The sequence below is a fragment of the Corynebacterium sp. ES2730-CONJ genome, from assembly GCF_024834055.1.
Taxonomy (GTDB): domain Bacteria; phylum Actinomycetota; class Actinomycetes; order Mycobacteriales; family Mycobacteriaceae; genus Corynebacterium.
In genome coordinates, this window is sequence record NZ_JANUXZ010000003.1 from 229457 (window position 1) to 287127 (window position 57671).

Genomic DNA, 57671 nt, shown 5'->3' on the forward strand with positions numbered 1-57671 from the left:
CACCTCTTCATAGCTGAAGCACCTACGAGTCCACTCGAGCTTGAAACAGTTACCTCACCCCTTCCGGGGACATATTGGCCGATCAAGGTAGCTCAACGTGTTGCGACCCGCACTCGTCGCCGCTTATTTCGGCCCGCAGAGGTTACCTTTAGCACCCACATACCCTTCGCTGAGCTCATCCCAGGTGAGGTGGTGTACCTAAGTGGAGCAAATGGGAGCGGAAAGACGACGTGCTTGCTCGAACTTGCGACGCAACAGCGAGATCACTCGGTTGCTATGGCAGTACAGCATCCAGTCGACCAAGTCCTCGAAATCACTCTTTCGGATTTTCTCGCAGGTGCCCCGAATCCCACAACAGCCACACGTGATACGCACCCCCTCGATCTCAGTGCGGAAGACCTGCGTCTCGCCCAGATTGCCCGAACCCTCCATTCGGGCGCTCACGTCATTCTGCTCGACGAACCAGATCAGGACTTAATATCAAAAGAACCAGTAGCCCACCAGCTTCTCCACCGCGCCTTGTCGCAGCCGGATCCGCCGGCGGTGATCATAACCAGCCATGATAAGCGCTTCATTCATCGAGTGGAAAGCTATGCATCTGTGCGTACGGTACGAATGGGAGAAACAGGACTAGGATGATGGGGTTGATCAACATCACCCCGATCGTGAGAAGAAGGAGCGGATAGTCGTGGCTGAGGAGCCGACCACGAAAATACCTGGATCGATTAAAACTCTCGTTGCGGCTGCGTTTATTATCGCACTAGGTTTTGGTTTTATATCCCCGATCCTGCCGCAGTACATCACCAGCTTCAATGTCGGTACCGCCGCGGCTGGATTCGTCATCTCTGTATTTGCTATCAGCCGCCTCATTTTCGCTCCCTTTGCCGGCAGACTCGTTGATGCTCTTGGATCGCGCACCATCTATATTTCAGGGCTTCTCAGTGTTGCCGTGACTACTACCTTGGTAGGGGTTGCTCAAGAGTATTGGCATATTGTTGCGCTGCGTGGTCTCGCGGGTTTTGGCTCTACTATGTTCACAGTCTCCGCAATGGGTCTGGTGGTTAAACTGTCGCCTCCTGAAATTCGCGGGCGCTGTTCGGGCGCTTATGCCTCAGGCTTCCTCTTTGGTTCGATCCTGGGCCCACTAGCTGGCTCCGCCCTCTCTTTCCTCGGAATGCGCTGGCCTTTTGTCATTTATGGAGTATTTCTATCGCTAGCCTCATTGATTGTTTACCTGCGGCTACCTAAAAATATTGGTGAGGCCACCCCTACGAGCGAATCAAAACCAGCTTTCAGCCCCAAAGAAGCTGTGCGACTGAATACTTACCGGGCGGCCCTTATCGCCTCCTTCGCTAACGGGTGGGCCAATTTTGGAGTGCGCATCGCCATCGTTCCGCTTTTTGCTGCCACCGTATTCCACCAAGGCCCAGCTTTTGCTGGGGTCATCTTGGCGGCCTATGCGGTCGGGAATGCCCTCGCTCTGCAGTTCTCGGGGCGTCTAGCTGACCGCCACGGTCGTAAGCCGCTAATCATTGTAGGTTTATTCGTTTCCGCCACATTCACTGCGACATTCGGACTAACCGAAGATATCTACCACCTCATCGCGCTCTCGGTCCTAGCTGGTGTGGGTTCCGGTCTCTACAACCCGCCGATGCAGGCGAGCTTGGCCGATCTGATCGGCAACGACCGTGCAGGGGGCAAAGTTCTCGCTTCCTACCAAATGAGCTCTGATTTTGGTGCCATTCTAGGCCCAATTTTGATCGGTGCAGTGGTGGAGATATATGGCTACGAGATCGGTTTCTTGGCAACTAGCGCGGTGCTTTTCTTTGCCGCTATCAGATGGGTTTTCGCGCGGGAAACCCTAGCAATTAAGGCTACAGTGGAAAATCTCGAGCCTCGAGAGTAGCTAAAAGAGACGAGTCTGAGAAGGACCTCTAGACGTTCTCTGATTCTATAGTAGGCTTTAGTACTCTTTGGCTTCTCCGAGTTGGGATGGAAAGGTCGTTAGTTCACCAGCTCAGATCACGCCCGTTAGACTGGTCCAGACCTCTAGGAGCTCTTGAGGTAAACCTGCTTGAAGCGATGGTGTGTAAGGAACGTAGAATTTTATGAAGAAATTAATCCGGGTCGTCGGTGCCGCCATCGTGGCCGGTGAGAGGGTTCTAGCAGCACAGCGTGGAGTAGGGATCTCGCTTGAAGGGAAATGGGAATTTCCTGGTGGAAAAATCGAAGCAGGGGAAACTCCTGCTGCAGCTCTCGTCCGCGAGCTCAAGGAAGAATTGGACTGTTGTGTAGAGGTCGGGGATTTGGTTAATACCGCGACCTATGACTACGACTTCGGCTCGGTGGAACTGAGTATTTTTTTCTGCACACTGGTTGGTCGAGAACCTACCCCGAAGGAGCACGCCCAAATCCGCTGGGTTGAAATTAGCCAACTATATGAGCTTGATTGGGCGCCAGCAGATCTAGCCGCTGTCGATGCTCTTGTGGGGCGCACTGATGAATCTTGAGGCTAAATATAATGTCGACCAGTTGATGTCTAGATGCGCGGGGAAAGTGTGCCCTTCGGTTTTGTTGATTCCGATACTCAATCCGGTAGTCGCTTAAGCCCAACACAGATTTCGGATCAGCCGGCTAACACCATGCTCAGAGCGTTGAGCGAAGAACCAGTGGTGCAGTGTGCTCAAGGTTTTCCGTGGCGTCTATTAGCTCTCACGCTTTAGAGTTGTTGAAGGACGACCTCTTAGGCTTCCAAGGGCCTTTTAGTCTTATTAGGTCAAGGTATGACGGTTTTGACGGGCTGGATATATTCCGCGAGTTGCTACGAATTCCCAATATTGATGTATGTGTCTACCATGGCAGCGGTCTTCTTTCGAAGGGCTATCTCTTTGAGCACCGGAAGTATCGCAGCGTAATCATCGGTAGCTCGAATCTTAGCCGGAGTGCTCTCCTGGAAAACGAGGAGTGGAAGCCTAAAGTATCTGCTTCTCCCGGAGGAGGAATCACCGCATTAAACAGTGCGACGATCAATCGACCACTTGATACTCGCAACGGCGGACTCTTGACTGAAGAATGGATCGCCGATTACGAACGCACGGGTCTTTAGAGCCCCCTAGATCAAGTGCCCAGAAAATGCCCAACCCGGGATTATCGCGAATGCCATGCATTGAGGGCTGATATCTATGACTACGTTGGCCTGTATATTTTCGTTAGACAAGATGATTCCGAAGGATGAGGTTTTCCGTCTGGGAGAATCAAGTGTTCGCCACGCCACGAATGGATCGTACTGAGACGATTCCGAGCAAGGATCATACTTACGTAAAGAGATGGTTCTCGATTTCAAGAGCTTCGTTAAAGCGACAACCTCCGATCACCTGGAAGCATAGCGATGTTAAGGCGCTCGAAGCCGCTTTAGATGGGGGATCAATTTTAGGGTAGTGAGGTAACACTCTTGATGGTGCATGTATAAATAGCAGCATTAATTAATCAGGCGCTTGCCCTATCTTTTCGGTGGGTGGCATCCCTTGATTCGGCGATTAACCCCAAAGCCTCGTCATGCCGTATCGTAGATTGGGCAATGAGTATTACCGATGACGCTACCAGCGGCGCGATTGAGCTGGATGAGAATAATAATGTGTCGGAATCTCAGGAAAATACGCAGGCAACCACTGAGCCAGTTACCCTTGATGAGGTACTAGGTTCAGATGACGCCCGGGACGCGGACACTTCTGAGGACACCGGCTCTACTGTAGAAGTAGACAACGAAGTAGATGACCAGAGTGACTCAGAAGGTGAATCCAGTAATGAAAATACTGGACCTAATTTCGCCGAATTGGGTCTGCCCGAGTTCGTACTGAAGGCAGTATCAAAGGTCGGCTACGAATCTCCATCGCCTATCCAATCAGCGACAATTCCAGTCCTGCTCGAAGGCCATGATGTTCTAGGCCTAGCTCAGACTGGTACAGGTAAGACTGCAGCGTTCGCGTTGCCCATCTTATCCAAAATTGATCCTGATGTACGCCACCCCCAAGCGCTCGTTTTGGCACCGACGCGTGAATTGGCCTTGCAGGTAGCTGATGCGTTTCAGTCCTTCGCGGATCACTTAGGTAAAAGGATTTCCGTACTTCCGATCTACGGCGGCCAGTCCTATGGCATTCAGCTCTCGGGATTGCGCCGTGGCGCCCAAATTGTGGTTGGCACACCAGGTCGTGTGATCGACCACTTGCAGCGCGGATCTCTCGATATCTCAGCACTACGCTTCCTCGTCCTTGATGAGGCTGATGAGATGCTGAATATGGGCTTCCAGGAAGATGTTGAGCGCATCCTGGCCGATACCCCAGAGGTTAAGCAGGTTGCTCTCTTCTCCGCGACGATGCCTAATAGTATTCGCCGTATCTCTAGGGACTATATGAATGAGCCCCGCGAGATCCAGGTGAAGTCTGAAACCCGCACCGCCACTAATATTACTCAGCGATTCCTTAATGTGGCTCATCGCAATAAACTCGATGCGTTAACCCGTATCTTGGAAGTCACTGAGTTTGAAGCCATGATCATGTTCGTGCGTACCAAGCACGAAACTGAGGAGCTCGCTGAAAAGCTGCGTGCCCGTGGTTTCTCTGCAGCTGCTATTAACGGCGATATTGCCCAAGCCCAGCGTGAGCGCACCGTGGACCAGCTCAAGGACGGCCGTCTTGATATCCTCGTGGCCACCGATGTTGCGGCCCGCGGTTTGGACGTGGAGCGCATTTCTCACGTGCTGAACTTCGATATCCCCTCCGATACTGAGTCGTATGTGCACCGGATTGGTCGTACGGGCCGTGCCGGGCGTACGGGCGAAGCAATTCTCTTTGTCACCCCTCGTGAGCGCCGATTCCTCCGCAATATTGAGCGTGCTACTAATGCGCCTTTGCATGAGATGGATCTGCCGACCGCTGAAGAAGTTAATGATTCTCGCCGTGCCAAATTTGCCGATTCGATCACGGAGTCCTTGGAAGATCCTCAGGTTGCCGAGTTCCGCAGTTTGGTGAAAGCGTACTCGGAACAGCATGATGTTCCGTTGGAGGATGTGGCAGCCGCCCTAGCAACTCAAACTCGTGCGGGTACTGAGTTCTTGATGAAGGACGAGCCGTTCGAGCGTCGTCGTGATCGTGATGATCGCGGTGGTCGTGACCGTGGTGGGCGCTTCGGCGATGAGCGACGCGGAGGTCGTGACCGGGGCGATCGTGGTGGTTCCCGCTTCGAGCGCTCGGGCCAAGATATGGCTGTCTACCGCCTAGCAGTGGGTAAACGTCAGCATGTGCGCCCTGGTGCTATCGTCGGCGCGCTGGCCAATGAAGGTGGTCTCTCCAATAAAGATTTCGGCCGCATTACTATCGCCGCAGACCACACGTTAGTGGAGTTGCCGCGTGACTTGCCAAACTCTGTATTGGATAACTTGCGCGACACCCGTATCTCGGGGCAGTTGATTCAGATTGAGCGCGATCATTCCGGTGCCTCCATGGATCGTCGTGGCTCGGGTCGCGGAGATCGCGGAGGATTCCGTGGTGATCGTGGTGGTTTCCGTGGTGAGCGCGGAGGACAGCGCGGTGGCCGAGACCGTGGTGATCGCGGTGGCCGTGGTTTCCGCGGTGGACGTGATCGCGATGACCGTCGTGGCGGTTGGCGCGACTAATTCCATGATTGACCCCCTCCATTTGATGGTTCGCCGTTAATGGAGGGGGATTTTTTTATGTGAATATAGCTCCACTGAGAAAAAATGCCCTCTAGATTATTTAATCCAGAGGGCATTTCTCAACTAGGTTTTAAGCGAAGATGCTCGTGATAGAAGACCACATCATAAGAATGAAGACAATCACCCACAGCGCCGCGAAAATACCGCCAAACATTGACAGTTGGCTTTTCGCGCGATTCCAATCGGCAACAGAAAAAGTTTTCGTCGATTGTTCATCAGCTGGCAGGAGATTAAGGGCGCCTAGCATATTTTTCTGGCGCGGAATGATGAGGAAGAGAAGGAGAGCCCAAGCAATAACAGAGAGGGCAATGGATGCATGGTAACGGCCTTCACTCCAATAGTCGCCGGTAAACATCAGCGCAAAGCCGAGAAGCGGAACGAGAAGCGAGAGTATCGCATAGGTTTGAGTGGTCTTGTGAAGAACCTTAGCGGCTCCGGCGGCCTGCAGATCGCCGTCTTTGGCTTTGAATGCTTGGGTATGGAAGCTTGATACCGCCACGGTAATGGGACCAAGGAAGAGAACCGCTGTGAGGATATGGAGGAGTTCCAGAAGAGAATTCATGGTAGAGTCCTTTCACTTTCTTAGAATACTTAAAAAGATACGGAAGACTACCCTACTCGAACAGGCACTGTCGACGCATAATTGACACGTCCCTTTTTGTCAGGGCAAGGTCGTATTTCACCGCAATGCGTGCGAGACGCGTGACATACCAACAGCGTCGGTGGATATTGCTTGGAAGATATCGGGAGGGCAGAAGATCTGATTTTCTTTGATTCTCTTCTTGCGATACCGCCACTAGATTGTCTGGATCATTGGCGAAGGCGCGCCGTTGGGACGTCTCCCATCGAAAGGCCCCCATATCCCATGCCGCACGTAGCGGAAAGATATGATCCACCTCGATGGCACGACCTGAACCATCTGCTGCGGTAGAAAGCGTCGCTGTTGAATAGGGATCGGGGCCAGTAAGGGGCACGGTTGCAGGAGCCGTGGGACAAAAGCTACCGCTTTCACGGGGTATGTCTGAGGGAGACTTCAATAGTTGGCTATAGATGATCTCCTCGCGGATAGAACACGGGTGTCCGGGGATCGTAGCCCAACCTGATCCAAACTCCTCCCGAGAATAACCAAGTATATGGGTGCGGCGGGAGACCACCCGAATTGAATCGAAGTCAAAATGACTACGCTGCGGATTTGGGAAGTATTCCCCAAGCAACATCAGGGTCACAAGCGTGAGAATCAAGGGAATAACAGGGATGCGATACTCATCCAGAGTAGTACTGCGAAATGGACGCATACGACCTACGACTAAGCAGGGGGTCCATTTGGTTCCTCAAGATGCGCAAAACCCCTTCTCCTTGCCAAGAAAAAGCAACGAGGAGGGGTTTGGTGAAGTTTTAAACCGAAGTCTTAAACCCGGGAATTTAATCTCTAGCCCGAGCGGTTGCGGTCATAAACTGTTGAGTGACTGTGTCCTGTGGGGGAGCGGTGATCAGCGATACCACCACGGTGACGACAAAGGAGCTGATAACACCGGGCACCATCTCGTATAAGAATTCGCCAAGGCTCGTCGATCCCCAGATGAAAACCACGATGGCACCAGTTATCATCCCAGCTAGTGCGCCCTGGGTATTTAGCCGCTTCCAGTAGAGGCTCAAAAGCACCAGTGGTCCGAAGGCCGAGCCAAAGCCCGCCCACGCGAAGCCAACTAATCCCAAGATGGAATCAGATGGATTTACCGATAGAATGCCAGCAACTACAGCTACCGCAACCACCGCTGTGCGGGAAAGATTGATGAGTACCTGCTGACGTGGTTTCTTCTTTACCACAATAAGGTAAAGATCCTCTATGAGTGAGGTGGAGGAGACTAAAAGCTGGGAAGAAATAGTGGACATGATAGCTGCTAGTACCGCAGTCAAGATGAGACCAGCGATCAGGGGATGGAAAAGAATTCGTCCCATATCTAGGAAGATGGTTTCAAAGGCCTGGCGGTCCACAATCGAGATATTTGGGTTTTGACCGAAGAAGGCGGTACCGATAATCGCCACAAAGGTGGCGCCAGCAATGGTCAAAATCATCCAGCCAATACCAATAGCGCGGCCACGCTTGGCGTCGGATGGACTGCGTAGAGCCATAAATCGCACGATGATATGCGGCTGACCGAAGTAACCTAAGCCCCAAGCCATATTTCCGATAATCGCTGCGAAGGAAACTCCGGACACCATTGAGAAGTAGGTGGGATTACCCACCCCAGAGGTATACGGTCCGTAATCGTTATGGGCGGCCCATGTCCATATAGAGCTGGGGTCGTCGAGATAAAACAGCGCCATGACAGGAACGATGATAAGGGCACAGAACATGATCGTGCCCTGAACGGCATCCGTATAAGAGACCGCCAAAAAGCCCCCGACGAATGTGTATACCACTGTAATAAAGGCAACGATCAACATGCCGTCCAGATAGTTGCCGCCGAAGGTTGACTCGAAATAGCGTCCGCCTGCCACCATGCCGGAGGAAACATAAAAGGTAAAGAAGACCACAATAATGAGGGCGGAAACTACCCGGAGCAGGCGGGAGGAATCTGAGAGTCGATTTTCAAAGAAGGAGGGGATAGTGACCGAGTCGGAGGCGACCTCTGAGTAGGCGCGCAGTCTCGGGGCTACCCACTTCCAATTGGCCCATGCGCCAGCAATCAAGCCAACGGCAATCCACAATTCGCTGATACCGCTGACAAAGAGTGCACCAGGAAGGCCCATGAGAAGCCAGCCAGACATGTCGGAGGCACCGGCGGACATCGCCGCAACAAAAGGATTGAGGCCTCGTCCGGCGAGAACGTAATCGTCGTAGGCGTCAGTTTGGCGGTAGCTCCAGTAGCCAATGCCAAGCATTGAGCTCATATAGATAATGATGGCGAGGATATACCAGGTTTGATCTGACATAGGGCCGCCACCTCCTTTGATAGTTCAGTGACAAAAAGAAAAGAGATGAAAATATTTCTTCCCCTAACACTGTTCGAGCCTCTTGCTTGCGATTAGGGGTGGGAATTTTTCATCACGGGAAGGGATCTTACACGCCTAGTAGTTAATAGCAGGACTTTATCGAACAGAGCTGCACAATCAGGAGAGAGTGAAATATACCGAGCTGTGGGCATTCCTCGTGGTAGCGGGAGAGTGCAATCTATAGGGATTCGCAAGATGAAAGCGAGGGTATATTCTTATACAGATCGGCTTCTTTTTCTTCTGGCACTCGATTTTCCTTTGGGTGGAACGGTTTATATGACTTCTCACTTAATTCACGGACTCTGGCAGCGTAGTTCGGGCCTGCATCTGTGGATCGAACAAGTAGAGGGGCACCGTATTGTTACCCCTGATGATATTGCGCCGGGAGTTTTCCCCGACGAGATAGACGCCATGATCCGGGGAAAAAAATTCTGGCACCGGTTGAATATGACCCTGCTCACCCCCAAAGGGCGCCAAGTTCGTCTGGGAGTCCCCACAATGGCCTTGGCTCCAGAATATGCTGTTAAGCTCCTCGCCCGAGTTGCTGCCCTCAACGAGGTCACCACCACCGAATCCCAGCTCGCCACGATTGCTAGTGATCTGAAGTGGATGAGCCACCTGTATAAGGGGTTATATCACTGTGTGCGGGCGGGTCGGATCACCATCAAACTCAATTATTTTGAGCAGCAATGGTATCCCACGTGGCAGCTATCGACGGGCTTGGGAGAGCGCGGTTGGATCGCTCATATGACACACGCGTGCCCTGGTGTACTCGTGCGCAATAGTGGTTCGAGTGTGGCAGAAGATATGGCCGAGGAATTGCCACATTGGATTGCGCAGGCGATCCTCAAACCGCTGTATTTTAAACCCCGAGCCACACCATGGCACGATTTTCCGCGTGCCCTTTTAGCCTCCGAACCGCTTAGACGCGGAAGCGCTCAAGTTGTGAGCGCGTTGAATAAATGGAAAGAATCCATACAGGCTGTAGGTCTGGAGCTGATAATTCGAGTTGAGGAACCCCCGCGTTCAGACGAAGAGGAACAGAATTTATACGACAATGCTGATCATGCCGAGTGGCCTGTGAGAGTCAGCGTGAGATCCGGTATCGACCAACCTGTGCCTGTTATTCTCAGTCAATTTGACTCAACTACCCGTCAACAGTTGGAGGCTATGCGGCGAGAATTGTCCTTTGTCTCCCGCTATTTTTCAACCGAACAAACACCTCACGCGCATCCGACGACAACACGGTTAAATGACGGACAGGGCGGGGATTTTGATATCTACCTCAGCACTGTCGATCTTGTGGACTTTATAGCCACAGATATAAAAAGGTTGCGCGAAGCTGGATATACGATCTTTCTCCCCAAAGCGTGGAGCAATCAGGATACAAAGGCTACCGTCAAAGTGAGCGCCGCCAGTGAATCGACAGGAGATCGCAAGGTCGGTATGGATGCCATTGTGGACTTTTCCTGGCAGATCGCTATCGGCGACACCACCTTAGATGACAAGGAAATGAAGGAACTCATCGCCTCGCAGTCGGGACTGATAAAGCTGCGCGGCGAATGGGTCATGGCTGATTCCCAAGCCTTGAACAAAGTGCGCTCATATTTATCAAAGATGCACAGCTCGAAGCTGAGCTCCCTCGAAAAAGAGCGTGCCAGGCTCCACCAAGAGCTTCTATCAGATGTCGACCCCGATCTGATCTGTACCAAGAAAAAGGAAATCGCGGACTTAACAGCCCGCATCGCCAGGGAAGCCTCTAGCTCGGGACGTCTGAGCTTGCAGGACCTGCGCGAATTGTCTCTAGCTGATGAGTCTCAGTATGCACACGACCCGGTAGAATTCACCGGAAGCGATTGGTATCTGGCTCTGATGGGTAAGGGAAATCTCCCCGAGCTACCCGCACCACAACCCGTAAAAATCCCGACCACGGTGAGAGCCCAACTGCGCGATTACCAGCACCGCGGCGTTTCATGGCTGAAGTGGATGTCTAGCCAGCATCTCGGCGCTATCTTGGCTGATGATATGGGACTCGGAAAAACCCTCCAACTTCTCACTCTCCAAGCAATAGAAAAAGCCGAGTTTGAGACACAGATGCACGCCATGCGTGGGATCACCTCCAGGTCCCCGTACGGGCCGTCTTTGGTGGTCGCTCCCACATCGGTGGTAGGAAACTGGGCCAAGGAGGCGCAGAAATTTACCCCAGAGTTAAAGGTGCTAGTCCACCATGGGCCCAAGCGGATGAGTTCGAAAGATGAGCTTGATAAATTAGCTGGCTATGATCTCGTGATCACCTCCTACGGCACTGTGAGCCGAGATATCTCTTTGTTCTCCCAGGTGTACTGGCACCGGGTCACCCTCGATGAAGCACAGCATATAAAAAATTCTCAGACCCGAACCTCCAAAGCTGTGCGCGCACTCAGGAGTACGCACCGGCTGGCTTTGACGGGCACTCCAGTGGAGAATAGGTTGCTGGAACTGCGTGCCATCCTAGATTTTTGCAATCCAGGGATCCTAGGCAGCGTGTCATTTTTCAGAAATCATTTTGCCAAGCCCATTGAGGTAACCCAAGATGAAGTCGTGGCTGAGAAGCTTAAAACTCTCACGCAGCCTTTTATCTTACGAAGGTTGAAATCCGATCCGACAGTGGCCCACGATCTGCCCGCAAAGACCGAAAATATTGTGACAGTCGATATGACCGCTGAGCAGGCAGCTCTCTACCAGGCCTACGTCAATGAACTCAAAGAAGCTTTGAGCCATAGAGAGGGCATGAAGCGCCGTGGCCTCATCCTTAGTTCTTTGACGAAAATTAAGCAGATCTGTAATCACCCAGCTCATTTCTTGGCCGATAACTCGCCCGTTACCTTTAAAGGCAAGCACCGTTCTGGCAAAATCGAAGAGCTTATGAATATCGTCGATAATGCCCGTGCCAATGACGAGAAAATTCTTGTATTCACCCAGTACAAGGCCTTCGGAGATATCCTTGTACCATATCTGGAAAACTACTATGGCACTGACATACCCTTCTTGCACGGAAGTGTGAGTAAATCGGGCCGCGATCGGATGGTGGATGAATTTCAATCAACGAGCGGGGCGCCGGCAATGGTGCTCTCGCTGAAGGCGGGTGGCACGGGACTCAATCTCACCCAAGCTAATGTGGTGGTTCATATAGATCGCTGGTGGAATCCAGCAGTGGAAAATCAGGCCACCGACCGTGCCTATCGCATCGGTCAAGATAAAAATGTCATGGTATACAAACTCATTACTGCCGGCACCCTCGAGGAGAAAATACAAGAAATTATCGAAGGTAAATCAGCTCTCGCCCACACGATGATAAGTCGCGGTGAAGGGTGGCTGACCGAGTTAGACGACAGTGAGCTGGCAGAATTACTAGAGTATCGGACCATGTCCGATGGTTTGAGTAGGGAGGACTAGAATGGCAGATAATCAAGCACTACCTCCGAACAGGCATATTTCTCGCGACAATATTATCTACGCAAATTTTCATGCTGCAAAGCGCAGCTCAGCGGGCGAGGATGAACGACAATCGCCGGCGAAAATCCGACGTATCGAAGGGATGCGCTCGCACCGAAAGCACGAGCGCATCCCTTTAATAGCCAGGCGCATAGTGGAACTCGTAGAGAAAAAAACCGAACCTAAGAGGGGAGAGCGAGGCCGGTCCTACCAGCGCGCAGGTAAGGTTGCGAGCCTCGATTTTAAGGACGGGGTTATATACGGTTCAGTAGCGGGTACCCAAAATCTCCCATTCGATTGCGCCATAACTTTGCCCTACTTCGGTGAAGAGGCAAAAAGAAAACTTATTCAACTCCTACTGGAGAATCCCGTCGCACTCGAGCGGATGCGCGCCGGGGACTTTCCTCACGAGGTGGTAGATCTTTTAATTGGAGCCACTCCTTTTGACATCCGGTTTTCGTGTGATTGCCCGGACCTGAAGCCGCTATGTAAGCATCTCGTTGCGGTTGCATATGAAGCCCAGGAGAAAATAGAGCGCGAGTTTGAGGTCGCCTTAAAGATGCGGGGACTCTCGTTTGCCGCAATCGACGAGCTGCTAGTCTCTGCCGCACATATAGCTGCCCAAGAGAAGGCGAAAGATGCCACTATCGACCAAGAGGAATTTTGGCATGGAGGCCCTGTGCCACCTATCCCAGAGTTGGAAGTACATTCTGTTCTCGATGACTCGGATCTCACACTTTTGCATCAAGCGATGCGATTGGTCAGCTTCAGTACTTTGGACGAATTAAGAGCAGTAAGCGATATCGAAGACATTTTCGATTATCTAATCCGCGCAGACGATGATGTGTCTCAGTAATCTTCTAAAATTAAAATAACGACAAAATCAGCGAGCGAGGGGCCGAAAGAACAATGGCAGTTAAATTCTTGCATACCTCAGATTTTCAAATCGGTATGACCCGAGCTTTCCTCGAGGGTGATGCAGGCCCCCGCTTTGAAGCGGCACGCAAAGATGCCATAGTGCGCCTCGGTGAGATAGCTGCAGACAACGGGTGCGCGTTTATGGTGGTGGCAGGGGACGTTTTTGAGCATAATACTATTAATGCCAGGGTGCGAGAACGCGCTCTGCAGGCGCTAGCGAATATCCCTGTGCCAGTCTATCTACTACCTGGAAATCACGATCCTTTGAGTGCGGATAGCATATTCCACCGTGTGCAAGAATACGAGGGTTTAAATATCCTCGACGATGACTCGCTACGAGAGGTCCTCCCCGGCGTCGAGTTAGTGGGAGCCCCGCTGCGCTCGAAGCGAGCAGGCCAGGATCTAGTAGCTAAAGCGTTGAAGGATCTTTTACCCACTTCGGCTATTCGAATTGTGGTGGGACATGGACAGGCGCTTGCGCGCTCTAATGAAGTCAACCCAGATCTTATTGATCTGGCTGCCGTGGACAAGGCTCTCGAACAGGGGATCATTGATTATGTTGCGCTTGGTGATACCCATTCCACCCAGTCGGTGGGGTCCAGCGGAAAAGTTTGGTATTCAGGCGCACCCGAAGTGACGGATTTCAGAGAGGAACCCAGTGGGATGGGGGAATATAACTCTGGAAATGCTCTGATCGTCGAAATTGAAAAGAGTGGCCACACAAGTACCGTTAAACCTGTAGAAGTTTCGGTAGGCACGTGGCGCTTTATCGCACCCCATTTCGAACTGTATAGCAGAGTGGACGTCGAAGATTTTTTTGCCTACCTCGATGCCTTCCCAGATAAAGATCGAGTGGTTATCAAATATGCCCTCACCGGCTCTCTTGATATTAGTACTATGAGATTCTTCGAGAACGGACTTGCTCAGCGAACAGTACTTTTCGCAGCTCTATTTCCGCGGACGCGCCTGATGGACTTAGCTATTCAGCCCACAGCCGATGATGTGGACGATCTTAGTTTTGACGGTTTTGCCCGTGAAGCTTTCGAGGAACTCATAGAATCAACAGATCCTCATGCTCAGGAGGCACTGAAATTGCTCCTGCGCCTTGAAGCCGGACTGGACAGGACCTAAGAGGAGAATTCACGATGGACATCCAACGAATTGAGCTCAAGAATATTCGCGGTATCAATCACCTCATTCTCGATGATCTCCCTGCCACCGGCGTTATTATGATCTCTGGAGATAATGAGGCAGGAAAATCCACAATACTTGAAGCTATTCGCATCGCATTGGATATGAAAGCAACCTCAAAAAGCAAAAATGTGAAGGCTCTCAAACCTCTCGATCGGGATGAAGCTCCAGAAATTTGGCTGCATTTTCGCCTCGGTGAGCACAAGATCGAACTATATAAGCAGTATCTGAAAGCGCCCAAAACTGAGCTGAAGGTCGATAACCGAAGCTATACAGCGGACGACGCCGAGGACCAACTAGAACAACTCAAGCAGCGATATATCGATCCTGGACTTTTTCGGGCACTTTATAATCAACAAGACCAAATGGACGACGATCTGGTCTTTGCTGATATTAAGCCATTAGAAGACACCTTACGCGCTGACCTGGACGAGGATGCCTCTCCCGATCATGGAAACGAATTGATTAAGAGAGCTTTCGAGGAGTATTCACGGTTTTACCAAAGAACCGGGCGAGAAACCACCGAGGTGAAAAATGCGCGTCAGGCGGTTCAAGAAGCTCAGCAAAACTTCGAAGCCAAGAAGAAAAAACTCTCAGATCTCAGCACCTATATCGCTGAGTATGACAAACAGCAGCGCCACGTCACCGAATCGGAGAAAGCGCTGCCCACGTACCATGATCACGTAAGCGAATTAGCAGAGCAGGTTGCAGAGATCGAATCCGCTGAGAATAAGCTACTGGGATTAAAAGAAGACTTCGAGCGCGCACAAGAAGCCTTAAAACACAGTATAAGAGAGTGCAAGAGGCGCCAAGAGTTGCAAGCCGCTTGCGCAGAGCTTGCTCAGGAACTGGCCCAACTGCGCAAAGATATTATTCCCATAGCGCAGGCCGCCGACAAAGAGCATGAGGAACTTGAGGCGCTGAGGACACGCAGAGGCGATCTTACTGACCAACTGAAGCAATTACGGGAAGAGATAAAAACTCTCAAGGAGCGTATTGAACGCACGGCCGCTGGGGAACTGGCTCGGGAGGCAACAGAAACCCTAGAAAAGATTCGTGAAGTCGAAGAAACTATTGCCCGTCTCGCACAAGTTCCCCACATCGAGAACAGTGTACTTAAGCAACTGGAGCAGGCGTGGGAGAATTTCAATGCCGCTTCTATCAAGGCCGAAGCCCAATCGACGGTTCTATCCCTATCAGCCCGTTCCGACACCGAGCTTCTAGTCGATGGACAGGATGTAGCAGTTGGTCGGGAGCGTAGAGACTACTTAATCACCAAACCCTTAACACTCGAGATTGGTGATATTACCGCAGAGATCACTCCAGGCGCCGGTTCGGTGCAACGCGAGCGAGACGATTCGGAGGCCAAATGGCAGGAGTTAAAAGACGCTGCCGGTGTCGAAACTATCGAACAGGCACGTGAGATATTCCATGCAGGGCAAGAAGCAACCCGTAGTATAGTCAGCTACCGCAGCACACTGAAGGAATTAACCAAGGAGCGCACCCACGCAGAGTTATCGCAGCTCATCGCTGCAGCACCTCAGGACGAGGATGAGGATAGCTCGGCCGATCTAAGCGCTGAGCTCCATCTTCTAGAGAAATCAAAAGAAGAAAAAGAAGAAGAGCGAGAGTGCCTTGACGCTCAGATCACCGATAGTGAGAACTCCCCGCAAGCTCAACTCCTGCAATCGCTCAGTAGTACTATTAGCGCCAAAGAAGCTGTTTTGCAGCGAGAGGAACTGTATCTAGAAAGCGCCGAAGCCGAAGTGAGTTCTTTGGTCTTAGATCAGCAACGAGAATCTGCGGAGACGATGGTGGAGAAAACCCGTCAGAAATGGGAAGCAGCCAAAAAGCAACTCGATCTCTTGGATGTCGAGAATAAAAAAAGAGCACTGGAAGTTGCGCAAGCGAAAGTGACCAACACCAAAGAATCATTAAGACGAGCCGAGCAGGAAATCGCCCGCATGGCCGGCTATATCGAACAAGCCGATGGGGCCGGCACAGACTACGACCTAGCCTGCGATCATCTAAGTCAGGCGGAGCGTAAACTTGAGGCGATAGAGAGCCGGGCAGCAGCGGCAAAGCTCCTTTATCAGATACTACTTTCACACCAGAAATTGGCCCGAGAGCGCTATGCCCTTCCCTTTGCCCAAAAACTCAATTCCTTAGCACGGATTGTATGGGGGCCTGATGTGAATTTTGAGTTAAGCGAAAAGCTCCAAGTGCTCGCGCGTACCGGAATGGGTGGAGTTCGCGTAGAACAGGGCGAACTCTCAGGTGGGGCAAAAGAGCAGCTGAATATCCTATCGAGGCTTGCCGTTGCCTCCCTGGTGAGCGAGCAGTCAATCCCAGTATTTTTTGACGATGTACTCGGATCAACAGATGCCACGCGTCTGGACGCTATGGCGGCAGTGTTCAACCAGCTCGCTAAAACTCAGCAAATTTTCGTCCTAACCTGTGTTCCCTCGCGCTACCAGGGTGTTACCCAGTGCGATGAAAGACCTCTCGCTTTGCTCAAAAAATAGTAACAGGCTTTAAAAATTCCGCAAGGACAATTTTACAAGTAGAGACCGTGACGTTTCCCAAAAGAAAATTATGCGGTTATCATGGGCTTTATGAGTACTCCCCGCTGGTTGACCGACGAAGAGCAGGTATTTTGGCGCCTCCTACTAAGCACCGTGCGGAAGGTACAGAATACTAATGAGCAAGTACTGCACAATGAACACAAGCTCACCAGTAGCGAATTCGCCGTCCTCGTATGCCTATCGGAAGCTCCGGATGAGATGCTGCGTCTGCGCGATTTGTGCGCCAATCTGGAGTGGGATCGCTCCCGGACGTCGCACCAGGTCACTCGCATGGAGAAGCGCGGTCTCGTAGCTAAAAGTAAGTGTTCCGGTGATGCACGAGGCATCCATATCAGCCTCAGTGCCGAAGGAAAGAAGCGTCTGGTGGAAGCGGCCCCGACCCATGTAAATACGGTGCGATCATTGATTTTCGACACCATCACACCCGAATTGATGGCAGCGGTAGAAATATATCTCAAGAATATTCAAGATCAAGATCTCTCTGCTCCTGAAATCGATTCACCAGCAGTGTGAATTCAGGGTTTATTCAGGGGGATCCCTGATACCTACAGTTGTTGTGAAAAGGCATAATAGAAGGATCACATCACAATTAAGGAGACTTCGATGGAATTTTATTCGACGCCCTATGGCGACCCTTCTGTCCCGTGGTACCAACGGCAGGTCCACCGCTCGCGGACTCAGGGAATCGCTGGGGGAGTGTTGGCGGGTATCGGGGAAACCTACGGTGTCAATATCACGTTGCTGCGGTTGATATTCTTGCTCTCCATGATGCTGCCTGGCCCGCAACTGCTCCTTTATTTCCTGGCGTGGTTTCTTATGACGCCACAGGGCTAAGATAGCGAATAGGTCCCTCTCCACTTCATCTGGAGAGGGACCTATTTATATAGTGCCCCCGACAGGAGTCGAACCTGCGACCTTTGGTACCGGAAACCAGCGCTCTATCCACTGAGCTACGGGGGCCAAGAAGTTCTCATTCTATAAAGAACAACGCGACTTACTTTAGCACCTTAGAGGTCAAACTAAAAAAGAGCGGCGAGGCCGGGTATCTTCGCCGCTCCCACTAGGAATTTTTAGCCATCCACTAAAACACAGATGAGAGTACGCGGGCCGTGCACACCTTCAACACGGCTGAGCTCGATATCCGAGGTGGCTGAAGGCCCAGAGATCATGGTGATCGGTCGAGTGCGACCCAACCGGGCGATCATTTCCGGAATTCCGTAAACTACCGAATCCATATGCACAATCACAACGTGGCAGTCGGGCACTAAAGTGAGGGCACGACGACCACAGCGGTCATTGGACTCCAGACAAATGGTTCCAGTTTGAGCCGACGAAACATGAGAATCAGTCACGATAGCGTCAACCTCATTGAGGGTGCGCGGATCCACAGAGTTGTCGTCGGGAGATGCGTGACCATTAAATGAGTCGAAGAGACCACTATCGAGACCAGGAGCATAGCGAACAGTATGCGCTTCGCGAGCATTAAGGATTTCGGAAATCTTATTCCCTAGTCCCTCAGCGGTGCTTTCTTCCACGATAGCCTTGTAGTCCAGGAGGCGATCGATAAGAATGTCCTTGAGTTCTTCCCGTGAATACTTCTCGGTCTCGTTCTCGTTGTATTCGCGGACAATCTCAACCTCGTCGGGCATATTGGAGAGCTTGTGCGCATTCCGAATACGGGTGAGCATCTCAGTCTTGGCATCCATTATTAATTCTCCTCGCCCTCGTTGAGCTTATTGGTGGGAAGACCGTCGTGGCGGGCGTCAGTGAGCAGCTGCTGAGCCTCATCAGATTCGAACCACTGTCGGAAGGATTTCTTTGGTGGCACCGCGGTATCGCGAATATCGGTCCAACCAGAAAGAAAGGATGGTAGATGCGTAATCTTGCCGTTGAAACCTCCGAGAATACGCCCCATGAAGACCACACGCGTTGCAAGGTTCCACAGAGTCGGAGAGCCCCACGTCATTTGCATAGCACCCATAAGTGCACCTTCGACGAGTGGCTTGTGCTTTTCCACCTTCTGGTGGCGCAGTTCAAGGAGGGTCTCCACAATAGGGATTTTAACCGGGCACACTTCATTACAGCGACCACACAGTGAGGAGGCATAGGGGAGATAGTTATTTGGATCGTCGGAGGTGTCCATGCCAGTTAGCTGCGGTGACAAAATAGCACCGATGGGGCCAGGATATGTGGAGCCATAAGCATGTCCACCGGCGCGCTCGTAGACGGGGCAGACATTCAAACAAGCTGAGCAACGGATGCACTTGAGAGCTTCGCGGCCGAGTTCGTCAGACATTGCGGCAGTGCGGCCGTTATCGAGCAGAATTAGATGGAAGTTCTGAGGGCCATCGCCTTCAGTAACCCCTGACCACAGTGAAGTATAGGGATTCATGCGTTCGCCGGTGGAAGAGCGCGGCAGTAATTGCAAGAAGGTCTCGTAGTCGCGGAAAGTTGGCAAAATCTTCTCAATGCCCATCACGGAAATGAGGGTTTCCGGAAGTGTAAGGCACATACGGCCATTGCCCTCTGATTCCACAATCGTGACGTGCCCTGTTTCCGCGATACCAAAATTGGCGCCCGAAATAGCTACCTTGGCTTCCATAAACTGTTCACGTAGGTATACGCGAGCAGCCTCTGCCAGCTCCGGGGGATCGGAGCTAATCGATTCGTCGATATGACTCATCTTCTTCAGGAATATAGAGCGAATCTCGGCTCGGTTGCGGTGAATAGCAGGAACCAGAATGTGGGAGGGGCGATCCTCTCCTAACTGCACAATCAGCTCAGCGAGGTCAGTTTCTTGAGCAAAAATACCAGCTTCCTCGAGCTGTTCATTAAGAGCAATCTCTTGGGTAGCCATAGATTTAATTTTCACGACGCGATCGACATTTTGCTCCTTCACCAAATCGAGCACGATCTTGCCAGCCTCGGCGGCATCGCGCGCCCAATGGACGTGACCGCCGCGGGCAGTGACTGCTTCCTCGAACTGCTCGAGCAGCTCGGGAAGATGCGCCTGGACATAACGCTTGGTCGTGGATCCTGCTTCACGCAGCGCTTCCCAGTCATCAATTTCAGAGATGACCTCGTGGCGCTTATTCCTAATATGCGTGGTCGCCTTGGTGAGATTACGCCGCTGGGTAACATTATTGAGCCCATCATGGGCTTTATGTGGGAAGGAATCATCGCCACGCAACATCGACGGTGCTGTTGCGTAGGGTGGCATGGGTGGGGTGCCGAGATTAATGCTCACAGCATTGCCTCCTTGGAATAAGCGGCCGACGTGGGGCTCCATTCGTGATCTTTAGTGGATGCAAGAATTTCCGCGATATGAATAGCGCGGATGCCAACATGCTGACGGGAAAGGGAACCGGCGATATTCATTAAGCAGGATGAATCGCCACCAGTAACGAATTCTGCTCCCGTTATCTGAATATTACGGCATTTATCCGAAACCATCGCAGCGGAAGTTTCCGCGTTCTTAAGCGAGAAAGTGCCACCGAATCCGCAGCATTCTTCCTTATTAGGCAAATCGATAAGCTCCAGGCCTTCGACATGCTGCAATAAGCGGTATGGGCGGTCGCCAAGTTTGAGAAAGCGCAAGCCGTGGCAGCTGGGGTGGTAGGTCACCTTGTGAGGGAAGAAGGCGCCGACATTCTCCACACCTGCGACATCGATCAGAAATTCGGGGAGGTCGAGGGTCTTTTGAGCGCACTTCTTGGCGCCATCAACTAGAGAGGCGGTGCCATAGCGTTTAGCCAAGTGCTCGTGATCATCGCGGACGGCGGTAACGCAAGAGCCAGAAGGGGAAACGACATAGTCGATGGAGGAATCCTCGAAGGCGTCTACGTAGTTCTTTACTTGGCCAATCGCTTCGCGTTGGTAACCGGTATTGACGTGCATCTGACCGCAGCAGGTTTGGGCCTTGGGGAAAACGACTTCATGGCCCAAGCGGGATAGAAGCAAAGCGGTGGCCTTCGAAGCATCGGGGAACATGGCGTCACCGATGCATGTAGAGAAGAGCGCAACTCTCATGTGGTACTACTCCTGTCTTGTGGAAGTTAGATATTCACGCCGCGCTTAGTTCAAAGCTCCACCCGAGGGTGACGCATCTGTGGCCCGAAAATTGCGAGTAATCCTTGGGTTAGAGAAAGCGTGAGACGCGAAAATAGCTACCTTTTACCCTACCTGATCACCCTTAGTTAATCTAACCAAAACTAGCACTAAAATAGCGACCTAGCTGCCAATATATAAGAAACACTAGTGTTTCAAAAAGGCTAACCTAACTTAGGTTAAGGTAAGAACGGTACTGAGCGCTTACTTTCCGATATTGTCAGTTCCCGCTTGAATCGTTGCGGGTGGTAAACCGCATAAAAAGGGGAACAGTTGTCAATAAAAAGCACCCACTTACTCCCCCTTATATGGGGGAGCAAGTGGGTGTGGAGACCTTGCGAGATCATGCGAGATCATGCGAGATCTAGCGGGCTAAACCCTTATTCCGTAGAGGCGGAAAGCCACTACGGCACGATGGGGGCCATGAAGCTAAGAACGTTAGTTTGGAGGAAGACCAAGGAGCATACAACAAAAAGCATACCCAGGGACCACCAGACAACGGCTTTGAAAATTTCAGACTCGCGACCTTCCATTTTCACCGCTGTAGCGGCAATTGCCAAGGACTGAGGTGAAACCATCTTGCCCACTACGCCGCCCGAGGTGTTGGCAGCGAGCATAAGGTCGGGATTAATGCCAGCAGTATTAGCAGCGGTCACCTGCATCTTAGAGAAGAGTGCATTAGCCGAGGTATCTGAACCCGTTACGGCGGTTCCCACCCAACCTAGAGACGGAGCCAAGAAAGCATATGCGCCGCCGAGCGATGCGACGAACTGGCCGATAGCCACCGTTTGACCAGAGTAATTCATTACATAAGCTAGCCCAAGAACCAAGGTGATGGTCAGGGCGGACCAGCGCATACGATAAGCAGTTGAAGTGAATTCGTTGACCACTTCTCCGGCTGTTAGCTTATAACGGCCGTTCTCCGTGAAGATTGCGTAGATAACTGCCACGATGAGACCCGAGATGAGCAGGAGGGAACCGGGGTTGTGAATGAGCAACAAGGTATAGCTGGAATTCACTGGATCGCCATCAGCGGTGACAAGGCGATCAGCCAGAAGTGGCCAATCGAAGGAGATCTTTGGAGCCTTGAGGAGGTCAGGAATGGTACTACCCAAGTTGGCAACACCGAAGACGACTGTCACCACGGCATATGGCAATAAAGCCATCCACACGCGCATTGGAGGTAGCTCCTCGGAGGTTGCGGCCGGAGGGAGCTCCATGCGCTTACGCATCTCGTCCACGCCCCGGGGATCCCAGAAACGAAGGAAGACAAAGGCGGCACCAAGCGAAACGATACAAGCTACCACATCGGTGAGCTGGTAGGCGAAGAAATTCGAGGTAGCCCACTGGGCAATGGCGAAAGCGAAACCAATAACAAACGCTGGTACCCACGCCTCCTTGAGTCCCTTGAATCCGTCCAAAATGATGAGCAAGATAGCCGGCACAAAAACCGCGATGAGTGGGGCCTGGTGACCCACAATAGCCGCAATATTCTCGGTTTGTTCGAGGGTGCGACCGCCCACAGCGCCCGCCGTGGTGATGGGGATGGCCACGGCGCCGAAGGCCACGGGAGCGGTATTAGCCAAGAGGACCACGGTGGCAGCCTTGAGCGGTTTAATACCGAGAGCCAAAATCATGGTGGCCGTGATGGCCACTGGTGCACCAAAGCCCGCCAGGGCTTCGAGCAAGCCGCCGAAGCAGAAGGCGATAAGAATAGCCTGGATGCGGACATCGCCGTCGCCTAGCTTATCGAAGGTGCGGCGGAGATCCTCAAATCGGCCCGATGCCACCGTGATCTGGTAAAACCAAATAGCCATCACGATAACCCAGACAATGGGTAATAGCCCGAAGAGCGCACCGCGCAGGGTGGCGCTTAGTGCGAGGTCGATGGGCATATTAAAGCCTAAGACTGCCACCACGATAGCCGTGAGGGTAGCCACGGCAGCGGAAACATGGGCGCTTGTTTTTACACCGATGAGCATGACGAAGAATGCGAGTAAGGGTAGGGTGCCCACTAAGGCTGATAGGCCGAGGCTACCGCCAACTGCATCGGTCACAGCGGTAAATTGGTTCACTGCAACTCCTTTGACTGGATAGTATTGTCAATATTTTTATGAAGAGTTGCGCCCTAGTTATATCCCGAGGCGCAACCATAACGCCCACCGCGATCATAAACCCCTCAGGCGAGCGTCAAGGTTGCATGGTGGACTGGATTTATGGTCTTCTCGTGCAGATAGGGAGAGAGCAGCATGACCTTTCAATCGGTGAAGCCTGAAGCTGCGCTGCCGAAGAAAGATGATGACACCCCTACCTATGTGCTCCGCTAACAGCTTAACCCCCCGCAGTGTCTGATGTGGGCCTCGTGGGGGTTTTTCGGCCTGTTGAAAATCGTCGAAAATTACCCCCGTTTCCTTGAAAACCAGCAGTTAAACCTGTTGAGAGTCGTTTTGGCTAAGAATTCAAGGGGGTAGCGGGGTGGCGGTGGGCGTCTTGAATAAGAGGTGGAGAGAAATCGGGGGACCCATCTATGCAGCCAAGGGGAACACAACCCAGTAATCGAAGCGCTCGCTGACATGTCTTTTTTCAACAGCATGTGATGTGACTGCCGAAAAGTAGATACGCTAAACTCACTGCCTATGACACCTGCAGAACTCTCACAACTCATCACCTCCACGGCGTACCAAGTACTCTCCGAGAAACAGCTCGATACTTCGGTATTGCCTGAAACTGTTGTCGTGGAACGCCCTCGCAATCCTGAGCATGGTGATTACGCCACCAATATTGCCTTGCAGGTAGCCAAAAAAGTCGGAATGAACCCGCGCGAATTGGGTCACCTACTTGCGCAAGCCCTCAACGTCATCGACGGCATCGAATCCTGCGAAATCGCTGGACCTGGCTTTATCAATATCACATTGCAAGCTGCAGCCCAGGGGGCGATTATCGCGCAGATCCTTAAGCTGGGAGCCCAGTATGGGGCCGGCGATGTCCTCGCTGGCAAAAAGATTAACTTGGAGTTCGTATCGGCTAACCCTACTGGTCCCATCCACTTAGGCGGAACTCGGTGGGCTGCCGTCGGTGATTCGCTGGGGCGAATAATGAGCTTTAGCGGGGCTGATGTGACTCGCGAATACTATTTCAATGATCACGGGCGACAGATCGACCGATTTGTCAATTCCCTGCTCGCTGCAGCCAAGGGCGAGCCTACGCCAGAGGATGGCTATGGGGGAGAATATATAACCGAGATTGCAGCAGAAATTACCTCCGCTCACCCAGATGCACTCAATCAAGACGATGAGGTAATGCGCGAAATTTTCCGCAGCCACGGAGTTGATATGATGTTTAGTCATATTAAATCCTCACTTCGTGAATTTGGCACCACCTTCGATATATTCTTCCACGAGAATTCGCTTTTCGAGTCCGGCGCGGTTGACCAAGCTATTGCAGCCTTAAAAGAAAACGGCAACCTGTACGAAAAGGATGGCGCATGGTGGCTGCGTTCCACTGACTATGGCGACGACAAAGATCGCGTTGTTATCAAATCGGACGGAGACGCAGCCTATATTGCCGGCGATATCGCCTATGTCAGGGATAAATTTGAACGCGGCCATGACATTGCCATCTATATGTTGGGCGCCGATCACCACGGTTATATCTCGAGACTCAGGGCCGCTGCCGCCGCTCTAGGCTACGCTCCTGAGCGGGTAGAAGTTCTCATTGGTCAGATGGTGAATCTCGTGCGCGACGGCAACGCGGTAAGAATGTCCAAGCGTGCCGGTACCGTGATTACTCTCGACGATCTTGTAGCCGCTATAGGTATCGATGGTGCCCGCTATGCGATGATCCGCTCATCAGTGGATTCAACCCTCGACATTGATCTTGAGATATGGCAGTCTCAATCCTCTGATAATCCCGTTTATTATGTGCAATACGGTCACGCCCGCCTGTGCTCATTGAGCCGTAAGGCCGCAGAGCTCGGCATTGAAGCCATAAACCCAGACTTCTCGTTACTCAAGCACGAGCGGGAGGGAGAACTCATCCGCACGCTCGGAGAGTTCCCTGCTGTGGTGCAGGCCGCCTGTGAATTGCGAGAACCGCACCGTATTGCGCGCTATAGCGAAGTTTTGGCAGGTACTTTCCACCGTTTCTACGATAACTGTCAGATTCTGCCAAAAGTAGGGGAGGAAGCTGCTGACATCCACACCGCGCGCCTCGCTCTAGCAATGGCCAGCCAACAGGTCTTAGCCAATGCCTTGAACCTTCTCGGCGTTCGTGCGCCAGAGCGGATGTAGAAGCAGTGCCACTTTCAAGCCCACGGGGTGTCCTGCCTCGTGGGCTCCTTTTAATATTTGACCGGAAGATGATGAACGCGTGAATTTTAATGATCTCCCCGCCCATATATGGCCCCGCAATGCGTGCCGATCAGCCGATGGTGGTGTCACGATCGCGGGTGTGCCACTTGCAGCGATTGCCGCTGAATTTGGAACCCCCACCTTCGTTGTTGATGAAGACGACTTCCGCTCGAGGTGCCGCGATATGGCCAAGGCATTCGGGGGCGGAGAACACGTGCACTATGCAGCCAAAGCATTTCTTACTACCCGTATCGCCCAATGGGTGGCAAGCGAAGGTCTCGCCCTCGACATCGCTTCGCACGGAGAATTGCAGGTTGCTCTGCGCGCCGGTTTTCCGCCCGCACTTATCGCAGCCCATGGTAATAACAAAGACGCTGCTTTTCTTGGTGATATTGTCGCCAACGACATCGGTCATGTGATAGTAGATTCCCATCAGGAAATTGAAGAACTGCAGGACATAGCTGCGTCCTTGGACAAGGTTCAAGATGTTATGGTGCGGGTTAAACCAGGTATCGATGCTCATACACACGAGTTCATTGCCACTGCCCACGAGGACCAGAAATTTGGATTCTCGCTTTACTCAGGCTCTGCGTACCGTGCTGCTCGCAGAATTGTTGAATTAGAAAACTTAAATCTCGTCGGTCTTCACTGCCACGTCGGCTCTCAGGTTTTTGATGCTGAAGGCTTCTCGCTTGCTGCTGAGCGGGTGCTTAAACTGTATGGAAGGATTTTAAAGGAGCTGTCTGTGGGTCGAGATTTCTCAATTCTCGACCTTGGTGGGGGCTACGGTATTGCTTATACGGAATCCGAAACTGCCCTCGATGTTGACGCAGTAGCTAAAGATCTGTTGCGTCGCGTCGCTGATTACGCCCACCGCGAAGACGTACCCATGCCTTTTGTGATGGTAGAACCAGGACGGGCAATTGCCGGCCCATCTACAGTGACCCTCTATACGGTGGGCACAGTAAAAGATGTGAGCTTGGATGGGGGATATTCGCGCCGCTATATCTCGGTGGATGGGGGGATGAGCGATAATATCCGCCCGGCACTCTATGAGGCTATCTACGATATACGCAAGGTGGACGGCTTCAGTTCAGCGCCGACAGTGGATGCTCGAGTGGTGGGTTCGCACTGCGAATCCGGGGATATCGTGGTCAACCATGCGCAGATTCCTACCGATATTGCTCGGGGAGATTTGGTCGCCACTGCTGCTACGGGCGCCTACTGTTATTCGATGAGCAGTCGATACAATATGCTCATGCGCCCGGCAATTGTTTCGGTCAAAGATGGCCAAGCGCAATTAATGGTGCGTCGCGAGACCATCGAGGATTTCCTCAACCTTGAAGAGAACGACAACACTTCCGCATGAGGAATTCATGGTGTGCGGTCTATGGTTTAGAATTTGGCAATAGGTTTAAAGAGGTAGCGAGAGATTTCGCGACTTAAATGCCATAACTTTTTATTTGATAACGGGAGTTACTATGAGCGAAACCCATCCGGCAAGCAATTTCAGGCATGGTAAGGGAGAGAATTCACCCGTGGGTGTGGCCATCTTGGGCAATGGAACCGTGGGTTCACAGGTACTTCGGCTCATGGTTGAAAATGCTGAAGAATTTGCCCACCGGGCAGGCGGCCCCCTCGAGGTTCGCGGTGTTGCAGTGGCCAACAAAGAGAAGCACACCTCGAGTCTTGCCGCCGAACTGGGTGTTCTTACCGACGATGCCGCCTCCCTGATTGAGCGTGACGACGTCGATCTCGTTGTCGAAGTTATCGGCGGTATCGAATATCCACGTGAGTTAGTCCTTAAAGCCCTACGTGCCGGTAAGTCCGTGGTCACGGCCAATAAAGCACTGGTGGCCGCTCATTCAGCAGAGCTATCCGAGGCTGCGGATTCCGCGGGGGTGGATCTTTATTTTGAGGCGGCAGTTGCCGCTGCTATCCCAGTGGTTGGTCCACTCCGGCGTTCCCTTGCAGGTGATCAGATCGAATCAGTGGCCGGAATCGTCAATGGGACTACCAACTTCATATTGGATGCGATGGATTCCGCCGGTGCCGAATATGAGGATGTGCTCGCCGAAGCCATGCGCTTGGGCTATGCAGAAGCAGATCCCACCGCCGATGTTGAGGGATACGATGCTGCATCCAAGGCCGCCATTCTTGCATCTCTAGCCTTCCACACGAGAGTGACAGCGTCGGATGTATACTGCGAGGGCATCTCAGCGATTACTTCGGATGATATCAAGGCCGCTCGAGCAGCTGGTTATACCATTAAACTACTGGCTATTTGCGAGCGCTTGACCAACGATAGAGGTCAACGCTCTGTTTCCGCTCGTGTTCACCCTACCTTAATTCCACGGGATCACCCTTTGGCTAGCGTGAGTAAGAGCTTTAATGCGATCTTCGTTGAAGCGGAAGCTGCTGGTCGCCTAATGTTTTACGGAAATGGTGCTGGTGGTAACCCCACCGCCTCCGCGGTTCTAGGCGATATTGTGGGCGCCGCGCGTAATAAAGTATTCGGTGGCCGAGCTCCTGGTGAATCCACGTATGCTGATTTGCCGATCGCTGACTTTGGAGATGTCCCAACCAGGTACCACATCGATATGAAGGTTATTGATAGGGTGGGTGTGCTGGCTGAGATCACACAGATCTGCGCTGACCAGGGTATATCCTTGCGCACGGTGCGCCAAGAAGATCACCACGGTGAAGCTCGCCTCATCCTCGTTACCCATACCGCCAAAGAACGGTCGCTAGCCTCGATGGTTTCAGCCCTCGAAGAATCCGATACCTGTCTATCGGTAAACTCCGTACTACGTTTTGCAGGAGAGTAAATGAGCCACCAACTTCAACCTGGTCGTCATATTACCTGCTCGGTGCCTGCATCAACGGCCAACTTGGGCGCAGGTTTCGATTCTCTTGGTCTCGCGCTTGGACTTTACGACACGGTAGAGGTTATAACGACCGATGCGGGACTAGATATTGAGGTTCATGGCGAGGGGGCTGGGGAAGTTCCCCGCGATAGCTCCCACCTCGTTTACCGTGCCCTTGAGGCTGGACTGTCGGCAGCTGGGATAACGGTTGCGGGTTTGAAAATCATCTGCCACAATAGGATCCCGCATTCTAGAGGCCTTGGTTCCTCGGCCGCAGCCGCGGTTGCGGGAGTGGCTTTAGCTCAAGCATTAACTGGTGATGCACTCGATTCTGCTACCCTTTTACAATTAGCCTCTGAATTTGAAGGTCACCCCGATAACGCCGCAGCTTCTCTTTTCGGTGGCGCCATTATTTCATGGTCAACTGCTGGTGAAAGTAAGCGCTACCAGGCGGTCACCACTCCGGTTCATCCCGACCTCAAGGCTACGGCTTTTGTACCAAGTTTCCACGCCTCCACACATGAGGTGCGTAAAGTCTTACCCGCAAGCATTTCTCACCTAGACGCCCGCTTTAATATTTCGCGTGCAGCTTTAATGGTCGCCGCCTTAAACGAGCATCCCGAGCACCTGCAGAGCGCCACAGAAGACGTGCTGCATCAACCTTATCGTGCCGCGGTCTTAGAGCAGACTGCCTCATGGATTGAGCGGTTGCGGGACAAGGGCTATGCAGCTTACCTTTCCGGTGCTGGCCCCACCTGTATGGTGTTAGGAACCACCTGGGTCGACCAGTCGCTCATCGATGAAGCTGTAGCCGCGGGATTACAAGTTCTCACTCTAGAAATTGCTGGTGGAGTGAGCACCAAGGTCATAGCTTAACGAACTCGGGAGCTGCCCGGTCCGGGTAGTTTAATGATGTCGAGATCGCCGCGGGCCGCGGTAGCTCTGAGTTCGATCTTGTCGAATTTTCCTACTGAGGTTTTAGCAATATTTTCGACAAAGGCCCAGTACTCAGGAAGCATCCACGAAGGGAACGTTTCGCGTAGGTGATCGCGTAATTTATCTGCGGTCTCAAAGGTAGCATCGACATCTGCAACCAATTTGGTAATTGCTAGCGGACGCTCACCCCAGGTGCGGTCGTGGTTTCCAATAACGGCGCACTCAACAACTTCAGGTGCGGACATGATTTCATTTTCCAAGAGGCTGGAGTAAATCCATTCTCCTCCGGAACGGATGACATCTCGGGCGCGGTCGTTAAGAATGAGGAAACCATCAGCAGTAACCGTGCCGACATCACCTGTGCGAAGCCACCCATCTTCAGTGAACTGTTGCGCATAATTATCGGCTTTAGAGGGGTCTGACGGGTGATCGCTGACTGCTGAGCCTTCGTTCGAGGAGTGATAATAAGAACCGGTAATCCACGTACCCCTAACCTGAATCTCACCATCGTGGCGCTCCGTGCTATTGACCACCCGGCCATCGTTGACCACACGATAGTCAACGGCGGCGGGGAAACGACCTTGGGTGATCCGGTAGGAACGTTCGGCATCGGGTGATAGTCCAGTAGGCGGACGGGCCACCGTGGTGACACCAGAGGTTTCGGTCATGCCCCAGATTTGAACGAGATCAATGCCGAAGTTATTGCGCCATAAATCCATCAGCGCCGGTGGAACGGGGGAACCACCAGAAAAAATCTCCCGCAGCGAAATATTATTTGGTGGGTGCGCCAGATAGTACATCACGACCTGAATCCAGATGGACGGAACTCCATTTGCAGCCTGCGGAGAGGTGGTTTCTATGAGCTCTGCTAGGGATCGTGGTGTTAAATCAGCCCCTGGAAATACTAGGGGTGCCCCAGACATGACTGCGGCGATGGGCACGCACCACGAAAGTGTGTGATAAATCGGGACGCAGCACAGAAAGGTTCGTCCATGCGAAATTCCCAAGGAGTCGGAGGTGCGCAAACTGATCGCTTTCAAATACAAAGAGCGCTGGGAATACACTACGCCCTTCGGCTCGCCAGTAGTGCCAGTGGAATAACAGAGTGCTGCTGCAGCATTTTCCGGCAGTAGGGGCCACGGATAGGTCGAACGCCGCCCGTCGAGGAGGGCCTCATAAGAAAAGGTGGTAATGCCTGAAGGTATATAGCGTGAAGCCGCCTGCGGATTGGTGCGACCGATGAAAATCACTGCCCGAACGCTCGGGCACCCCGTCGATAGGACCTCACCCAATTGTTTTGCCAGGCGCTGATCGGCGATAATAACCTGATCTTCCGCAAGATTGATGATATGTGCAATCTGCGCATTCAGTAGCTGCTTGTTCAGAGGATTAAATACTGCCCCCATACAGGTCACAGCAAAAAGGGTCTCCAGGTGCTCAGTGCAATTAAACATGAAGGTGCCCACCCGATGGGAGGGTTTGATTTCCACCTCATCGGCGAGGGCATGCGCGAGCGCGGCCGCTCGCGCAGCCAGTTCACGGTAGGTGCTTGTAAATTCCTCCCCAGATTCCCACGTTTTAATGAGCGTAGGCCCGAATGCGCGCGCACCGTAATCCAGAATGCGAGAAATATTAAGAGGGACTTCCTGCATGGTAGAAAGCATGAGTATAAGCGTAGCAATCAGTTCGCTAGGACCGTAAGCGAACTCGCCACCTTATTAGCTGAATGCCGTGAGGGGAGAAGAGAGTTCTCATACGGCCATTTTTCATATTCGCGCAGATTGAGCTAGACTGACGAACGAACATACCAATCTTTGCCTCCCCCGCGTCCGCACTATTTGCACCAGAGGTTGTGCGCGTTGAATTTCGCTCAAACGGGAGAAGCCTGCAAATTCTGTGACTAAAGATTGCTCAGTTTGTTCATCCACATACATAGTAGGACTTGCTCCGCATTTCATGGTCTTCCATTGAAGGGCGTCGCTGTCACGATGCCTTGCCGCATCGGCATTCAGCGCCCCAATGGCCATCGATGGCTGATACACCCCAACCTCACAGCTAGCAACGAGCACAGTGAAACTGAAAGGACATCTGTGACTACAACAGATCAAGGCGCACCGCGAAATCTCGCAGCTCTGCGCCTACCTGAGCTGCGGAAAATGGCAGCCGATCTCGGTCTTAAAGGAATTTCCGCCCTGCGTAAGGGCGATTTAATAGCCGCCATCAACAACGCCGACCACGCTCCAGCCCGGGCTGAATCTACCCCCAGTGACAATCGCCCAGTTGCCGACAATCAAGAGACTGACACTACCGACAAGCGCCCACGTCGTCGGCGGGTGACTAAGCACAGTTCGGCCGACTCCGCTTCGGCCGAGGGCGACGAGAGCTCGCAGCCTAAGCAGCGTACTCAGCGGCGCCATCAGGACGGCGAAGAGGGCGATAATCAGCACGAGGATACAGAATCCAAAGATGCGGGCTCAGAGGATGAGCGTGATGGTGATAACCGCTACGAATCCCGCTCGGCTGCACGGCGCGCGCGGCGGAACCGCTCCCGCCGCGACGAGAGGGGTCGAGGACGACATAGTCACGATGGTGCCGATGAGTCGGCTCCGCAGAACGACAACTCAGAACAGACCGATTCCGCATCCGATGACGATTCTCAGGACAATCGCTCCCATCGGGGAGATCGTCGGGGGGAGCGTCGTGGCCGCCGAGGGCGACGTGGACGGGACGGCCGTGACAACCGCGACAACCGCGACAGCCGCGACAATCAGGACGAGCGCGAAGCCAAAGAAGAAAATATTCAGGAAGCTGCAGGAATTCTCGATATTGTCGATTCCAATATCGCCTTTGTACGAACCTCGAGCTATCATGCAGGGCCAGCGGACGTCTACGTTAATAACCAGATGATCCGCCGCTTAGGGCTGCGATCCGGTGACTATATTGTCGGTGGTGTCCGTGTGGGCGGGAATAACGACAATCGCGGTAACTATGGGCGCGGTCGCAATCGCCAGAAATATAACCCTCTCGTTCGCGTTGATTCCGTCAACGGCATGACGGTAGAAGAGGCTAAAGCCCGCCCCGCCTTCAACTCGCTGACTCCACTGTATCCAAACCAGCGCTTGCGTTTGGAGACCGAGCAAAATATTCTCACAACCCGCGTTATTGACTTGATCATGCCTATTGGCAAGGGGCAGCGAGCCCTTATCGTATCGCCCCCGAAGGCCGGTAAGACCACGGTTATGCAGAATATTGCCAATGCCATCGCCACAAATAACCCTGAGTGCTATCTCATGGTGGTGCTTGTAGACGAACGGCCTGAAGAAGTCACCGATATGCAGCGTAGCGTAAAAGGCGAGGTCATTTCCTCGACATTCGACCGTCCGCCATCAGAGCACACCGCGGTGGCCGAATTAGCCATTGAGCGAGCCAAGCGTCTAGTGGAGCAGGGTCAAGACGTGGTGGTTCTACTCGACTCTATTACGAGGTTGGGCCGCGCCTACAACAACTCCTCACCGGCTTCTGGTCGTATTCTCTCCGGTGGTGTGGACTCCAACGCTCTATATCCGCCGAAGCGCTTCCTCGGAGCGGCTCGTAATATCGAAAATGGCGGCTCGTTAACGATCATCGCTACGGCCATGGTGGAAACCGGTTCCGCGGGTGACAACGTGATCTTTGAGGAATTCAAGGGCACCGGCAACGCCGAACTGAAGCTGGATCGCAAAATTGCAGAGCGTCGCGTATTCCCAGCAGTGGATGTTAATCCTTCTGGTACACGTAAGGATGAGTTGCTTCTCGCTCCTGAAGAAGCCCGCCTGATGCACAAGCTGCGCCGAATCCTTTCGGCATTGGATAATCAGCAGGCTATTGATCTATTGATCAAGCAGCTGAAAAAGACGAAGAGTAATCGCGAGTTCATGATGCAGATCGCTTCCTCGTCAATTATGTCTGCTGATAACGAACAGGAGTAACTGGTGGCAACACACGTTTCAGCCGTTGACGATATCGTCTCGGAGTATCAGGGCATCGAGGCACAGATGTCTGATCCCGAGACCATGAATGATCAGGCTTTATTTAGGAAACTCTCGAAGCGCTATTCAGAGTTGCAGCCAATCATGAATGTCAATCGGAAACTGGTTCAGGCTCGCGAAGATCATGAAGCCGCAGCATCAATGGCGCACGAGGATGCCGAATTCAAGGCTGAAGCCGAAGAATTAGAGGGCACAATCGTGCAATTGGAGGAGCAGCTGGCCGATCTCCTGGCTCCGCGCGACCCCCATGACTCTGAGGATATTGTTATGGAGGTTAAAGCCGGAGCTGGCGGCGAAGAAGCTGCACTCTTTGCAGGAGAGCTGGTGCGGATGTACCAGCGCTTTGCCGAGAAGCACGGTTTCATTACCGAAGTACTCGATCTCTCAGAGTCTGATCTTGGCGGTGTCAAGGATATAACCTTGTCAATTCGTTCGAAGCAGCCCTCCCGAGACGGAGCGTGGAGCATTTTCAAGTTCGAGGGTGGCGTCCACCGCGTACAGCGTGTGCCTGTCACCGAATCTCAGGGGCGGATTCAAACCTCAGCCGCTGGAGTACTGGTCTACCCTGAGCCTGATGAGATCGCGGAAGTGGAGATCGACGATAAAGATCTGCGAGTCGATGTGTACCGCTCGTCTGGTAAAGGTGGCCAGGGTGTGAACACCACCGATTCAGCGGTGCGTATCACCCACCTGCCTACGGGCATTGTCGTCACCTGCCAGAAAGAGCGCTCCCAGATCCAAAACAAGGCTCGCGCAATGCAGGTGCTCGCTGCACGACTGCAGGCGCTTGCTGAAGAGGCAGCAGATGCCGAGGCTGCTGAAGGGCGCGCCGCACAGATTCGCACTCTCGACCGCTCGGAGCGAGTGCGAACCTACAACTGGCCCGAGAACCGAATCTCCGATCACCGCATAGGCTACAAGTCGAATAACCTCGACTCAGTTCTCAATGGTGATCTCGATGATCTCTTCTCGGCACTGCGAGACGCCGAACGCGCGGCGCGTCTCGAAGCGGAGTAAGTCACGTGCGTGACCTTCTCACGCAAGCTGAAGCCACCCTTGCTCAAGCGGGGGTGGCTTCGCCTGCCTATGACGCCCGAGCGCTGGCCGCACATATTCTTAAATGTCAGCCTTTAGATCTGGGTTTTCTCAGCTCTGTTCCCGAGGATTTTGCCCAGGATTTTTCACTGCTAGTCGCGAGGCGCGCTCTCAGGGAGCCGCTGCAATATATAATTGGCACCGCAGCCTTCGGGTCGCTCGACTTAGCCGTCGGACCAGGAGTTTTTATACCCCGACCTGAAACCGAAGCCATGGCTCAGTGGGCTGTGGAGCATGCTCAAGAAATGCTGAAGGAGCGGAAGGCGCCAAGAATTGCCGATCTTTGTACCGGTTCCGGAGCCATTGCTGGTTATATAGCGACTTCGCTGGGACGCCACGCTCAGGTCTTCGCTGTGGAAATCTCTGCAGCAGCCTTAGCCTATACCAAAAAGAACCTGGCTCCTTTTGACAACGTAGAGATTATTGCTGGTGACGCCTGCGATCCGCGAATAGTACCGAAAGATCTCGATATGATCCTTACTAACCCACCCTATGTACCAGAAACGCCCACACTCGAACCGGAAGTTTACGCCGATCCGCCCCAAGCCGTATTCGCAGGCGAGTCGGGTATGGAGATCATAAATAAACTTGTCACTACTATTGTCTCGAACTTAAGACCTGGTGGATTGATTGCAATTGAACACGACGACACCACGCAAGATGAAGTTATCACTCTGCTAGCCACGCATGGCTTTGAGAATATATGCGGGCATCTGGATGCTGCGGCTAAGCCGCGATTCGTAACGGCAAAGAGTAAGCTGTAACACTTGAGAGACGATCTATAGCCAAAAAGAATAAAGAGGCGATCATGAGCAGAATTTACCAGTGCAGTTCAGCCGATAACCGGGCATTAGGGATCAAAGCCGCCCTCAGTGCAGTCGAGTCGGGGCAACTAGTGGTGCTTCCTACCGATACGCTTTACGGCCTCGGCTGTAACGCCTTTGATATTCGGGCGGTTGAACGCCTGCTCACTACCAAAGATCGCGGACCAAATATGCCCGTACCCGTTCTTGTTGGTAGTTGGGAGACCGCTCGCGGACTCGTCCACTCGTATGATGATCGTTTGCGTACTCTCATCGAAGCTTTCTGGCCTGGCGCGTTGAGTATTGTTATACCGCAAGCTCCGTCGCTGAGGTGGAATCTCGGGGATACGAGGGGCACAGTCATGTTGAGGATGCCCCTTCATCCAGTAGCAATCGAGCTTTTACGAGCAACCGGTCCCATGGCCGTGTCGTCAGCGAATATCTCTGGTCAACCACCTGCAACTACGGTCGCTCAGGCTAAAGAACAGTTGGGCGATAAGGTTGCGGTGTATCTCGACGGGGGAGAGTGTGCCGCTAAGGTTGCCTCATCGATTCTCGATCTCTCAGGTACCCACCCTAAATTACTGCGCGAAGGCGCCCTGAGTGCTGACAGAATCGCAGAGGTTCTCGATGTTGATCCTGAGAGCATCAGGTAGATGGGGGCGGGAGTTGCCGGCGTCCCGATGCGCGAACTAGGGCTCGTGCTTCTAGTTGCCGCTTCTTTGACATATCTCACCACAGGGATCGTACGAATGGCCATGGTCAAGGCCGGACGCATGGGGGAGATCCGCGAGCGCGACGTGCACTTAGTTCCTAAGCCGAGACTTGGCGGCGCCGCTATGTTCACAGGATTTGTTTGTGCCGTCCTACTAGCGGCTCAATTGCCAGCTCTCACGAGGGGTTTTCAGCCACTGACCCCAGAGATGGACGCTGTTTTGGCCGGCGGTTTCATAGTAGTCTTGGTGGGAATTTGCGACGATCTCTGGGAACTCGACGCTCTTACGAAACTCGTTGGCCAGCTGGTGGCCGCGATCATCATGGTCTTCTTGGGACTTACCTGGACACTTATATGGTTGCCGCTCGATGGCGGGAGTACGTTCATTTTGGACCCCATCGCCTCGACGTTCGTGACGGTCCTATTCACCGTTACCCTCATCAATGCGATTAACTTCATCGACGGCCTTGATGGCTTAGCTGCTGGCGTGGGCCTCATCGGAGGGGGAGCGATCCTTCTCTACTCGCTGACCGTCCTCCATGATCAGGGCGGAATGGTCTCCGCCTATCCTCCGGCTATTATTGCAGCAGCGCTCGTAGGTATCTGTGCAGGCTTTTTGCCCCATAATTTTGAGCCCGCCCGAATATTCATGGGTGACTCCGGTGCCATGCTGATCGGTTTGTTACTAGCGGCAGCCTCAACCTCCGCATCAGGAAAAACTAGCCTCAGCCTCTACGGGGTCGTAGATATTATTGCTCTTTTATCGCCGCTCATGGTGGTCATTGCGGTGATTCTCATACCTGTGGGCGATCTCATTGTGGTGGTTATCCAACGGTTGTTACGCGGGCAATCACCTTTTTCAGCGGATCAGCTCCATATCCACCACAGGTTATTATCCATCGGACATACCCATCGCAGGGCGGTACTGATCATCTATGCCTGGGTATCCTTGGCGGCTTTTGGAGCCGTGGCGTTTTCCATCGTACCGTCGCAGGCCGCTAGCATCGCTACTGTCGTGTCCTTTATTGTTGTGGTGGCCCTAACGGCACGCCCTATTTATGAAGGAAGAAGAGAACGCCAACCTGAACTTAAGATTCTTATAGACTCTCACCCTCAAGCTCCTCCAGCGATCAACGAAAGTTTTAAAAACCCGTGAAAACACGCTCGCCCTACGATGACCATAAAAGGCCCCTCAATCGAGCCCTCTATTTTGGTCTGCATGCCCTCGTCATTGTCACGATCGTCCTGCTTATGGTGTGGGGAGCGGTCAGCGGACTCCCCGGATTGTGGGGAGTCTTGGTGGGATCGGGTATCGGTGGTGCCTTTATGCTGCTCACGGTGATAAATGTGCTCATTACCGCATCCTCGTCACCGAGTACTACTGGGGTGGTGATATTGGGTGGATGGCTGGTCAAACTTATCGTGGCCGGTATCGTTCTCTACTCCGTTCGAGACGCCGAATTTTACGATCCGGTTGCGCTTTTCAGTTCCGTGGTGGCTGTGTGCATTGTCGTGATTGGCGCCGAGGTCTATGGGATTATGACCACCAACGTCACCTACATAACTCCGCAGGACACTCCCTAGCCACTACAGACACAACGCTATCCCCAGCGGTTATCTCGATAGATCAATCGGATTCCTCGATGTCGCCGAGCTACAAGCAACGAGACCCTACACAACGTCTCGAGCTCAAAGGGCAAGCTCTTCTCCTCGCTCTATAGCGTTTCTTCCGCGACTGCCGCTGTGGATAACAATCCAATGCGCGTCCCATCGAGTCAGCTCAACGGAACCGAGGAGCACCTCGTCCACGGTACGCGATCGTGAGTTTTCTTAGTAAGGTCATCGATCGGGATTAGCGGGCGTGACCAAAATTGATACCCCAAGTTATCGCATTACCCGCGGCGATTGTGTGAGAAGAATGGGATACAGTTTTCTGTGTCTGTGACAACTCCGCCGTCGATCCGGATAACCACGAAACTTCGACAAAAGTAGGCGGGGTCTCCCTACCGAATGAGCTCAGCTCATCGGTGGTTTTTTTTCTCGCTCATGGGTCAAAGAGGCAAGCGCCCGTTTCCCATTTGCACTGCGGTTTCTAGGAATAATAACGCTGGATGAACCTCGGAAACTCTAAGGTTAGCTAAGCGGATATAGCCAGATCGCTGGCGAGCGCACATTGGGTGCAAGCTTCGAGCTTGGCAGTGGGCGTCTCGCTCCCTGCTAGTTGTGCCTTCTCATCCACCCTGCTTCAGGCTTGCTTCATATGCCGGCACCAGTGCACACACGAGCACCCTTGATACGAAACCAGTGACGTTGGTCGCGGGCTGTGTTTTTGTGGTGTGCGAGCTCAGAATAATATTTTCCTCGTGCCGATGTCGGATCACCCGCGGTAATGTTTATTTCGGACCCCTCGAAGAGTCGAATAGCAACGCCTGGATCGCCGCTACTTATATTGAGAACTGGAGGGAAAATCTAACCAATATGGATCGGTTGAGATTATCTATTAATTGTCTCTTTAGTCGGTATGGAGCGTTAAGAGCGGTGGGTGGGTCTCTCGCTAAGATATCAGGCTGCGGGGTTAAGAGAGATATAAGGCTGAGGTGGTCATCAGTGATATCGAGTTGGTAGACCCGCGGCTATGGACCATGTGCACGACCTAGCGGTTGTGCACTAGATTTCGAGTGCGCACGGTCATGTGGAGTAGTCGTGCTCTACTCGAGTGGAGTGGGAATTTAAGCAGAATCCAACGAGTATGGATGTGAGTAAAATTACCCCCGTAACTGAGTGTGAGCGACGTTATGGGTCGCTTATTAGCGCAGCTTAACTAGCACTCTGGCTCTTCGGGTTGGCGGGGCTAGAATTTCGCTGAGCCGAGTGGGAAGAAAAGTATGGTTTGGGCTGCTAGTCTTACACGTGGGCTTATATCTCGGCGAGTGCCTGCTCGCAATTGATCGAGACTTAGGTTCTGGGTTGACTACCGATGTGTAAGGGAATTGGTAGTCAGTACCAAGAAATGACATGACGTCCCTTACACCACGATTTTTCAAAAAATAGATTTTCGTGGCCCGAACACGGGAGAGAACGCTGAGCGTTATACAACTGGCCTTAGAGGGTGAATTTCACGCGCCCGATTTGGATCATGAATTTTTCCCGGATGCCATTTGGTTCGCCGATATTGCGAACGGCTGGTTCACAATCGACCGTCTGGTGTTTGTCCGCTTAATTATGGTTGGCGTTCTTCTGGCATTCTTCCTCATTGCTATGCGTCGCCCGAAGCTAATTCCTTCGGGCTTGCAGAATGTTGGCGAGTTGCTGTTGGACTTTGTGCGCATCCATATCGCAGAAGAGATCCTCGGGAGGAAAGAAGGGCGGCGGTTCCTGCCGGTTATTGCCACAATCTTCTTCCTGGTGCTGTTTATTAATGCCCCGTCGATCATTCCGTTCCTTAATATTTCGCCCAATGCTCGTATCGCTATGCCATTAGTGTTGGCGATTGTAGGTTATATAGCCTTCATTTACGCGGGCGCTAAGAAGTACGGATTCTTCAAGTATATGAAGAGTTCAGTGGTGATCCCCAACCTGCCGCTGCCGCTACACTTTGCGGTGGTGCCACTGGAATTTTTATCGACCTTTATTCTGCGCCCCGCCACACTCACGGTTCGTCTGATGGCGAATATGCTGGTTGGACACATCATTCTGGTTCTGCTTTTTTCTGCTTCTAACTTCTTTTTCTGGCAGATGAATGGCTGGACCGCCTTATCGGCAGTCACCTTGGTTGCTGGTGTCGCGTTCACTATCTTTGAGATGTTGGTCATCTTCTTGCAGGCCTATATTTTCGCCCTGTTAGTAGCCGTCTACATCGAATTGTCGTTGCACGCCGACGAACACTGATCCACATAGCGCATCTTGTTCTAAGATCGCTAATTAATCACATATTTTTGAAACTTGCTCGGAAGAACTGAGCACGAAGAAAGGGAATGACACTCTCATGAATGAAGTCATCTTGGCTCAAGAAGCAGCTGGAGTTACCGGCTCCATTGCCACCCTCGGCTACGGCCTTGCAACCCTAGGGCCCGGCCTCGGCTTGGGTTTCCTTGTAGGTAAGGCTCTCGAAGGCATGGCACGCCAGCCAGAAATGGCCGGTCAGCTTCGTACCAACATGATTCTCGGTATCGCTTTCGTGGAGGCCCTCGCACTGATCGGTCTTGTCGCCGGCTTCATCTTGTAATTACTAACGACGACTAGGAAAGTTTGAGGATTCATGACGAACGTCATTTCTTTAGTAGCTGCAGACTCAGAAAATTCTGTGCTGCTGCCAGCGAATTACGACATCGTCTGGTCGCTCGTTGTATTCATCGTCGTGGGACTCGCCTTCTGGTTATATATCAACCCGAAGTACCAAGAGGTCCTATCCGAGCGTAAAGACCGTATCAAGGGCGGCATCCAGCGTGCTGAAGCAGCGCAATCGGAGGCCAAAGCAGCCCTCGAGAAGTACAACGCTCAGCTAGCAGAAGCTCGCACCGAAGCTGCCGAAATCCGTGAAGAAGCCCGCCAGAAGGGCAAGCAGATCGAGGCCGAGATGAGGGCCAAGGCAACCGAAGAAAGCCACCGGATTATTGAGTCTGGTGAGAAGCAATTAGCTGCCCAGCGGGAGCAGGTTGTAGCCCAATTGCGTAATGAGATGGGGCAGCATGCAGTGGCTTTGGCTGAGCGCCTCATGGCTGAGCAGTTGTCGGATGCAACCAAGCGTTCTGGCACCATTGATCGTTTCCTGGCCGATCTCGACACGGTCCCAGCGGCAGGAAAGTAGGCCTACTTATGCACGCAGCAAGTCGCTACGCACTCGCTCAGCTATCTGCCAGCCTCGACGAGGATCTGCGCGGAGAAGATCAGGCTATTGCGGCGGCCGCCCAGATCGGCACTGAACTATTCGACGTGGTGGAAGTTCTGGACGAGGAGCGCCGCTTGCGCACGTCGGTTGCCGATGTTTCCCTCAGCGCCGATCAGCGCGCGGGCCTCATTGCAGCTGTATTTGCCGACAAGGTGTCCTTGTCCACACTTAAGCTCCTCCGCGCGGCAGCGGCAAAGGAATGGTCAACTCCGCGAGAGTTTCGAGCTGGGCTCGTTCAACTAGGCCGTCGCGCAATCTTGCGTTCGGCTGACTTGCAGGGACAACTTTTGCAGGTGGAAGATGAACTCTTCCGCCTATCTAGGCTGCTCCTCAAGCAACCGCAACTTGCCCTGAGACTCGATGACCGGAGTGCTGACTCATTAAAGAGGCGTGAGCTATTTGCCCACATTCTTTATGGCAAAGTCACAGCTGCAACCGAAACCCTAGCATTACAGGTTGTGGGTCGGCGCGAGGCAAATATTATCGACGATCTCCACGAGATTTCGACATACGCCGCCAGCATGTGGGGGCGTGAGGTTGCTTACGTGGAATCTGCCGTTGAGCTTTCCGAGTCCCAAAAACAGGCGCTGTCAAGCAAGTTAGAGCGTATTTATGGTCGTGCGATGAGCATCCACTTAGAGGTTAATCCCAGCCTCCTCGGTGGCATGATCATCCGAGTTGACGACGAAGTAATTGATGGCTCCTATACCGGCAAGATTGACCGGTTGCGTCTTTTGCAAGTCTAAAACACGACAGAAACGAAGAAGATTAAGAAATTGCTGGAAGAAACTACCGAGAGCAGGAAAAACATGGCGGAGCTGACGATCTCCTCCGATGAGATCCGTAGCGCGATTGCGAACTACACCTCGAGCTACTCCGCGGAGGCCTCCCGCGAGGAGGTCGGAGTGGTTATTTCCACTGCTGATGGCATTGCCCAGGTGTCTGGACTCCCATCAGTAATGGCTAACGAGCTCATCGAATTCCCAGGCGGCGTTATTGGCGTCGCGCAGAACCTCGATACCGACCGCATCGGTGTTGTGATCTTGGGTAATTATGAGACATTAAAAGAAGGCGACGAAGTTAAGCGCACCGGTGAGGTGCTGTCGATTCCCGTGGGCGATAATTTTCGCGGGCGCGTCATCGACCCCCTTGGTCAACCCATCGATGGCTTGGGGGCTATCGAGGCTGAAGAGGATCGCGTCCTAGAACTACAAGCCCCCTCAGTCCTTGAGCGTCAGCCCGTGGGAGAGCCCATGCAGACGGGTATTAAAGCTATTGACGCTATGACTCCCATCGGTCGCGGTCAGCGCCAGCTGATTATTGGCGACCGCAAGACCGGCAAGACAGCCGTGTGTGTCGATACGATTTTGAATCAAAAGGCGAACTGGGAATCGGGCGATAAATCCAAGCAGGTGCGCTGCATCTACGTGGCTATCGGCCAAAAAGGCTCGACTGTGGCTGCTCTGCGCAAAACCTTAGAGGAACACGGCGCTCTGGAGTACACCACCATTGTGGCTGCTCCAGCATCCGATTCCGCTGGCTTTAAGTGGTTGGCTCCTTTCGCAGGAGCGGCCCTCGGACAGCACTGGATGTACCAGGGCTACCATGTCCTGGTGGTCTACGATGATTTGACCAAGCAGGCAGAGGCTTATCGTGCGATCTCGTTGTTGCTGCGTCGTCCTCCAGGACGTGAGGCCTACCCCGGTGACGTCTTCTACCTGCACTCCCGACTACTCGAGCGCGCCGCGAAACTGTCCGATGAGCTAGGCGCTGGCTCGATGACCGCTCTACCGATCATCGAGACCAAGGCAAACGATGTTTCCGCCTTCATTCCTACCAACGTGATCTCGATCACCGATGGTCAGGTCTTCCTCGAGTCAGATCTCTTCAACCAGGGTGTTCGCCCCGCAATCAACGTCGGTGTTTCAGTGTCCCGTGTCGGTGGTGCCGCACAGACGAAGGGGATGAAGAAGGTTTCTGGTTCTCTACGTCTCGATCTTGCCGCTTACCGAGATCTCGAGGCCTTCGCCACTTTCGCCTCCGACCTTGATCCAGCATCCAGAGCGCAGCTCGATCGTGGTTCACGCCTGGTTGAACTGCTCAAGCAACCCGAGAATTCACCACAACCAGTAGAAGATCAGATCGTATCCATCTGGCTGGCTAGCGAGGGGCATTTTGACAACGTACCCGTCGAAGATATTCGTCGCTTCGAACGTGAGTTGCTAGATTACCTACATGCTTCGCACCGCGCGATCTTCGACCAGATTGCTGGGGGTGCGGCTTTATCTGAAAGTAGCCAGGAGACCTTGGTCGAGCAGACCGAGAACTTCAAACGCAGCTTCCAGACCACCGATGGAACTCCTGTGATCAACGAAGTAGAGCCTGAGGCTCTGCCTGCTGATCAGGTGAAGAAGCATCAGCTGAAGGTTAAGAAATAAGAGCAATGACTCTTACGAGCATGACAAACATCAAGGAAAAGAAGGGAGGCGCTGTATATGGCAAGTCTTCGCGAATTGCGTAGCCGAATCCGTTCGGTTAACTCAACGAAGAAAATCACGAAGGCCCAAGAGCTGATCGCTACTTCGCGCATCACGAGAGCTCAGGCCCGCGTGGAAGCATCACAGCCATACGCCACCGAAATCCAAAATGTGATTGGTCGTCTGGCCTCAGCAAGTTCCCTCGATCACCCAATGCTGAGACTTCGAGATAATGCCCGACGGGCCGCCATTCTCGTGGTGACCTCAGATCGTGGAATGGCTGGAGGCTATAACTACAACGTCTTCAAGAAGACAGCGGAGTTGGAAAAGCTGCTGACCGCCGAGGGCTACGAAGTTGTGCGGTATATTTGTGGCAACAAGGGTGTGGGCTACTACAACTTCCGTGGCGGCGATTATGCTGGCGCGTGGGCGGGGTTCTCCCAAGATCCGACCTGGGTAGATACGCACGACTTGCGTCGCCACTTAATCGATGGTTTCCTCGCTGGCTCCGACGGTCTTGCTAAATATCGTCCGGGCATCAACGGGGAAGAAGGCCAGGCAGTACCAGGGTTTGATTCTGTGCACGTTGTCTACACCGAGTTTGAGTCCATGTTGACCCAAACGGCGACCGCACACCAGCTGCTTCCTATAGAGCCGGTTGTAGAGACGACTGAGATTAAAAAAGGCGAAGACTTCCTCGATACCTCAGGCGAGCCAGAACCAGATTATTATTTTGAACCTGACGTGGAAACACTCATGGAGGCTCTGCTTCCTAAGTTCATCTCTCGAAGCCTTTTCGCTATGTTGCTGGAGGCCTCGGCAGCAGAATCAGCTTCGCGTCGTAACGCGATGAAATCTGCCACGGACAACGCCAACGAGTTGGTCAAAGACCTCTCGCGGGTGGCTAACCAAGCTCGTCAGGCGCAGATTACCCAGGAAATCACAGAGATTGTCGGTGGCGCAGGCGCGCTCGCCGAAAGCGGAGAAAGTGACTAGATTATGACCACAGCTCTCACAGAGCAACAAACCCAGGCCGCGGCTACCGCGGGCCGCGTAGTGCGCGTTATTGGGCCGGTCGTCGACGTGGAATTTCCGCGCGGCGAGCTCCCGGCACTCTTTAACGCGCTGACTGTCGATATCGACCTCGAGGCAGTTGCAAAGACCATCACGCTCGAGGTGGCCCAACACCTGGGCGACAATATCGTGCGAACCGTTTCCATGGCGCCTACTGACGGCCTCGTGCGAGGCGCTACCGTGACCGATAGCGGTAAGCCCATTAGCGTGCCCGTCGGCGACATCGTCAAGGGCCACGTCTTTAATGCCCTCGGCGACTGCCTTGATGAGCCAGGTCTTGGCCGCGACGGTGAGCAATGGGGCATCCACCGCGATCCGCCACCCTTCGACCAGCTCGAGGGTAAGACTGAAATCCTGGAGACGGGCATTAAAGTCATCGACCTACTCACCCCTTATGTAAAGGGCGGTAAAATTGGCCTCTTTGGTGGTGCTGGCGTGGGTAAGACCGTTCTCATTCAGGAGATGATCACGCGTATCGCCCGCGAATTCTCCGGTACCTCGGTATTCGCTGGTGTTGGTGAGCGTACCCGCGAAGGAACCGACCTCTTCTTGGAGATGGAAGAAATGGGCGTGCTTCCGGATACAGCGCTGGTTTTCGGCCAGATGGATGAGCCCCCTGGAGTGCGTATGCGCGTCGCTTTGTCGGGCCTCACCATGGCGGAGTATTTCCGTGACGTCCAGCACCAGGACGTGTTGCTGTTCATCGATAATATCTTCCGCTTTACCCAAGCAGGTTCCGAGGTTTCCACGCTGCTCGGTCGTATGCCTTCGGCTGTGGGTTACCAGCCCACCTTGGCTGACGAAATGGGTGTGCTGCAGGAGCGAATTACTTCCACTAAAGGTCGTTCGATTACCTCCTTGCAGGCCGTCTACGTGCCAGCCGACGACTACACCGACCCTGCACCGGCGACAACCTTCGCCCACTTGGATGCCACCACCGAACTTGACCGTGCTATTGCATCAAAGGGTATCTACCCTGCAGTGAACCCGCTGTCTTCGACTTCCCGTATCCTGGAGCCGGGCATCGTGGGTGAGCGCCACTATACCGTTGCCCAGCGTGTGATCAATATTTTGCAGAAGAACAAAGAGCTCCAAGATATTATCGCTATTCTCGGTATGGATGAGCTGTCAGAAGAAGATAAAATCACGGTGGCTCGTGCCCGCCGTATCGAGCGATTCTTAGGGCAGAACTTCTTTGTTGCCGAGAAATTCACTGGTATTCCTGGCTCCTATGTGCCATTAGAGGAAACCATTGATGCATTCGAGCGCATCTGCGACGGCGAGTTCGATCATTATCCCGAGCAAGCTTTCAACGGCTTGGGCGGTTTGGAAGATGTAGAAAACGCCTACAAAAAGTTGTCTGAGAAATAGGAAGAGGCACGCACATGGCTGATATCACCGTGGAACTCGTTTCTCCCGAGCGTATGCTGTGGAGTGGCACCGCGACGATTGTTACCGCGCAGACCACCGAAGGTGAGATTGGCGTGCTCGCTGGGCACGAACCTATGCTGGGACAGCTCGTGGACAATGGTGTTGTAACCATCAGCCCAACTGATGGGGAAAAGCGCTACGCCGCTGTGCAAGGTGGCTTCTTATCCGTCTCAAAGGAGAAGGTCACGATCCTAGCGGAGTATGCCGTTTGGGCTTCGGAGATTAATTCCTCCGACTCTACGCAACGTCTGCAAGATCCCGATAAGGTAGCCAAACTTCGCGCTCAGGCTGAATTAAAGGCACTCAAACGTAGCGGTCGCTCGTAGAGCAGCCGTGTATATGGTGAGATCCCCGAGATAAGTTTTTTCTCCGGGGATCTCACCGTATTATTATTCTCATAAACGCTGGATATAAAAGGGGAGAATCATGGTATCTGGGTTGCTCTGGTTGTTATCGGCAATACTGCTCACGACCGCACTCCTTGCCGCGTGGCGATTCTTTAGGTATCGACCACAGGGCTCAGCCATGGCCATACGGACGATGCCTACCTCTGGAATCCATGGGTGGCGCTTTGGTAGCGCCCATTATTCTTATCAAACTTTAAAATTCTATAAACTACGCTCGATCCGCCCTGGTGAGGATCTTAATTTCAACCGGTCTTCCATCGAATTATTAGGTCAACGTGATACCAGCTCTGCTGAACGAACCTTCTTCGGTGATGGAGAACCGGTTTTTATTTTCTCTCACGGGGACACCACCTACGAGGCGCATGCTACCAGCCTCGTTCGCTTGGCATTCACGGCTTGGATCGAGTCTGCCCCAGATATCCGTACCGATCGCATGTCGGTGCAGGAATTAAGGCACCAGAGCAATTCTGATTAATGAAGCCAGTGATCGTGAGCTAGGCTAGAATTTATGCGTCTCGTTATAGCACGGTGTTCAGTTAATTATGTGGGCCGCCTCGAAGCCCATCTGCCCATGGCCGATCGTCTCTTGCTTTTGAAAGCTGATGGATCCGTCTCCGTTCACGCTGATGACCGTGCGTACAAACCTCTAAATTGGATGACGCCCCCATTGACGGTGACCGAGACCGAAGATCCCAAGGATTTTCCCGAGGGCGCCAGCGATCTAGTTAGCTACTGGATAGTGGAGAATAAAAAGGGTGAACAACTGCGCATCAGTATCGAAGCTATCCATTCAGATATCTCCTACGAGCTGGGTGTCGATCCCGGTCTAGTCAAAGACGGAGTGGAAGCTCACCTCCAGGAGCTACTAGCCGATAATATTGAGGTGATGGGGGAGGGTTATAGCCTTATTCGGCGTGAGTATATGACACCTATTGGCCCTGTAGACATCCTATGCCGCGATGACCAGGGAAATACCATAGCCGTAGAGATTAAGCGCCGTGGCGGAATTGATGGGGTCGAACAACTGTGCCGCTATGTGGAACTACTGAACCGAGATCCACTCTTGGCACCTGTCCGGGGAGTATTTGCTGCTCAAAGTATTAAACCACAAGCTCGCACGCTTGCTGAGGATCGCGGTCTTTCCTGCCTTGTACTTGACTATAACGAATTACGGGGAAGTGAAAGCAGCGAGTTGAGGTTATTCTAGGTCGATGGGACGAAAAAATAGACGAGCTAATATCAGCTCGTCACATCAGCTTCCCAGTCATGGGGCCGCGTTTTTTGGAACTCGTGAGGTTGTCGGACCTCGGTGGGCCCAGGGAGAGATATTTCTCATGCGACTCATGGGTAGCAGCACTGCCAAAAAGAACTATATTTGCCCTGGCTGCAATCAGAATATCCCCCCGGGTATTACCCACGTAGTGGCTTGGCCCAAAGACTATGGCGGACGAGCGGAAGATCGCCGTCATTGGCATCGGGCCTGCTGGGAAAGGCGATAGAATTTAGTGCTGTGGCTGGGTGAGTTCGAGAAGTACTCCGCCAGCATCCTTCGGGTGCACAAAGTTGATTCGGGCTCCGCCGGTACCAGTCTTTGGCTCGGGATAGAGGAGGCGGACGCCCTGCTCCTTCAGGTGAGCACTGAGGGCGTCAATATCACTGGTGCGAAGGCACATCTGCTGCAGGCCAGGGCCCTTCTTAGAGATGAACTTTGCAATTGTTGATTCTTCGTTGAGTGGCGCCAGAAGCTGGATCATACCGTCGGTTTTACCCAGATTCTTAGGGCCGACCATGGCCTCGGTGACGCCCTGTTCTTCGTTAACTTCCTGGTGGTGGTTAACCCAGCCGAAAGCAGAGGCGTAGAACTTCAGAGCTTCGTCAAGATCTGGAACAGCAATACCTACGTGATCTAGGCAGATCACGAGATTTTCGGGAATATTCAATGTCGTCATAGTTATCGATATTACCCCCTTATCTCTGGGAAAACATGCTGTGTGAAATAGATCAAGCGCTAGAATGGTCGTATGATAATTGCTTTTTCCGTTGCCCCCACAGAGGTTCCGAATCCCACCGCAGAAATGAGCGAGGCGGTAGCCGCCGCAGTAAAAATAGTTCGCGAATCCGGATTGCCTCACGAAACAAATGCCATGTTTACGTTGATCGAAGGCGAGTGGGATGAGGTGATGGATGTGGTCAAGCGCGCGACTGATGCGGTCTTGGAGGTGTCACCTAGGGTAGGTTTGGTCATCAAGGCAGATATCCGCCCTGGATATACCAACCAATTGCGTGCCAAAGTTGAATCAGTTGAGCGCCATCTTGCCAACTCCCAGTAGAAAGAACTTTTTATGACCAACTTTTCTGGTGCTGTAGATCTAGCAGCCATTTCCAAACCTGCCGTCGCTGGTGTACCCACCTTTGTGGATCTCACAATGGACAATATTCAGCATGAGTTAGTGGAACGCTCGGCGCAGGTACCCGTAATTGTCATTGTGGGAACCCCTCGGAGCCCAGAATCGGAGCAACTCAAAAGCGATTTTAAACAGTTAGTGACCGCTAACCCCGGTAAATATGTGGTCGCCTATGTAGACGCGGACGCCAGTCCTGATATTGCGCGCATGTTTGGTATTCAGGGCTTACCCACCGTTGTTGCTTTTGCCTCCGGTCAACCACTGGCCAATTTTGAAGGCGGGCAGCCACGTGAAGCTTTAACACAATGGCTCAAGGCGATTCTGGAGGCTGTTGGAGACCAGTTGCCGGGGTTAGAGAACGAAGAGCCCGATGGCGATCCTCGGTTTGAGCCGGCTACTGCCGCCTTAAACGACGGAGATTATGATGCCGCTATTGCAGTTTACGAGTCAATTCTTGCCTCAGAGCCTAAGAACCAAGAGGCGTTGCGAGCTCGCGACAGCGCTCACGTGCTCAAAAGGTTAAATGAGGCCTCAAAATCAGACAACGATCCAATTACCTGGGCACAGCAGAATCCCAAAGATATCGACGCTCAGTTCGCTGCAGCTGACGCATATATTGCGGCTGGGGCACCGGAGCAAGCCTTCGATACGCTCATCGGAGTGTTGAAAATAGATACGCCGAAGGTACGCGATCGACTCCTTGAGCTATTTTCTCTTTTCGATGTCTCCGATGCGCGTGTTATCGCAGCACGTCGCGCGATGGCTTCAGCTCTCTTTTAATTAGACTCAAAAGAAAAGCCCACCGAAGTGGGCTTTTCTCTATTTATGTCGCAATTTATGGGCGCCTATTACCAGTCCATTGATAGAACTGAGCGCTCATTGCTGGAATGGCGATGGTCAGGGAGTGTTCATAACCATCCCACGCGGTATCCCACGCTTCGACATCGGTCTCCACATAGTTATCGCCGCCCTGGTAAACACCAGCATCAGTATTAAGAATACAATGCCAGTTTCCTGATGCAGGAACACCAAATTTATAACTAGTCTGAGGGGAGCCGCCGAGGTTGAAGACACAAAGGATTTTCTCTCCGTCTCGACCGTGACGCACAAACGCGAGGATATTATTGCTTGCGTCATCGGACTTGGTCCACGAGAAGCCGTCGGGAGTACTGTCTAGGCTGTACAGGGCGGGGGAGCTCTCATAGATACCGTTGAGATCACGCACTAAATTCTGCAGAGCGTCGTGATATTCGCCCTCCCAGCCAGACATATTGTCCCAGTCTAGGGAACGAGCCTCGGACCACTCCATGATTTGACCGAACTCTTGACCTTGGAAGAGTAATTTCTTGCCGGGGTGAGCGTACATATAGGCGTAGAGAGTCCTAAGACCAGCTGCCTTCTGCCAAGCGTTCCCAGGCATCTTAGTCCACAGTGAACCCTTCCCGTGAACCACTTCATCATGGCTGAAGGGGAGGCAGAAATTTTCAGAGAAGGCGTAGACGAGAGAGAAGGTGATCTCGTTGTGATGCCATGATCGGTGGATAGGATCGAGCTTGAAGTACTCCAAGCTGTCGTTCATCCAGCCCATATTCCATTTCAAATCGAAGCCGAGACCGTTAAATTCGGTGGGGGAGGTCACCCCGGGCCATGAGGTAGATTCCTCAGCAATGGTGAGCGCACCGGGGAAGGTTTTGTGAACGGTAGCATTCATCTCTTGGAGGAATTGCACTGCTTCTAAGTTTTCCCGACCGCCGTAGATATTGGGCAGCCATTCGCCCTCTTTGCGCGAGTAATCGAGATAGAGCATGGAAGCCACGGCGTCAACGCGCAAACCATCGATATGGAATTGGTCAATCCAATAAAGGGCATTTGCTACCAAGAAGTTACGGACCTCGTTGCGGCCAAAGTCGAAGACATAGGTACCCCAGTCCATCTGTTCGCCACGGCGCCAATCGGGATGCTCGTAGAGAGCCTGGCCGTCGAAGCGGCCGAGGGCGAAATCATCCTTAGGAAAGTGTGCAGGAACCCAGTCCATGATCACACCAATGCCCTCCGCGTGGAAAGCGTCGACTAGTTCTCGGAACTCATCGGGACTACCCCAGCGGGCAGTTGGGGCGTAGTAGCCGGACACTTGGTAACCCCAGGAACCGCCAAAGGGATGCTCGGCTACGGGCATGAATTCGACGTGCGTATAGCCCATATCTTTCACGTAGGCGACGAGTTCAGTCTTGAGCTCGTGATACCCCAGGCCCATGCGCCACGAACCTAGGTGCACCTCGTAAACACTCATTGGCTTATTGAGATGGTCAGCGTGCTCGCGGTTGCGTAGCCACGACGCATCTTTCCACTTATAGTTATTCGCCACCACAATGGAGCCGGTGCGTGGTGGCTCCTCAGCTGCGCGCGCCATGGGGTCGGCTTTGTCGAGGCGCCAACCTTGCTGGGTATGGATAGCGAATTTGTAGACACAGCCAGCTTCCAGCCCCGGGATGAACAGTTCCCAGATTCCGGAGTCACCGAGCGAGCGCATCGGGAATTGGTTGGGATTCCACCCGCAGAAATCACCGATAACGGCCACACCCGCTGCGTGAGGAGCCCATACTGCGAAGGAGACACCTGAGACTGTGCCCATGGTGGTCTCATATTGGCGAATATGCGCACCCATCACATCCCAGAGGCGTTCGTGGCGGCCCTCCTTGATAAGATGCATGTCCAGCTCGCCCAAGGTGGGAAGGAAGTGGTAGGGATCAGCCTCGATGGTGGTCAGATCCTTATTCCAGGTGACCTTTAGGCGATAGTCTTCGAGAGTGGCACCTTTTTTTATGGTGGCGGTGAAGATGTCATCTCCGATTGCGTCGAGCTTGCGGGTTTTGCCATCAGCAGTGAGTATTTCTACCTTTTCAGCTCCCAGTTGCCTGGTACGTATGATGGCATCGCCGTTCTCAAGAGCGTGCCACCCATAGATGCCGTGTGGATCATAATGACGGCACTGCGTTAATAGTCCGCGGTCGTGGTCGTCGAGACCGGCGGGGTTATAGGTGGTGAACTCAGCCATAATTAGCTTCTTTCTTTCGCTCGTACTCCATAGGTAGCTGGGTTTTCAAAACCCACAGAGATTCCGCCCTGCACCCTCGAAGGCTATGTAACTTAGCTCATAGTTTGGATGAAGATGGAATCACAACACATAGCTTTAGTTTAGCTTCCTCCATCCTAAAGCCCTATTTCTAAGATCGGTTTTAGGGCCCAAAAAATAGGGAGATTAAACACAGTGGGATAAAACCCCCGCATAGCGCACGATAAGCCACAGTTCGCATTGAGATTGCTGCCCCAATTACCCCCGAAGGTAGGGAAGACTGCGCCCACATCTGCGGGAATCTCTCAGGAGTTTTTCCAGCAGAAAAGGAAAACCCCACCCCCTGAAATCAAGGGTGGGGGACAAGTCCTAGGGGCGATAATCCGTTATAGTGCGTTTTCTTATGCGCTCGAGGGCGTCACCAGATACCTTGGGCAAGCTCAAAATGTGGGCGACGTCTTGCAAAGGCTCAAGTCGGACGTAAGTTCGATCGCTCCACGGGAAATTCTGACCTGTAATCATATCGTGCACGTTAAATTGCTCACCAGGGGCTAGGCCAATGGCCCCCATATCGAGTTCCACCATCGTTTCCTGAGCATGGAAAGAATCGAGATTGACGATAATCAAGATGGCGTCCCCAGTGACAGGATCGATCTTGGTATAGGCAATGATCTGATCATTGGCAGTGTGGTGGAAATGGATCTGACGCAGTTGTTGGAGAGCGGGGTGAGCACGCCTGATCTCATTGAGAGTCGTGATATACGGTTCGAGGGAATCACCCGATTCGACGGCAGCCTCAAAATCGCGGGGTCTCAATTGATATTTCTCGCTATCGAGATATTCTTCACTGCCCTCGTTAGCTGCTTGAGACTCATAGAGCTCATAGCCGGAATAGACACCCCATAGTGGAGAGAGAGTTGCCGCCAACGTAGCGCGGATGGCGAAGATGGCCCGCCCGCCGTACTGCAAAGAGGCGTGCAGAATATCAGGAGTGTTGACAAAGAGATTCGGGCGTGAGCAGTCGGCCATTGTAGCAATTTCGTGGGCGAAATCGATGAGCTCAGACTTAGACGTCTTCCACGTGAAGTAAGTATAGGACTGCGAGAATCCTACCTTGGCTAAACCGTAGAGTTTGGCCGGTCGCGTAAAAGCCTCAGCTAGGAAGATCACCTCAGGATTGGTGGCACGTACTTCAGTAATCAGCCATTGCCAGAAATTAGCAGGCTTAGTATGAGGGTTGTCTACTCTGAAGGTCTTAACCCCAAGACTGATCCAGTATTGCACCACACGTAGGATCTCAGCATAAATATCGCCTTGGTTATTGTCGAAATTCAGCGGATAGATATCCTGATATTTCTTTGGTGGGTTCTCCGCAAAGGCGATAGTGCCATCGGGAAGGGTCGTAAAGAAATCTGGGTGGCTGTGTGCCCACGGGTGATCCGGAGCCGCCTGCAAGGCGAGGTCCAGCGCTACTTCCAAGCCTAGTTTCTCGGCGTGGGAGATAAGTTTCTTGAAATCTTTAGCATCACCTAGTTCTGGGTGGAAGGCGTCGTGACCGCCTGCGGCGGAGCCGATGGCCCATGGGGAGCCTACATCATTAGCTTCTGCGACAAGAGAATTATTTTTCCCTTTGCGATTGATTTCGCCAATGGGATGAATGGGCGGGAAATAAACGGTATCAAAGCCCATTCGAGCTACGCGGTCGAGTGCCTGGGCCGTGGTGGCAAAGGTTCCGTGAACCGGTTTTCCATTGGAGTCGACTCCGCCGGTGGACCGTGGGAATAGTTCATACCATGAATTCACCAGAGCTTCGCGGCGTTCAACTAATACCTTGTGTAAGGGAGAGGATGTAAGAAGTTCCCGTATCGGGAATTCGTGCAGGATCTCCAGAACCTCATGAGACAGGCTGGGAGCTACGCGCACCCTCAAGGATTCGGTCTCATCACGTAGCTCTTTGGCTACTGCGAGTAACGCCATTTTGTGGCTCTTTTTGCGTACCTTTTGAGCAGCCCGCTCGAATAGAAGTGCTCCGGTTTCGAAGTCATTGCGAAGCTCTTCGGCCTTTTGTCCAGCCTCGATCTTTTTGGTAATCGCGTTGCGCCAGGTACTCATGGGATCGCTCCAGGCCTCAACTTTGAAGGACCACTGACCTGGAGTATCAGGAATGAAAAAGGCGTGGACGAGGTCAGGGTTATTCGCCTCAGGGCGCATACTAAATCGAACGCGATTCGCTGCCAGCCGGGAATCCGCGGGGCCTTGAACTACGAGAGTGCCGACGATAGCATCATGCCCTTCACGCCAGACGAGGGCACTAACTGGAACCAGCTCACCCACGACTGCTTTCGAGGGATGTTCCCGGGCGGAAAGTACGGGGCGAATATCTTCGATCGCAAGTCGTCCTGTCACGATTGTCTCCATTATGAGTAGGGTGCCAATTGGCATAGCTAAGAAAAAGGCAGCACCGCAGTGCGCTTATTATCCAATCTAGTCATGTGACGGAGATAAGGAAGAGCAATTCACTGTGACATTTATTTGATGTGTCGTTAAGAAGTTGGTGTCACTTCACTCCTGAATGGCGAAGATAAGGAAGAATAGGATATATGACTCATATCCTCGATCTGCGCGATATAAGCCTTATCAGGCAGTCCAAGCCCATTATTAAAGATCTCAGCTGGAAGGTCAGCCCTGGTCAACGATGGGTTATTCTAGGCCCGAATGGAGCCGGTAAAACTACACTGCTCCGTATCGCTGGAGCGGAGGAATTCCCTACCCGAGGGAGTGTGCGGATTCTCGACGAGCAGGTAGGTCGGACGGATATGCGTGATCTGCGCAGCATGATCGGCTTTAGTTCGCCGAGCCTTGCGACTCGTATCCCACATGATGAGAACGTAATCGATCTTGTGGTGTCCGCAGGATATGCAATCGTGGGGCGATGGCGCGAAGAATACGATGAGCATGATATTGCCCGCGCTCAAGCTCTTCTGGAACGCATGGGTGCAGGTCACCTCGCAGATCGGCGGTTTGGCTATTTAAGCGAAGGTGAACGCAAACGCGTGCTTATTGCGCGCGCGCTCATGACTGACCCAGAATTGCTCCTACTCGATGAGCCAACCGCAGGTCTAGATCTTGGCGGGCGCGAGGATCTAATGGGATACTTAGGTGCTATCGCCCGCGATGAAGATGCCCCGGTCTTGGTCATGATCACCCACCATGTGGAAGAAATTCCAGCAGGATTCAGTCACGCATTACTTCTTGACCAGGGACAGATTGTCACTCAGGGGCCGATTGCTGATGTAGTGACAAGTGAAAACCTCAGCAAGCTCTACGACCAGCCGCTGGTTGTTGACGAAATTGACGGGCGTTATTTTGCGCGTCGACAAGAATAGAGAAGGAGCGTAATGTCGCCAGCTGTTACCGGATTGGGTAATGCCCGGCTTGCCGTGACCGTCCTGATGATCCGTGACAGTGCCCGCGGCTTAGAAGTCTATATTCAAGAACGCGTATCGTCGATGCCCACTTTTCCTAATGCCACCGTATTCCCCGGTGGCGGTGTGGATGAACGCGATCTTGAGCAGCATGCCGATAGCCCATTGTGGTCTGGTCCGAGCGCACATACGTGGAGTTCCACATTAGGAATTGAGCCGAATAAAGCCTGCGCCCTCATTATGGCTGCCGGCCGCGAGCTGTTCGAAGAAACTGGAACCCTTCTGGCATCAGATCAACAGGGGGAATTAATTGCCGATGCGCACCCGTACCATCCGCAGCGTATGGCCCTAGAATCGCATAGATTGTCTTTTTCTGAGGTGCTCAAGACTCACCGACTGACACTGCGCTCGGAAGTGCTTTATCCCTATGCTAGGTGGGTGAGTCCAATCAACGCCCGTCACCGGTTCGATATGTTCTCTTTCATCGTTGCTCAACCTCGTGGCCAAGAACCTGATGGTCGTACGCGCGAAGCCGCCTCTACGGGGTGGTTTAGCCCCGAGCTGGTGCTCAGAGGTTGGCATGAGGGCCTGCTGCAATTGGTGATACCTACATGGGCTCACTTAAAATTTCTCAGCGCTTTTTCCTCTGTGGACGAAGTTCTCACCAACATTAAAGGACGCGAGATTACTCCTGTGGTGGGGGATCCATATCACGATCCGCGCTTTGAAAAATTCTACTCCCACACTCCACCCCAGAGATTTCAACTATGAGTTTCAGTGCCGACGAGGTCGATTATCTCATAGCTCAGCACGATGAGATTGCGGCGGTAGCGCCGAGATTAACGTGGGATAAGAAAAATGCGCTTCGCAATGCCACAGTGATGCGCTCTCTATTTCCTGAGCATTCCCGGGCCGTGATGGAGTTGCTGTCGGCGCGCTTAGCCGCCAAAACGAAACTCCCAGAGTCGTGGCTTATGTGCACCGAATCAGCGCAGCAGGCTACTCCTGCAGAGGTTGCTTTGCAGCGTGCTCACAGATTGTCCCTCTATGGGGGAGTAGTCCATGATATAACGTGTTCAATCGGAACCGAGGGGCTAGCTGTGTCCCACTATGGATTAACATATTGCGGTTCTGATCTTGACCGAATTCGCCTCAAGATGGCGAGGCATAACCTCGGTGACCGTGCCCTCATTCACCAAGCAGATGCACTCCAACCCGCGGTTCGTCGAGGCGATATCATCATTGCGGACCCAGCGAGACGGCAAGGGGGGCGTCGACTCCTCAAGCCAGAAGATCTGCTGCCTCCACTGCCGGATCTCATCAAGTCCTATGCGGGAAGAGAGCTGGCAATTAAATGCGCTCCTGGCCTAGACTATCGATTTTGGCCAGGCTTGGTGAGCGTTAGCAGTGTTGACGGCGGGGTAAAAGAGGTGTGCCTATACAGCGAAGGCCTGAGCGGAGGATCAAAGCGCGAGGCGCTCGTTATCGTCAAAGGTAAAGTGGACCGACTCAACGACGATCTGCCACAGGACTGTCAGGTTAAAGAACCCGGACGTTTTATAATCGACCCTGACGGCGCTGTGGTGCGGGCCGGCTTAGTCCGCCACTATGCCGTCCGAGAAAAACTGTGGATGCTTGACGAGCGTATTGCTTTTCTCAGTGGCGATGCCATTCCACCAGGACATAGCGGATTTGAATTTCTGGAAGCGGTGTCGCTAAAAAAACTGCGCAAGGCAATGGATTACTACCAGGCGGGTAGTGTGGAGATTCTCATCCGCGGTGTGGAGAAAGACCCCGACCAGCTACGCCGGAGTTTGAAATTACGCGGAAAAAATCACCTAACCCTAGTACTTGCTCGAATCGGTGACGATCATATTGGTTTTATCTGCGGTCCGAGGCAATGGGGAGGAAGTCACCCGAATTACATGGCTGTTACGACAGCTTGATTAAACAGCTAGAAGTATTCGCAGTTTACCGATTCCTATTGGGGCAGTAGTGTGGGTGGGGCGTGATATTTTTCTCAAATTTGGCGCTAGCGTAGTTAGCCAACGATAGAAAACGGCAATAGAAAGGGCGATAGATGCCAGCAATCGTAGTATTGGTAAAAAACGTTCCTGATACCTGGTCGGCGAAATCTCTCAAGCAGGATTACACCCTTGATCGGGAAAGCGTTGACAATGTGCTCGATGAAGTTAATGAATATGCTGTGGAGCAGGCGCTACAGTTGCGGGATTCCTTAGACAACAGCGAGGTCGTGGCGCTTTCCGTGGCGCCAAATAACGGCCAAGAAGCTCTGCGAAAGGCCTTAGCTATGGGCGCAGATCGAGCTATTCAGGTAGCTGATGAGGCTCTCGCCGGCTCCGATATCATGGGCACCGCATGGGTAATTACAAATGCTCTCAATCTCGTTGATGATATTGCCCTCATTATCGCCGGACAAGCTTCCTCAGATGGCGCCATGGGAGCGCTGCCCGGCATACTAGCCGAATACCGCAGTTGCCCAGCGCTGACAAGTTGCACCGAAGTGAAGCTATCAGGTGCTACGGTTACTGCTACGCGCCAAACCCATTCCGGAATCTGGGAGGTCGAAGCGCAAATACCAGCGGTAATTTCGGTGACTGATCAGGCAGACAAGCCCAGGTTCCCAAATTTTAAGGGCATCATGGCCGCTAAGAAAGCAGAAATCCCCGTGTAT

The 57671-nt window shown here is 52.8% G+C and carries 49 protein-coding genes and 1 tRNA gene (2 of these 50 running past the window's edge); 38 read left to right on the forward strand and 12 right to left on the reverse strand.

Annotation, left to right across the window (positions count from 1 at the left end; translation table 11 throughout):
- The 5 genes from NXS13_RS05110 to NXS13_RS05130 form a co-directional block, all read left to right on the forward strand.
- Positions 1-639: the 3' portion of an AAA family ATPase gene (locus tag NXS13_RS05110; protein WP_259078038.1), read on the forward strand. Its footprint begins 390 nt before the window's first position; only the last 639 of its 1029 coding nucleotides appear in the window; its start codon lies off the left edge, out of view; the stop codon is at positions 637-639.
- A 43-nt stretch (positions 640-682) separates the two neighbouring features.
- The gene (locus NXS13_RS05115; protein WP_396124746.1) at positions 683-1906 is read left to right on the forward strand and encodes an MFS transporter; all 1224 of its coding nucleotides are present in this window, start codon (positions 683-685) and stop codon (positions 1904-1906) included.
- A gap of 202 nt (positions 1907-2108) precedes the next feature.
- Positions 2109-2510 (forward strand): (deoxy)nucleoside triphosphate pyrophosphohydrolase, encoded by a 402-nt coding sequence (locus tag NXS13_RS05120; protein WP_259078035.1) that lies wholly within the window; start codon positions 2109-2111, stop codon positions 2508-2510.
- Between the two features lie 185 nt (positions 2511-2695).
- Positions 2696-3106, forward strand: a complete 411-nt coding sequence (locus NXS13_RS05125) for a hypothetical protein (RefSeq protein ID WP_259078033.1) — start codon at positions 2696-2698, stop codon at positions 3104-3106.
- A 471-nt stretch (positions 3107-3577) separates the two neighbouring features.
- Positions 3578-5671 carry a DEAD/DEAH box helicase gene (locus NXS13_RS05130; RefSeq protein ID WP_259078437.1) on the forward strand — a complete coding sequence of 698 codons (2094 nt, stop codon included), beginning with the start codon at positions 3578-3580 and terminating at the stop codon, positions 5669-5671.
- A gap of 130 nt (positions 5672-5801) precedes the next feature.
- Here the strand turns inward: NXS13_RS05130 and NXS13_RS05135 are convergent, their stop codons facing one another.
- The 3 genes from NXS13_RS05135 to putP form a co-directional block, all read right to left on the reverse strand.
- Entirely contained in the window at positions 5802-6293 is a 492-nt protein-coding gene (locus tag NXS13_RS05135; protein ID WP_259078031.1) for a DUF2269 family protein, read from the reverse strand.
- A 52-nt stretch (positions 6294-6345) separates the two neighbouring features.
- Positions 6346-7026 carry an HNH endonuclease family protein gene (locus NXS13_RS05140; protein WP_259289453.1) on the reverse strand — a complete coding sequence of 227 codons (681 nt, stop codon included), beginning with the start codon at positions 7024-7026 and terminating at the stop codon, positions 6346-6348.
- Positions 7027-7153: 127 nt separating this feature from the next.
- Entirely contained in the window at positions 7154-8668 is a 1515-nt protein-coding gene (gene putP, locus NXS13_RS05145) for a sodium/proline symporter PutP (protein ID WP_259158324.1), read from the reverse strand.
- Between the two features lie 336 nt (positions 8669-9004).
- Between putP and NXS13_RS05150 the strand changes: the two genes are divergently transcribed.
- From NXS13_RS05150 to NXS13_RS05175, 6 genes are all read left to right on the forward strand, one after another.
- Entirely contained in the window at positions 9005-12163 is a 3159-nt protein-coding gene (locus NXS13_RS05150; protein ID WP_259158328.1) for a DEAD/DEAH box helicase, read from the forward strand.
- A 1-nt stretch (position 12164) separates the two neighbouring features.
- The gene (locus NXS13_RS05155) at positions 12165-13058 is read left to right on the forward strand and encodes an SWIM zinc finger family protein (RefSeq protein WP_259078023.1); all 894 of its coding nucleotides are present in this window, start codon (positions 12165-12167) and stop codon (positions 13056-13058) included.
- A gap of 53 nt (positions 13059-13111) precedes the next feature.
- Complete coding sequence (locus NXS13_RS05160) at positions 13112-14251, forward strand: exonuclease SbcCD subunit D (RefSeq protein WP_259158329.1); 1140 nt, start codon at positions 13112-13114, stop codon at positions 14249-14251.
- Positions 14252-14265: 14 nt separating this feature from the next.
- On the forward strand, positions 14266-16836 hold the full coding sequence (locus NXS13_RS05165; RefSeq protein ID WP_259289454.1) for an AAA family ATPase: 2571 nt from the start codon (positions 14266-14268) through the stop codon (positions 16834-16836).
- A gap of 90 nt (positions 16837-16926) precedes the next feature.
- Positions 16927-17409 carry a MarR family winged helix-turn-helix transcriptional regulator gene (locus NXS13_RS05170; RefSeq protein WP_259289455.1) on the forward strand — a complete coding sequence of 161 codons (483 nt, stop codon included), beginning with the start codon at positions 16927-16929 and terminating at the stop codon, positions 17407-17409.
- A gap of 90 nt (positions 17410-17499) precedes the next feature.
- Positions 17500-17730, forward strand: a complete 231-nt coding sequence (locus NXS13_RS05175) for a PspC domain-containing protein (protein ID WP_259158332.1) — start codon at positions 17500-17502, stop codon at positions 17728-17730.
- Positions 17731-17783: 53 nt separating this feature from the next.
- On the opposite strand, the gene NXS13_RS05180 is transcribed toward NXS13_RS05175, so the two are convergent.
- The 5 genes from NXS13_RS05180 to NXS13_RS05200 form a co-directional block, all read right to left on the reverse strand.
- A tRNA-Arg gene (locus NXS13_RS05180) sits at positions 17784-17856 on the reverse strand.
- Between the two features lie 110 nt (positions 17857-17966).
- Complete coding sequence (locus tag NXS13_RS05185) at positions 17967-18602, reverse strand: LUD domain-containing protein (RefSeq protein WP_259158335.1); 636 nt, start codon at positions 18600-18602, stop codon at positions 17967-17969.
- 2 nt (positions 18603-18604) lie between these two features.
- Entirely contained in the window at positions 18605-20143 is a 1539-nt protein-coding gene (locus NXS13_RS05190) for a LutB/LldF family L-lactate oxidation iron-sulfur protein (protein ID WP_259078015.1), read from the reverse strand.
- Positions 20140-20925: a (Fe-S)-binding protein gene (locus NXS13_RS05195; protein WP_259078013.1), complete on the reverse strand. Its 786-nt coding sequence runs from the start codon at positions 20923-20925 to the stop codon at positions 20140-20142. Before NXS13_RS05195 ends, NXS13_RS05190 begins: the two co-directional genes overlap by 4 nt.
- A gap of 482 nt (positions 20926-21407) precedes the next feature.
- The gene (locus NXS13_RS05200) at positions 21408-23078 is read right to left on the reverse strand and encodes an L-lactate permease (RefSeq protein ID WP_259078012.1); all 1671 of its coding nucleotides are present in this window, start codon (positions 23076-23078) and stop codon (positions 21408-21410) included.
- A 561-nt stretch (positions 23079-23639) separates the two neighbouring features.
- On the opposite strand from NXS13_RS05200, the gene argS reads away from it, so the two are divergent.
- The 4 genes from argS (at position 23640) to thrB (ending at position 29095) form a co-directional block, all read left to right on the forward strand.
- A complete protein-coding gene (gene argS / locus NXS13_RS05205) occupies positions 23640-25292 on the forward strand; it encodes an arginine--tRNA ligase (RefSeq protein ID WP_259078010.1) in 1653 nt (550 codons plus the stop codon).
- A gap of 79 nt (positions 25293-25371) precedes the next feature.
- Entirely contained in the window at positions 25372-26721 is a 1350-nt protein-coding gene (lysA, locus tag NXS13_RS05210; RefSeq protein ID WP_259078008.1) for a diaminopimelate decarboxylase, read from the forward strand.
- A gap of 112 nt (positions 26722-26833) precedes the next feature.
- Complete coding sequence (locus NXS13_RS05215; protein WP_259078006.1) at positions 26834-28180, forward strand: homoserine dehydrogenase; 1347 nt, start codon at positions 26834-26836, stop codon at positions 28178-28180.
- A complete protein-coding gene (thrB, locus tag NXS13_RS05220; protein WP_259289456.1) occupies positions 28181-29095 on the forward strand; it encodes a homoserine kinase in 915 nt (304 codons plus the stop codon).
- Here thrB and NXS13_RS05225 read toward each other — a convergent pair.
- On the reverse strand, positions 29092-30819 hold the full coding sequence (locus NXS13_RS05225) for a long-chain fatty-acid--CoA ligase (RefSeq protein WP_259289457.1): 1728 nt from the start codon (positions 30817-30819) through the stop codon (positions 29092-29094). The two genes, thrB and NXS13_RS05225, sit on opposite strands and share 4 nt — an antisense overlap.
- A 426-nt stretch (positions 30820-31245) precedes the next feature.
- On the opposite strand from NXS13_RS05225, the gene rho reads away from it, so the two are divergent.
- From rho to NXS13_RS05310, 17 genes are all read left to right on the forward strand, one after another.
- Positions 31246-33123 carry a transcription termination factor Rho gene (rho, locus tag NXS13_RS05230; RefSeq protein ID WP_259289458.1) on the forward strand — a complete coding sequence of 626 codons (1878 nt, stop codon included), beginning with the start codon at positions 31246-31248 and terminating at the stop codon, positions 33121-33123.
- Positions 33124-33126: 3 nt separating this feature from the next.
- The gene (prfA, locus tag NXS13_RS05235; RefSeq protein WP_259077999.1) at positions 33127-34200 is read left to right on the forward strand and encodes a peptide chain release factor 1; all 1074 of its coding nucleotides are present in this window, start codon (positions 33127-33129) and stop codon (positions 34198-34200) included.
- Between the two features lie 5 nt (positions 34201-34205).
- Positions 34206-35042, forward strand: coding sequence for a peptide chain release factor N(5)-glutamine methyltransferase (gene prmC / locus NXS13_RS05240; RefSeq protein ID WP_259289459.1), 837 nt, complete (start codon positions 34206-34208; stop codon positions 35040-35042).
- A gap of 44 nt (positions 35043-35086) precedes the next feature.
- Positions 35087-35737: an L-threonylcarbamoyladenylate synthase gene (locus NXS13_RS05245; RefSeq protein WP_259289460.1), complete on the forward strand. Its 651-nt coding sequence runs from the start codon at positions 35087-35089 to the stop codon at positions 35735-35737.
- The gene (locus NXS13_RS05250; RefSeq protein WP_259077995.1) at positions 35738-36952 is read left to right on the forward strand and encodes an MraY family glycosyltransferase; all 1215 of its coding nucleotides are present in this window, start codon (positions 35738-35740) and stop codon (positions 36950-36952) included.
- Entirely contained in the window at positions 36949-37380 is a 432-nt protein-coding gene (locus NXS13_RS05255) for a hypothetical protein (protein WP_259077994.1), read from the forward strand. The genes NXS13_RS05250 and NXS13_RS05255 overlap by 4 nt, the downstream gene beginning before the upstream one ends.
- Positions 37381-38892: 1512 nt before the next feature.
- Positions 38893-39684 (forward strand): F0F1 ATP synthase subunit A, encoded by a 792-nt coding sequence (gene atpB, locus NXS13_RS05260; RefSeq protein WP_259078435.1) that lies wholly within the window; start codon positions 38893-38895, stop codon positions 39682-39684.
- Positions 39685-39781: 97 nt separating this feature from the next.
- Positions 39782-40021 carry an ATP synthase F0 subunit C gene (locus NXS13_RS05265; RefSeq protein ID WP_259077993.1) on the forward strand — a complete coding sequence of 80 codons (240 nt, stop codon included), beginning with the start codon at positions 39782-39784 and terminating at the stop codon, positions 40019-40021.
- Between the two features lie 33 nt (positions 40022-40054).
- Positions 40055-40603: a F0F1 ATP synthase subunit B gene (locus NXS13_RS05270; protein WP_259077991.1), complete on the forward strand. Its 549-nt coding sequence runs from the start codon at positions 40055-40057 to the stop codon at positions 40601-40603.
- 8 nt (positions 40604-40611) lie between these two features.
- Positions 40612-41430, forward strand: a complete 819-nt coding sequence (locus NXS13_RS05275) for a F0F1 ATP synthase subunit delta (RefSeq protein ID WP_259077989.1) — start codon at positions 40612-40614, stop codon at positions 41428-41430.
- Between the two features lie 63 nt (positions 41431-41493).
- A complete protein-coding gene (gene atpA, locus NXS13_RS05280) occupies positions 41494-43122 on the forward strand; it encodes a F0F1 ATP synthase subunit alpha (protein ID WP_259289461.1) in 1629 nt (542 codons plus the stop codon).
- Between the two features lie 57 nt (positions 43123-43179).
- Complete coding sequence (locus NXS13_RS05285) at positions 43180-44157, forward strand: F0F1 ATP synthase subunit gamma (RefSeq protein ID WP_259158342.1); 978 nt, start codon at positions 43180-43182, stop codon at positions 44155-44157.
- Between the two features lie 3 nt (positions 44158-44160).
- Positions 44161-45606, forward strand: coding sequence for a F0F1 ATP synthase subunit beta (gene atpD, locus NXS13_RS05290; protein ID WP_259077983.1), 1446 nt, complete (start codon positions 44161-44163; stop codon positions 45604-45606).
- Between the two features lie 14 nt (positions 45607-45620).
- Entirely contained in the window at positions 45621-45992 is a 372-nt protein-coding gene (locus NXS13_RS05295) for a F0F1 ATP synthase subunit epsilon (protein WP_259077982.1), read from the forward strand.
- A 100-nt stretch (positions 45993-46092) separates the two neighbouring features.
- Positions 46093-46548: a DUF2550 domain-containing protein gene (locus tag NXS13_RS05300; RefSeq protein ID WP_259077980.1), complete on the forward strand. Its 456-nt coding sequence runs from the start codon at positions 46093-46095 to the stop codon at positions 46546-46548.
- A 33-nt stretch (positions 46549-46581) separates the two neighbouring features.
- Complete coding sequence (gene nucS, locus NXS13_RS05305; protein ID WP_259158344.1) at positions 46582-47280, forward strand: endonuclease NucS; 699 nt, start codon at positions 46582-46584, stop codon at positions 47278-47280.
- Positions 47281-47284: 4 nt separating this feature from the next.
- Entirely contained in the window at positions 47285-47572 is a 288-nt protein-coding gene (locus NXS13_RS05310; protein WP_259289462.1) for a hypothetical protein, read from the forward strand.
- A gap of 3 nt (positions 47573-47575) precedes the next feature.
- Here NXS13_RS05310 and mce read toward each other — a convergent pair whose 3' ends face one another.
- Complete coding sequence (gene mce / locus NXS13_RS05315) at positions 47576-48022, reverse strand: methylmalonyl-CoA epimerase (RefSeq protein WP_396124731.1); 447 nt, start codon at positions 48020-48022, stop codon at positions 47576-47578.
- Between the two features lie 72 nt (positions 48023-48094).
- Between mce and NXS13_RS05320 the strand changes: the two genes are divergently transcribed.
- Positions 48095-48403, forward strand: coding sequence for an MTH1187 family thiamine-binding protein (locus NXS13_RS05320; protein WP_259077974.1), 309 nt, complete (start codon positions 48095-48097; stop codon positions 48401-48403).
- Between the two features lie 12 nt (positions 48404-48415).
- Positions 48416-49258 (forward strand): tetratricopeptide repeat protein, encoded by an 843-nt coding sequence (locus tag NXS13_RS05325; RefSeq protein WP_259077972.1) that lies wholly within the window; start codon positions 48416-48418, stop codon positions 49256-49258.
- Between the two features lie 55 nt (positions 49259-49313).
- On the opposite strand, the gene glgB is transcribed toward NXS13_RS05325, so the two are convergent.
- Together glgB and NXS13_RS05335 are read right to left on the reverse strand one after the other, a co-directional pair.
- Positions 49314-51533, reverse strand: a complete 2220-nt coding sequence (gene glgB, locus NXS13_RS05330) for a 1,4-alpha-glucan branching protein GlgB (protein WP_259289463.1) — start codon at positions 51531-51533, stop codon at positions 49314-49316.
- 387 nt (positions 51534-51920) lie between these two features.
- Positions 51921-53957 carry a maltotransferase domain-containing protein gene (locus NXS13_RS05335; RefSeq protein WP_259077962.1) on the reverse strand — a complete coding sequence of 679 codons (2037 nt, stop codon included), beginning with the start codon at positions 53955-53957 and terminating at the stop codon, positions 51921-51923.
- Positions 53958-54151: 194 nt separating this feature from the next.
- Here NXS13_RS05335 and NXS13_RS05340 point away from each other — a divergent pair, with 194 nt between their 5' ends.
- The 4 genes from NXS13_RS05340 to NXS13_RS05355 form a co-directional block, all read left to right on the forward strand.
- On the forward strand, positions 54152-54937 hold the full coding sequence (locus tag NXS13_RS05340) for an ABC transporter ATP-binding protein (protein ID WP_259077954.1): 786 nt from the start codon (positions 54152-54154) through the stop codon (positions 54935-54937).
- Between the two features lie 12 nt (positions 54938-54949).
- Positions 54950-55747: an NUDIX domain-containing protein gene (locus tag NXS13_RS05345; protein ID WP_259077953.1), complete on the forward strand. Its 798-nt coding sequence runs from the start codon at positions 54950-54952 to the stop codon at positions 55745-55747.
- Entirely contained in the window at positions 55744-56922 is a 1179-nt protein-coding gene (locus tag NXS13_RS05350) for a THUMP-like domain-containing protein (protein WP_259289464.1), read from the forward strand. The genes NXS13_RS05345 and NXS13_RS05350 overlap by 4 nt, the downstream gene beginning before the upstream one ends.
- A 134-nt stretch (positions 56923-57056) precedes the next feature.
- Positions 57057-57671, forward strand: the 5' portion of a protein-coding gene (locus tag NXS13_RS05355) for an electron transfer flavoprotein subunit beta/FixA family protein (RefSeq protein WP_259077950.1). Its footprint extends 183 nt past the window's final position; 615 of the gene's 798 nt are visible here — the first part of the coding sequence; it begins with the start codon at positions 57057-57059; its stop codon lies off the right edge, out of view.

What these genes read in the sequence shown, in the direction of transcription:
- NXS13_RS05120 (WP_259078035.1), top strand. Translation starts at nt 2,109, where the DNA reads ATGAAGAAATTAATCCGGGTCGTCGGTGCCGCCATCGTGGCCGGTGAG.
- NXS13_RS05130 (WP_259078437.1), top strand. Translation starts at nt 3,578, where the DNA reads ATGAGTATTACCGATGACGCTACCAGCGGCGCGATTGAGCTGGATGAG.
- NXS13_RS05135 (WP_259078031.1), bottom strand. Translation starts at nt 6,293, where the DNA reads ATGAATTCTCTTCTGGAACTCCTCCATATCCTCACAGCGGTTCTCTTC.
- NXS13_RS05140 (WP_259289453.1), bottom strand. Translation starts at nt 7,026, where the DNA reads ATGCGTCCATTTCGCAGTACTACTCTGGATGAGTATCGCATCCCTGTT.
- putP (WP_259158324.1), bottom strand. Translation starts at nt 8,668, where the DNA reads ATGTCAGATCAAACCTGGTATATCCTCGCCATCATTATCTATATGAGC.
- NXS13_RS05150 (WP_259158328.1), top strand. Translation starts at nt 9,005, where the DNA reads ATGACTTCTCACTTAATTCACGGACTCTGGCAGCGTAGTTCGGGCCTG.
- NXS13_RS05155 (WP_259078023.1), top strand. Translation starts at nt 12,165, where the DNA reads ATGGCAGATAATCAAGCACTACCTCCGAACAGGCATATTTCTCGCGAC.
- NXS13_RS05160 (WP_259158329.1), top strand. Translation starts at nt 13,112, where the DNA reads ATGGCAGTTAAATTCTTGCATACCTCAGATTTTCAAATCGGTATGACC.
- NXS13_RS05165 (WP_259289454.1), top strand. Translation starts at nt 14,266, where the DNA reads ATGGACATCCAACGAATTGAGCTCAAGAATATTCGCGGTATCAATCAC.
- NXS13_RS05170 (WP_259289455.1), top strand. Translation starts at nt 16,927, where the DNA reads ATGAGTACTCCCCGCTGGTTGACCGACGAAGAGCAGGTATTTTGGCGC.
- NXS13_RS05175 (WP_259158332.1), top strand. Translation starts at nt 17,500, where the DNA reads ATGGAATTTTATTCGACGCCCTATGGCGACCCTTCTGTCCCGTGGTAC.
- NXS13_RS05185 (WP_259158335.1), bottom strand. Translation starts at nt 18,602, where the DNA reads ATGGATGCCAAGACTGAGATGCTCACCCGTATTCGGAATGCGCACAAG.
- NXS13_RS05195 (WP_259078013.1), bottom strand. Translation starts at nt 20,925, where the DNA reads ATGAGAGTTGCGCTCTTCTCTACATGCATCGGTGACGCCATGTTCCCC.
- argS (WP_259078010.1), top strand. Translation starts at nt 23,640, where the DNA reads ATGACACCTGCAGAACTCTCACAACTCATCACCTCCACGGCGTACCAA.
- NXS13_RS05215 (WP_259078006.1), top strand. Translation starts at nt 26,834, where the DNA reads ATGAGCGAAACCCATCCGGCAAGCAATTTCAGGCATGGTAAGGGAGAG.
- thrB (WP_259289456.1), top strand. Translation starts at nt 28,181, where the DNA reads ATGAGCCACCAACTTCAACCTGGTCGTCATATTACCTGCTCGGTGCCT.
- NXS13_RS05225 (WP_259289457.1), bottom strand. Translation starts at nt 30,819, where the DNA reads ATGCTTTCTACCATGCAGGAAGTCCCTCTTAATATTTCTCGCATTCTG.
- NXS13_RS05245 (WP_259289460.1), top strand. Translation starts at nt 35,087, where the DNA reads ATGAGCAGAATTTACCAGTGCAGTTCAGCCGATAACCGGGCATTAGGG.
- NXS13_RS05250 (WP_259077995.1), top strand. Translation starts at nt 35,738, where the DNA reads ATGGGGGCGGGAGTTGCCGGCGTCCCGATGCGCGAACTAGGGCTCGTG.
- NXS13_RS05265 (WP_259077993.1), top strand. Translation starts at nt 39,782, where the DNA reads ATGAATGAAGTCATCTTGGCTCAAGAAGCAGCTGGAGTTACCGGCTCC.
- NXS13_RS05270 (WP_259077991.1), top strand. Translation starts at nt 40,055, where the DNA reads ATGACGAACGTCATTTCTTTAGTAGCTGCAGACTCAGAAAATTCTGTG.
- NXS13_RS05275 (WP_259077989.1), top strand. Translation starts at nt 40,612, where the DNA reads ATGCACGCAGCAAGTCGCTACGCACTCGCTCAGCTATCTGCCAGCCTC.
- atpA (WP_259289461.1), top strand. Translation starts at nt 41,494, where the DNA reads ATGGCGGAGCTGACGATCTCCTCCGATGAGATCCGTAGCGCGATTGCG.
- NXS13_RS05285 (WP_259158342.1), top strand. Translation starts at nt 43,180, where the DNA reads ATGGCAAGTCTTCGCGAATTGCGTAGCCGAATCCGTTCGGTTAACTCA.
- atpD (WP_259077983.1), top strand. Translation starts at nt 44,161, where the DNA reads ATGACCACAGCTCTCACAGAGCAACAAACCCAGGCCGCGGCTACCGCG.
- NXS13_RS05295 (WP_259077982.1), top strand. Translation starts at nt 45,621, where the DNA reads ATGGCTGATATCACCGTGGAACTCGTTTCTCCCGAGCGTATGCTGTGG.
- NXS13_RS05300 (WP_259077980.1), top strand. Translation starts at nt 46,093, where the DNA reads ATGGTATCTGGGTTGCTCTGGTTGTTATCGGCAATACTGCTCACGACC.
- nucS (WP_259158344.1), top strand. Translation starts at nt 46,582, where the DNA reads ATGCGTCTCGTTATAGCACGGTGTTCAGTTAATTATGTGGGCCGCCTC.
- NXS13_RS05310 (WP_259289462.1), top strand. Translation starts at nt 47,285, where the DNA reads ATGGGACGAAAAAATAGACGAGCTAATATCAGCTCGTCACATCAGCTT.
- mce (WP_396124731.1), bottom strand. Translation starts at nt 48,022, where the DNA reads ATGACGACATTGAATATTCCCGAAAATCTCGTGATCTGCCTAGATCAC.
- NXS13_RS05320 (WP_259077974.1), top strand. Translation starts at nt 48,095, where the DNA reads ATGATAATTGCTTTTTCCGTTGCCCCCACAGAGGTTCCGAATCCCACC.
- NXS13_RS05325 (WP_259077972.1), top strand. Translation starts at nt 48,416, where the DNA reads ATGACCAACTTTTCTGGTGCTGTAGATCTAGCAGCCATTTCCAAACCT.
- glgB (WP_259289463.1), bottom strand. Translation starts at nt 51,533, where the DNA reads ATGGCTGAGTTCACCACCTATAACCCCGCCGGTCTCGACGACCACGAC.
- NXS13_RS05340 (WP_259077954.1), top strand. Translation starts at nt 54,152, where the DNA reads ATGACTCATATCCTCGATCTGCGCGATATAAGCCTTATCAGGCAGTCC.
- NXS13_RS05345 (WP_259077953.1), top strand. Translation starts at nt 54,950, where the DNA reads ATGTCGCCAGCTGTTACCGGATTGGGTAATGCCCGGCTTGCCGTGACC.
- NXS13_RS05350 (WP_259289464.1), top strand. Translation starts at nt 55,744, where the DNA reads ATGAGTTTCAGTGCCGACGAGGTCGATTATCTCATAGCTCAGCACGAT.